This is a genomic window from Caldimonas mangrovi, assembly GCF_023721835.1.
GTDB classification, from domain to species: domain Bacteria; phylum Pseudomonadota; class Gammaproteobacteria; order Burkholderiales; family Burkholderiaceae_C; genus Caldimonas; species Caldimonas mangrovi.
Map to the genome: position 1 here is coordinate 443,521 of NZ_JAMKFE010000001.1, position 55,199 is coordinate 498,719.

The 55,199-nt window shown below is 66.2% G+C and carries 55 protein-coding genes and 1 tRNA gene (2 of these 56 only partly in view); 34 read left to right on the forward strand and 22 right to left on the reverse strand.

Features of this window, described 5'->3' with window-relative positions; translation table 11 throughout:
- From M8A51_RS02160 to M8A51_RS02200, 9 genes are all read right to left on the reverse strand, one after another.
- A protein-coding gene (locus M8A51_RS02160) for a fumarate hydratase (RefSeq protein WP_251776464.1) crosses the window boundary here: on the reverse strand, positions 1–1,060 show its 5' portion. The gene continues 467 nt to the left of window position 1, outside the view; 1,060 of the gene's 1,527 nt are visible here — the first part of the coding sequence; its start codon is at positions 1,058–1,060; its stop codon lies beyond the left edge, outside the window.
- Positions 1,061–1,169: 109 nt separating this feature from the next.
- Positions 1,170–1,511: a Na+/H+ antiporter subunit G gene (locus tag M8A51_RS02165; protein ID WP_251776465.1), complete on the reverse strand. Its 342-nt coding sequence runs from the start codon at positions 1,509–1,511 to the stop codon at positions 1,170–1,172.
- Between the two features lie 18 nt (positions 1,512–1,529).
- Positions 1,530–1,808, reverse strand: a complete 279-nt coding sequence (locus tag M8A51_RS02170) for a K+/H+ antiporter subunit F (protein WP_251776466.1) — start codon at positions 1,806–1,808, stop codon at positions 1,530–1,532.
- Complete coding sequence (locus tag M8A51_RS02175; protein ID WP_251776467.1) at positions 1,805–2,341, reverse strand: Na+/H+ antiporter subunit E; 537 nt, start codon at positions 2,339–2,341, stop codon at positions 1,805–1,807. The genes M8A51_RS02170 and M8A51_RS02175 overlap by 4 nt, the downstream gene beginning before the upstream one ends.
- A gap of 3 nt (positions 2,342–2,344) precedes the next feature.
- On the reverse strand, positions 2,345–3,985 hold the full coding sequence (locus M8A51_RS02180; RefSeq protein ID WP_251776468.1) for a monovalent cation/H+ antiporter subunit D: 1,641 nt from the start codon (positions 3,983–3,985) through the stop codon (positions 2,345–2,347).
- Positions 3,982–4,350: a Na+/H+ antiporter subunit C gene (locus M8A51_RS02185; protein ID WP_251776564.1), complete on the reverse strand. Its 369-nt coding sequence runs from the start codon at positions 4,348–4,350 to the stop codon at positions 3,982–3,984. Before M8A51_RS02185 ends, M8A51_RS02180 begins: the two co-directional genes overlap by 4 nt.
- Complete coding sequence (locus tag M8A51_RS02190; RefSeq protein ID WP_251776469.1) at positions 4,350–7,202, reverse strand: monovalent cation/H+ antiporter subunit A; 2,853 nt, start codon at positions 7,200–7,202, stop codon at positions 4,350–4,352. Before M8A51_RS02190 ends, M8A51_RS02185 begins: the two co-directional genes overlap by 1 nt.
- Before the next feature lie 107 nt (positions 7,203–7,309).
- Positions 7,310–7,783, reverse strand: a complete 474-nt coding sequence (locus tag M8A51_RS02195) for a DUF2062 domain-containing protein (RefSeq protein ID WP_251776470.1) — start codon at positions 7,781–7,783, stop codon at positions 7,310–7,312.
- A gap of 60 nt (positions 7,784–7,843) precedes the next feature.
- Entirely contained in the window at positions 7,844–8,440 is a 597-nt protein-coding gene (locus M8A51_RS02200; RefSeq protein ID WP_251776471.1) for a YqhA family protein, read from the reverse strand.
- A gap of 182 nt (positions 8,441–8,622) precedes the next feature.
- On the opposite strand from M8A51_RS02200, the gene acs reads away from it, so the two are divergent.
- From acs to pabB, 3 genes are all read left to right on the forward strand, one after another.
- Complete coding sequence (acs, locus tag M8A51_RS02205) at positions 8,623–10,596, forward strand: acetate--CoA ligase (protein WP_251776472.1); 1,974 nt, start codon at positions 8,623–8,625, stop codon at positions 10,594–10,596.
- Positions 10,597–10,940: 344 nt separating this feature from the next.
- The gene (locus M8A51_RS02210; RefSeq protein ID WP_251776473.1) at positions 10,941–12,347 is read left to right on the forward strand and encodes an MATE family efflux transporter; all 1,407 of its coding nucleotides are present in this window, start codon (positions 10,941–10,943) and stop codon (positions 12,345–12,347) included.
- A gap of 50 nt (positions 12,348–12,397) precedes the next feature.
- The gene (pabB, locus tag M8A51_RS02215) at positions 12,398–14,152 is read left to right on the forward strand and encodes an aminodeoxychorismate synthase component I (protein ID WP_251776474.1); all 1,755 of its coding nucleotides are present in this window, start codon (positions 12,398–12,400) and stop codon (positions 14,150–14,152) included.
- 50 nt (positions 14,153–14,202) lie between these two features.
- On the opposite strand, the gene M8A51_RS02220 is transcribed toward pabB, so the two are convergent.
- A complete protein-coding gene (locus M8A51_RS02220; protein WP_251776475.1) occupies positions 14,203–14,508 on the reverse strand; it encodes a c-type cytochrome in 306 nt (101 codons plus the stop codon).
- A 111-nt stretch (positions 14,509–14,619) separates the two neighbouring features.
- On the opposite strand from M8A51_RS02220, the gene M8A51_RS02225 reads away from it, so the two are divergent.
- The gene (locus M8A51_RS02225; RefSeq protein WP_251776476.1) at positions 14,620–14,862 is read left to right on the forward strand and encodes a TIGR04438 family Trp-rich protein; all 243 of its coding nucleotides are present in this window, start codon (positions 14,620–14,622) and stop codon (positions 14,860–14,862) included.
- 64 nt (positions 14,863–14,926) lie between these two features.
- Here M8A51_RS02225 and ilvD read toward each other — a convergent pair whose 3' ends face one another.
- Positions 14,927–16,606 (reverse strand): dihydroxy-acid dehydratase, encoded by a 1,680-nt coding sequence (gene ilvD / locus M8A51_RS02230; RefSeq protein WP_251776477.1) that lies wholly within the window; start codon positions 16,604–16,606, stop codon positions 14,927–14,929.
- 113 nt (positions 16,607–16,719) lie between these two features.
- On the opposite strand from ilvD, the gene M8A51_RS02235 reads away from it, so the two are divergent.
- A complete protein-coding gene (locus M8A51_RS02235) occupies positions 16,720–17,655 on the forward strand; it encodes a LysR family transcriptional regulator (RefSeq protein ID WP_251776478.1) in 936 nt (311 codons plus the stop codon).
- Entirely contained in the window at positions 17,655–18,473 is an 819-nt protein-coding gene (gene lgt / locus M8A51_RS02240) for a prolipoprotein diacylglyceryl transferase (RefSeq protein WP_251776479.1), read from the forward strand. Before M8A51_RS02235 ends, lgt begins: the two co-directional genes overlap by 1 nt.
- A 140-nt stretch (positions 18,474–18,613) precedes the next feature.
- On the opposite strand, the gene M8A51_RS02245 is transcribed toward lgt, so the two are convergent.
- From M8A51_RS02245 to M8A51_RS02265, 5 genes are all read right to left on the reverse strand, one after another.
- On the reverse strand, positions 18,614–19,417 hold the full coding sequence (locus M8A51_RS02245) for an ABC transporter ATP-binding protein (protein WP_251776480.1): 804 nt from the start codon (positions 19,415–19,417) through the stop codon (positions 18,614–18,616).
- A gap of 11 nt (positions 19,418–19,428) precedes the next feature.
- Positions 19,429–20,340 (reverse strand): nitrate ABC transporter permease, encoded by a 912-nt coding sequence (ntrB, locus tag M8A51_RS02250; RefSeq protein ID WP_407062193.1) that lies wholly within the window; start codon positions 20,338–20,340, stop codon positions 19,429–19,431.
- A gap of 23 nt (positions 20,341–20,363) precedes the next feature.
- A complete protein-coding gene (locus tag M8A51_RS02255) occupies positions 20,364–21,620 on the reverse strand; it encodes an ABC transporter substrate-binding protein (protein ID WP_251776482.1) in 1,257 nt (418 codons plus the stop codon).
- 270 nt (positions 21,621–21,890) lie between these two features.
- Positions 21,891–22,523 carry an ANTAR domain-containing response regulator gene (locus M8A51_RS02260; RefSeq protein ID WP_251776483.1) on the reverse strand — a complete coding sequence of 211 codons (633 nt, stop codon included), beginning with the start codon at positions 22,521–22,523 and terminating at the stop codon, positions 21,891–21,893.
- Between the two features lie 90 nt (positions 22,524–22,613).
- On the reverse strand, positions 22,614–22,904 hold the full coding sequence (locus M8A51_RS02265; protein ID WP_251776484.1) for a hypothetical protein: 291 nt from the start codon (positions 22,902–22,904) through the stop codon (positions 22,614–22,616).
- Positions 22,905–23,126: 222 nt separating this feature from the next.
- On the opposite strand from M8A51_RS02265, the gene tsaD reads away from it, so the two are divergent.
- From tsaD to M8A51_RS02390, 25 genes are all read left to right on the forward strand, one after another.
- A complete protein-coding gene (gene tsaD / locus M8A51_RS02270; protein WP_251776565.1) occupies positions 23,127–24,158 on the forward strand; it encodes a tRNA (adenosine(37)-N6)-threonylcarbamoyltransferase complex transferase subunit TsaD in 1,032 nt (343 codons plus the stop codon).
- A 74-nt stretch (positions 24,159–24,232) separates the two neighbouring features.
- Positions 24,233–25,510: a branched-chain amino acid ABC transporter substrate-binding protein gene (locus M8A51_RS02275; RefSeq protein WP_407062191.1), complete on the forward strand. Its 1,278-nt coding sequence runs from the start codon at positions 24,233–24,235 to the stop codon at positions 25,508–25,510.
- Between the two features lie 175 nt (positions 25,511–25,685).
- A complete protein-coding gene (gene rpsO, locus M8A51_RS02280) occupies positions 25,686–25,955 on the forward strand; it encodes a 30S ribosomal protein S15 (protein ID WP_251776485.1) in 270 nt (89 codons plus the stop codon).
- Between the two features lie 313 nt (positions 25,956–26,268).
- Positions 26,269–28,419, forward strand: coding sequence for a polyribonucleotide nucleotidyltransferase (pnp, locus tag M8A51_RS02285; protein ID WP_251776486.1), 2,151 nt, complete (start codon positions 26,269–26,271; stop codon positions 28,417–28,419).
- A gap of 75 nt (positions 28,420–28,494) precedes the next feature.
- Positions 28,495–29,481 (forward strand): NAD(P)H-quinone oxidoreductase, encoded by a 987-nt coding sequence (locus tag M8A51_RS02290; protein ID WP_251776487.1) that lies wholly within the window; start codon positions 28,495–28,497, stop codon positions 29,479–29,481.
- 56 nt (positions 29,482–29,537) lie between these two features.
- The gene (tpiA, locus tag M8A51_RS02295; RefSeq protein WP_251776488.1) at positions 29,538–30,278 is read left to right on the forward strand and encodes a triose-phosphate isomerase; all 741 of its coding nucleotides are present in this window, start codon (positions 29,538–29,540) and stop codon (positions 30,276–30,278) included.
- A 37-nt stretch (positions 30,279–30,315) separates the two neighbouring features.
- Positions 30,316–30,708 carry a preprotein translocase subunit SecG gene (gene secG / locus M8A51_RS02300; RefSeq protein ID WP_251776489.1) on the forward strand — a complete coding sequence of 131 codons (393 nt, stop codon included), beginning with the start codon at positions 30,316–30,318 and terminating at the stop codon, positions 30,706–30,708.
- 164 nt (positions 30,709–30,872) lie between these two features.
- Positions 30,873–30,957, forward strand: a tRNA-Leu gene (locus M8A51_RS02305).
- Positions 30,958–31,171: 214 nt separating this feature from the next.
- Entirely contained in the window at positions 31,172–31,531 is a 360-nt protein-coding gene (locus tag M8A51_RS02310; protein WP_251776490.1) for an NADH-quinone oxidoreductase subunit A, read from the forward strand.
- A 16-nt stretch (positions 31,532–31,547) separates the two neighbouring features.
- A complete protein-coding gene (locus tag M8A51_RS02315; RefSeq protein ID WP_251776491.1) occupies positions 31,548–32,024 on the forward strand; it encodes a NuoB/complex I 20 kDa subunit family protein in 477 nt (158 codons plus the stop codon).
- Between the two features lie 17 nt (positions 32,025–32,041).
- The gene (locus M8A51_RS02320; RefSeq protein WP_251776492.1) at positions 32,042–32,638 is read left to right on the forward strand and encodes an NADH-quinone oxidoreductase subunit C; all 597 of its coding nucleotides are present in this window, start codon (positions 32,042–32,044) and stop codon (positions 32,636–32,638) included.
- 143 nt (positions 32,639–32,781) lie between these two features.
- Positions 32,782–34,035 carry an NADH-quinone oxidoreductase subunit D gene (locus M8A51_RS02325; RefSeq protein WP_251776493.1) on the forward strand — a complete coding sequence of 418 codons (1,254 nt, stop codon included), beginning with the start codon at positions 32,782–32,784 and terminating at the stop codon, positions 34,033–34,035.
- Positions 34,032–34,529 (forward strand): NADH-quinone oxidoreductase subunit NuoE, encoded by a 498-nt coding sequence (gene nuoE, locus M8A51_RS02330; RefSeq protein ID WP_251776494.1) that lies wholly within the window; start codon positions 34,032–34,034, stop codon positions 34,527–34,529. Before M8A51_RS02325 ends, nuoE begins: the two co-directional genes overlap by 4 nt.
- The gene (gene nuoF, locus M8A51_RS02335; protein ID WP_251776495.1) at positions 34,529–35,860 is read left to right on the forward strand and encodes an NADH-quinone oxidoreductase subunit NuoF; all 1,332 of its coding nucleotides are present in this window, start codon (positions 34,529–34,531) and stop codon (positions 35,858–35,860) included. Before nuoE ends, nuoF begins: the two co-directional genes overlap by 1 nt.
- A 21-nt stretch (positions 35,861–35,881) precedes the next feature.
- On the forward strand, positions 35,882–38,197 hold the full coding sequence (nuoG, locus tag M8A51_RS02340) for an NADH-quinone oxidoreductase subunit NuoG (RefSeq protein WP_251776496.1): 2,316 nt from the start codon (positions 35,882–35,884) through the stop codon (positions 38,195–38,197).
- 16 nt (positions 38,198–38,213) lie between these two features.
- Positions 38,214–39,278: an NADH-quinone oxidoreductase subunit NuoH gene (gene nuoH, locus M8A51_RS02345; protein ID WP_251776497.1), complete on the forward strand. Its 1,065-nt coding sequence runs from the start codon at positions 38,214–38,216 to the stop codon at positions 39,276–39,278.
- A gap of 18 nt (positions 39,279–39,296) precedes the next feature.
- The gene (gene nuoI, locus M8A51_RS02350) at positions 39,297–39,794 is read left to right on the forward strand and encodes an NADH-quinone oxidoreductase subunit NuoI (RefSeq protein ID WP_251776498.1); all 498 of its coding nucleotides are present in this window, start codon (positions 39,297–39,299) and stop codon (positions 39,792–39,794) included.
- Positions 39,795–39,849: 55 nt separating this feature from the next.
- Entirely contained in the window at positions 39,850–40,503 is a 654-nt protein-coding gene (locus M8A51_RS02355) for an NADH-quinone oxidoreductase subunit J (RefSeq protein WP_251776499.1), read from the forward strand.
- Positions 40,500–40,808, forward strand: a complete 309-nt coding sequence (nuoK, locus tag M8A51_RS02360) for an NADH-quinone oxidoreductase subunit NuoK (RefSeq protein ID WP_251776500.1) — start codon at positions 40,500–40,502, stop codon at positions 40,806–40,808. The genes M8A51_RS02355 and nuoK overlap by 4 nt, the downstream gene beginning before the upstream one ends.
- A 7-nt stretch (positions 40,809–40,815) precedes the next feature.
- Positions 40,816–42,861: an NADH-quinone oxidoreductase subunit L gene (gene nuoL, locus M8A51_RS02365; protein WP_251776501.1), complete on the forward strand. Its 2,046-nt coding sequence runs from the start codon at positions 40,816–40,818 to the stop codon at positions 42,859–42,861.
- A 16-nt stretch (positions 42,862–42,877) separates the two neighbouring features.
- A complete protein-coding gene (locus M8A51_RS02370) occupies positions 42,878–44,353 on the forward strand; it encodes an NADH-quinone oxidoreductase subunit M (RefSeq protein WP_251776502.1) in 1,476 nt (491 codons plus the stop codon).
- 16 nt (positions 44,354–44,369) lie between these two features.
- Positions 44,370–45,851 (forward strand): NADH-quinone oxidoreductase subunit NuoN, encoded by a 1,482-nt coding sequence (gene nuoN, locus M8A51_RS02375; protein ID WP_251776503.1) that lies wholly within the window; start codon positions 44,370–44,372, stop codon positions 45,849–45,851.
- Positions 45,852–45,857: 6 nt separating this feature from the next.
- The gene (locus M8A51_RS02380; protein WP_251776504.1) at positions 45,858–46,160 is read left to right on the forward strand and encodes a DUF2818 family protein; all 303 of its coding nucleotides are present in this window, start codon (positions 45,858–45,860) and stop codon (positions 46,158–46,160) included.
- 17 nt (positions 46,161–46,177) lie between these two features.
- The gene (locus tag M8A51_RS02385; RefSeq protein WP_251776505.1) at positions 46,178–46,768 is read left to right on the forward strand and encodes an NUDIX domain-containing protein; all 591 of its coding nucleotides are present in this window, start codon (positions 46,178–46,180) and stop codon (positions 46,766–46,768) included.
- A 31-nt stretch (positions 46,769–46,799) separates the two neighbouring features.
- Positions 46,800–47,243, forward strand: a complete 444-nt coding sequence (locus tag M8A51_RS02390; RefSeq protein ID WP_251776506.1) for a DUF1178 family protein — start codon at positions 46,800–46,802, stop codon at positions 47,241–47,243.
- On the opposite strand, the gene M8A51_RS02395 is transcribed toward M8A51_RS02390, so the two are convergent.
- Positions 47,224–48,657: an FAD-binding oxidoreductase gene (locus tag M8A51_RS02395; protein WP_251776507.1), complete on the reverse strand. Its 1,434-nt coding sequence runs from the start codon at positions 48,655–48,657 to the stop codon at positions 47,224–47,226. The two genes, M8A51_RS02390 and M8A51_RS02395, sit on opposite strands and share 20 nt — an antisense overlap.
- Positions 48,654–49,037: a DUF2069 domain-containing protein gene (locus M8A51_RS02400; protein ID WP_251776508.1), complete on the reverse strand. Its 384-nt coding sequence runs from the start codon at positions 49,035–49,037 to the stop codon at positions 48,654–48,656. The genes M8A51_RS02395 and M8A51_RS02400 overlap by 4 nt, the downstream gene beginning before the upstream one ends.
- A gap of 19 nt (positions 49,038–49,056) precedes the next feature.
- Between M8A51_RS02400 and M8A51_RS02405 the strand changes: the two genes are divergently transcribed.
- The gene (locus M8A51_RS02405; RefSeq protein ID WP_251776509.1) at positions 49,057–50,292 is read left to right on the forward strand and encodes a YihY family inner membrane protein; all 1,236 of its coding nucleotides are present in this window, start codon (positions 49,057–49,059) and stop codon (positions 50,290–50,292) included.
- Positions 50,293–50,311: 19 nt separating this feature from the next.
- On the opposite strand, the gene M8A51_RS02410 is transcribed toward M8A51_RS02405, so the two are convergent.
- Entirely contained in the window at positions 50,312–50,893 is a 582-nt protein-coding gene (locus tag M8A51_RS02410) for a helix-turn-helix domain-containing protein (RefSeq protein ID WP_251776510.1), read from the reverse strand.
- Between the two features lie 132 nt (positions 50,894–51,025).
- Between M8A51_RS02410 and kbl the strand changes: the two genes are divergently transcribed.
- A complete protein-coding gene (gene kbl / locus M8A51_RS02415; RefSeq protein WP_251776511.1) occupies positions 51,026–52,234 on the forward strand; it encodes a glycine C-acetyltransferase in 1,209 nt (402 codons plus the stop codon).
- 10 nt (positions 52,235–52,244) lie between these two features.
- Complete coding sequence (locus tag M8A51_RS02420; protein WP_251776512.1) at positions 52,245–53,195, forward strand: NAD-dependent epimerase/dehydratase family protein; 951 nt, start codon at positions 52,245–52,247, stop codon at positions 53,193–53,195.
- Positions 53,196–53,204: 9 nt separating this feature from the next.
- Here the strand turns inward: M8A51_RS02420 and M8A51_RS02425 are convergent, their stop codons facing one another.
- The 3 genes in view from M8A51_RS02425 to M8A51_RS02435 are tightly spaced (each overlapping or abutting the next) and all read right to left on the reverse strand, a layout consistent with a single transcriptional unit that may run on beyond the window.
- Complete coding sequence (locus M8A51_RS02425; RefSeq protein ID WP_251776513.1) at positions 53,205–53,537, reverse strand: Mpo1-like protein; 333 nt, start codon at positions 53,535–53,537, stop codon at positions 53,205–53,207.
- Entirely contained in the window at positions 53,534–54,370 is an 837-nt protein-coding gene (locus M8A51_RS02430; RefSeq protein ID WP_251776514.1) for an alpha/beta fold hydrolase, read from the reverse strand. The genes M8A51_RS02425 and M8A51_RS02430 overlap by 4 nt, the downstream gene beginning before the upstream one ends.
- A protein-coding gene (locus M8A51_RS02435) for an O-acetylhomoserine aminocarboxypropyltransferase (RefSeq protein ID WP_251776515.1) crosses the window boundary here: on the reverse strand, positions 54,367–55,199 show its 3' portion. Its footprint extends 475 nt past the window's final position; only the last 833 of its 1,308 coding nucleotides appear in the window; its start codon lies beyond the right edge, outside the window; its stop codon occupies positions 54,367–54,369. Before M8A51_RS02435 ends, M8A51_RS02430 begins: the two co-directional genes overlap by 4 nt.

Consider the following 55,199-nt stretch of genomic DNA (forward strand, 5'->3'; position numbering starts at 1 on the left):
GCTTGTGCGCCGCATCGCGCCCGGTCAGCATCTTGCCGGACAGCAGCAGCGTGTCGCCCGGCTTCCAGCTCGCCACTTCGTCCTTGGTGAGCCTGTCGAGATCGACCTTCTTGCTCTTGTTGTAGTCAGGCGCCCACTTCACGTCGGGCCACAGGTCGAGGCTGGGCGGCTCGAGGTAGGCCGGGCCCGAGCCGTCGAGCACGAAGTGCGCATGGCGGGTGGCGGCGCAGTTCGGGATCATCGCGACCGGCTTGGAGGCTGCGTGCGTCGGGTAGGTCTTGATCTTGATGTCGAGCACCGTGGTCAGGCCGCCCAGGCCCTGGGCGCCGATGCCGAGCGCATTGACCTTCTCGTACAGCTCGACGCGGAGTTCCTCGAGCTTGTCCTGCGGGCCGCGCTGCAGCAGCTCGTACATGTCGATGTCTTCCATCAACGACTCCTTCGCCAGCAGCATCGCCTTCTCGGCGGTGCCGCCGATGCCGATGCCCAGCATGCCGGGCGGGCACCAGCCGGCGCCCATGGTGGGCACCGTCTTCAGCACCCAGTCGACCAGCGAGTCGCTCGGGTTCATCATCACGAACTTCGACTTGTTCTCAGAGCCGCCGCCCTTGGCCGCGACGATCACGTCGACCGTATCGCCCGGCACCACTTCCATGTGGATCACCGCGGGCGTGTTGTCCTTGGTGTTCTTGCGCTCGAAGTGCGGGTCGGCCAGCACCGAGGCGCGCAGCTTGTTCTCGGGGTTCAGGTAGCCGCGGCGCACGCCTTCGTTGACGGCGTCGGCGATCGAGCCCGAAAAGCCCTCGAAGCGCACGTCCATGCCGATCTTCAGGAACACGTTGACGATGCCGGTGTCCTGGCAGATGGGCCGCTTGCCTTCGGCGCACATCTTGGAGTTGGTCAGGATCTGCGCGATCGCGTCCTTCGCGGCCGGCGACTGCTCGCGCTCGTAGGCGCGGGCCAGGTGCTGGATGTAGTCGGCCGGGTGGTAGTAGCTGATGTACTGGAGGGCCGCGGCGACGCTCTCGACGAGATCGTCTTGCTTGATCGTGGTGGTCATGGTGTCTGGGCGATGGTTTTCGGGGGCGGGCAGGATTATCTCAGCCGGGGCTTACAAAAGCCTGCCGGAGGGGCAAGGCTGCCCGGTGGGCAGGGCCGCCCGGCCCGAGTCAGTCTTCGCGCCGCTCAGGTACCGCGTCGTCCGGCACCGGGGCCTTCGACCGCAGTTGCAGATGCAAGGCCGCCTGGGCCATCAGGTTGGCCGACACCGGGGCTGTCACGAAGATGAACAGCGTGATCAGCAGTTCGGCGAAGCCGGCGCGTCCTTGTGCCGCGGCGAACAGCATCGAGGCGGTCAGCAGGCTGCCCAGGCCCAGCGTCGAGGCCTTCGTCGGTGCATGCAGCCGCATGAAGAAGTCGGGCAGGCGCACCAGACCGATGGCACCGACCAGCGTGAAGAAGGCGCCGACCACGAGCAGTGCGGCGACCAGCCATTCCATCCATGAAGACATCGATGACCCTCCGGTGCCTTATTCGATGACGTCGCCGCGCGTCAGGTAGCGGGCCAGCGCCACGGTGGAGACGAAGCCGAGCATCGCCACCAGCAGTGCGGCTTCGAACAACAGGTAGGAGCCCACGCGGATGCTGAGCAGCACGACCAGCCCGACGGCATTGATGTAGAGCGTGTCGATCGCGAGCACGCGATCGACGGCGTCGGGGCCCTTCATCAGGCGCCAGCCGCATAGCACCACGGCGACGGCCACGGCCAGCAGCGCGACGTTCAAGGCGATGTCGAGCACGCCGGTCATGCGGTTCTCCTGGTGTTCAACTCGCGTTCGAAGATGAAGCGCAGCGGCGTCTCGTAGCGCTGCTTGATCTCGCAGGCCATCGCCTGCGGGTCGTCGCAATCCAGCGCGTGGACGAGGATCTCGCCGCGCTCTTCGTCGATGACGCACGATACGGTGCCTGGCGTTGTCGTGATGATCGTCGCCAGCAACGCGATGGCGGTGGGGTGGGTGGCGTCCAGCGGCACGCACACCCAGGCCGGCCGCGGGCGCGACATCGGCCCGAGTACCAGCCTGGCGACCGTGATGTTGGCGATCACGATGTCCCCCAGCACCACGGCGGCCAGACGCAGCGCGGGCACCATGCGGGGCCGGCTGCCGGCTGGCAGGAAGTGCCGCAGCAGCACCGGCACCGCCAAGCCGAGCACGACGGCCCAGACCACCTGTACCGGCTCGTAGGTGTGCATCAGCAGCAGCCAGCTTGCTGCCAGCAGCGACGAAAGTATCGGGTGCGGCAGCCACCGATCGCGTGCTGATACCGGGGGGCGCAGGCTCATCGCTTACTCCTTCTTCCCGGGCGGCGTGACGGCACCCGAACCGGTGTAGGGCCGGGCCGTCTCGGCTCGTGTGCCGCCCTGCGAGCCGAGCACGGCAGCCGCATAGGCCGCGTGGTCGCGCAATTGTTCGGCAGTGGCATCGGTATAGCGCTTCAATGGCGACGCGAACACCGCCATCACGACGCCGGCCAGCAGCAGCGACAGTGTGGCGGCGATCAGCCGCGGGCTGGATCCCGAGGCGCTCGCCGCGCCGCCTTTCGGCAGGTCGGGCAGCACGCTCCAGAACAGGATCGTGCCTGCGCGGGCCAGGCCGACGAGCGTCAGGAAGCCGACGCCGAGCACCACGCTCCAGACCCAGGGCTGCGCCGGTAGCCCGGCGGCGCTGTCGAGGATCATCAGCTTGCCCAGGAAGCCGGGCAAGGGCGGCAGGCCGGCGACGGACGCCGCGCCCAGCAGCATCATCAACCCGAGCGCCACGGGCTGCGCGACCGGTTGTGCCGGCCGCAGATGATCCTGTGCGGCGCCGCGTTGCGAAGCGACCAGTTCGACCAGCAGAAACAGTCCAGCGATCACCAGTGTGCTGTGTGCCATGTAGTACAGCGCCGCCGACAGCGCCTGCGGCGTGAACAGTCCCACGCCGGCGAGGATGGTGCCGACCGACGCGACGGTGAGGTAGGCCACCATGCGCGCCATCGAGTTCGAGGCGAGCGCACCCAGCACGCCGAGCGCGCCGGTGGCCAGCGCGACCGGCAGGATCCACGGCTCGGCCGTTTGCGCCGAGGCGCCGGCCTGGGCGCCGAAGATCATCGTGTGCACGCGCACGATGCTGTAGACGCCGACCTTGGTCATGATGGCGAAGAGCGCTGCGACCGGCGCGGCGGCCTCGGCGTAGGTCCGCGGCAGCCACATGTACAGCGGCACCACCGCCGCCTTCAGGCCGAACACGACCAGCAGCATCAGCGCCGCGGCCTGCAGCACCGGCGCCTGCTCCGCGCTCACCTTGGCGACGCGCAGGGACAGGTCGGCCATGTTCAGCGTGCCGGTCATCGCATAGAGCAGTGCGACGCCGACCAGGAACAGCGCCGACGCGGCCAGGTTCAGCACCACGTAGTGCACGCCTGCCTTGTAGCGTGCCTCGCCCTGGCCATGGACGAGCAGCACGTAGGAAGCGATCAGCAGCACCTCGAAGAACACGAACAGATTGAACAGATCGCCCGTGACAAAAGCGCCGGAAAGGCCCATCAGCTGGAACTGGAACAGCGCATGGAAGTGCCGGCCGTGCGCGTCCCAGCCGCCGGCGGCATACCACAGGACCGGCAGCGCGATCAGGTAGACCAGCACCAGCATCAGCGCCGACAGCCGGTCGACGACCAGCACGATGCCGAAAGGCGCCGGCCAGTCGCCCAGGCGGTAGACCGCCAGAACGTCTTCATGCGCTCCGATCATCAACTGCACTGCCAGGAACAGGCCGATCGCGGCCGAGGCCATGCTGATGTGCCGCCGCCAGCGCAGCCGGATGTCGTCGTGACCGATTTCGCCGCTCGGGTGGCACAGCACCAGCATCAGCATCGCCGTCAGCGAAGGCAGCAGCACCGGCAGCACCGGCAGGTGGGCGGCCAGCCAGGGAGGTAGCAGGGCGGTCACGGCGTGGAGCCCTCCCTGGCCGACGCATGCTGTTGCGCCTCTTCGCCGTCGACGTGATCGGTGCCCGTCTCGTGGCGCGAGCGCAATGCGAGCTCGATGATGAAGCCGGTGGTGGCGAAGCCGATCACGATGGCCGTCAACACCAGCGCCTGCGGGAGCGGGTCGGCCACCGGTGCTTCACGGGTGAGGATCGGTGCGGCGTCGGACCACAGCCGACCCATCGCGAAGATGAACACGTTGACGGCATAGCCCAGCAGCGTCAGACCGAGCACGACCGGGAAAGTGCGCCCGCGCAGCAGCAGGTAGATGCCGCACGCGGTCACGACACCGATGCCGCTGGCGACGAGGAATTCGAGGCTCGGCATCACGAGGCGCTCTCCTGGGTGGCGGGACGAACGAGGCTTTCCTTGCTGACCGAGCCGAGCACCGACAGCATCAGCATCGTGGCGCCGACGACGGTGATGTACACGCCCAGGTCGAACAACGCGGCCGACGCCAGCGGCAGCTCACCGAGCAGCGGCAGCACCGGGTGCCCATGCGCGCTGGTCAGGAAGGGGCGGCCGAAGAGGAAGGCGCCGAGGCCGGTGGCCGCAGCGATGAACAGACCCAGTGCGATCCAGCGCACAAAGCGCAGCCCGGACGGCGAGCGCAGCAGGTTCTCGGCACGCGACTGACCGACCGCCATGTATTGCAGCACCAGCGCCACCGACGTGATCAGCCCGGCGATGAAGCCGCCCCCCGGCAGGTTGTGGCCGCGCAGAAAGATGTAGAGCGTGACGATCATCGCCACCGGCATCACCAGGTGGCTGGCGACCCGCAGCAGCAGCGGCGACGAGGCGAAGGTCCAGCGTCGGCCCGCCGGGTCGGTGGCGGGGCGGCGTATGCGCATGCCTTCGAGCAGCGACACGACGCCCAGCGCGGCAATGCCGAGCACCGTGATCTCGCCGAAGGTGTCGTAGCCGCGGAAGTCGACCAGGATGACGTTGACCGCGTTGGTGCCGCCGCCACCCGGCACCGATTGTTCGAGGAAGAACCACGAGATCGAGTCGTGGTTGCGCGTCAGCATCAGCCAGGTCAGCCAGGCGATGCCGATGCCCCCCGCGGCCGCCATCACGGCGTCGCGCACGTGCCGCACGGCGGAGGATTCCTTGGGCGAATGCTGCGGCAGCAGCGCCAGGCCCATCAGCAGCAACACGGTCGAGACGACGTCAACCGACAGCTGTGTCAGCGCCAGGTCGGGTGCCGACAAGGAAACGAAAGTGAGCGAGGCGACCAGCCCGACGGCGCTGGTGTACACCACGGCCTTGAAGCGGTCATGGTGTCGCAGCACCAGCGCCCCGCAGGCGGCGATCAGCAGCAGCCAGACCGCCAGCGCCAGCGGGCTGCCCGGCACCAGTTCGCGCGGACCTGAGGACGGGCTGCCTTGCAGCAGCAAGGGCACGGCCGCCACGACGATGGCCGAGCCGACCAGCCAGGCCGCGTAGCGTTGCAGCGACGCGTTCTCCACCGCCTGCGTGACGCGTCCGGCCACCAGGAACAGCCGGTCGAGCAACTTCCAGAACACCACGGTAGCGGTGTAGCCGCGCACCCAGCGCTCGACCACCTGCTCGTGCAGGCGGAACAGGCGCTGCAGCATGAAGTACATCGCCACGCCGCCGACCAGCGCGACGATGCTCATCGCCAGCGGCAGGTTGAAGCCGTGCCAGATGGCCAGGTGGTATTCCGGCAGTTCGCGCCCCAACACCGCAGTGGCAGCCACGTGCACCAGCGGGCCGAACGTGAACGCCGGCAGCAAGCCCACGACGATGCAGATCACCACCAGCAGACCGACCGGTGCCTTCATGAAGAAGGGCGGTTCGTGGGGGTGCGGGTTGGGCAGGTTCTTCGGCTCGGCATGGAAAAACACGTCGTGAATGAAGCGCAGCGAGTAGGCCACGCTGCAGATGCCGGCGAAAGTGGCGGCCAGGGGCAGGGTCCAGCCCCAGTCGGCCGTCACGGTCTCTGCGAAGAACATCTCCTTCGACAGAAAGCCGTTCGCCAACGGGACACCGGCCATCGATGCGGCAGCCACCATCGCGAGCGTCGCGGTGATCGGCATGTATTTCCACAGACCGCCCAGCTGGCGCATGTCGCGCGAGCCGGTCTCGTGGTCGATGATGCCGGCAGTCATGAACAGCGATGCCTTGAAAGTGGCGTGGTTCAGCACGTGGAAGACCGCCGCCACGGCCGACAGCGGCGAACCGAGCCCGATCAGGAAGGTGATGAGCCCGAGGTGGCTGATCGTCGAATAGGCCAGCAGACCCTTGAGGTCGTGCTTGAACACCGCCACGAAGGCCGCGAACGTGAGCGTGACGATGCCGACCGTCGCGACGATACTTTCGAACAGGACCGTGCCGCCGAGTACCGGGTACAGCCGTGCGAGCAGGAAGACGCCCGCCTTGACCATCGTCGCGGAGTGCAGGTAGGCCGACACCGGCGTCGGCGCGGCCATCGCTTCGGGCAGCCAGAAATGAAACGGCACCTGCGCGCTCTTCGTGAAGCAGCCGAGCAGGATCAGGATCAGCGCCACCGGGTAGCGTGCATCGGCCTGGATCTCGGGGACGCGGTGGAACATCTCGCTCAGCTCGTAGGTGCCCGCGATCTGGCCGAGCACGATGATGCCCGCCAGCATCGCCAGGCCACCGCCGCCGGTCACCATCAATGCCGTTCGCGCGCCCGCACGGGCGTCGGCGCGGTGGTGCCAGTAGCCCACCAGCAGGAAGGACGACAGGCTGGTCAGCTCCCAGAACACCACGAGCAGCAGCAGGTTGTCCGACAGCACGACGCCGAGCATCGCCGCCATGAAGAGCATCATCAAACCGTAGAACTTGGCGATCGAGTCCTCGGGGCCGAGGTAGTAGTGCGCATACAAAATGATCAGCAGCCCGATGCCGGTGATCAACAGCGCAAACATCAGCGCCAGCCCGTCGAGGCGGAAGCCGAGGGCGAGCCCGATCTCCGGGACCCAGGGCCAGGATTCGAGCAGGGTGCGGCCCTGAAAGACGTCACTGGCACCGGCCAGCAGCAGCACCATGCTGGCGGCCGTGATGGCGGCCGCGCACCACGCCACCATGGCGCGGCGCATGGGCGACGGGGGGCAGCCGGCGATTTTTCTTCCCAGCAGGCCGGTCGACAAGGTGCCCGCAATCAGGGGCAGCAGGACAGTCAGCAGCAGCACGGCGGTGGTTCCCTTCGAGCAGCGGCCGATTGTATGGGTGCCAATGCAAATCCCGGGCGATGACCCGGCACGGCATCGAAGGCGCCGTCAGGTGTCTTGACAGCGTCTCAGTGCCGGTGTGGCCGCCACAGCACGCGCACCAGCACGTAGCCGGTCAGACTGGCGCAGCAAGCGAGCACCAGCAGGCCCGTCGCGAGCGGCAATCCCGCGGTCTGCACCCAGTACAGCACCGATTCCAGCCAGCCGGTGTGCTGCGCGACCTGGCCTGCTTCGGACGCGATCACGTCAGCCACCGGGCCGGCGCTGCGGGCTTCGATCAGGCGCGTGCCCAACCGGTACGCGAGCCAGTAGATGGGAGGGAAGGTGATCGGGTTCGTGATCAGCGTGCTGACCGCGGCGGTCGGCACGTTGCCGCGCAGCACGATGGCCAGCACGGCGGCGAACAGGAACTGCGCCAGTGGCAGCAGCAGGCCGAAGAACAGCCCGATCGCGACACCGCGGGCGACCGGTTCGCGGTCGAAATGCCACAGGCGGTCATCGTCGAGGTGGCGGGCCACCGGCCGCAGCCAGCGGTTGCTCAAGACCTTCTCTTTGGGAGGCAGCCAGCGGTGCGGCATAGACGACGGCAGTACGGCGTCAGGTCACTCGTGCACGGATCGGGCCAGCAGCCGGTCGGTCATCGCGATCGCCAGCGCCGACAGCAGGAAGACGACGTGAATGATCGTCTGCCACTGCAGCACTTGCAACTCGTAGTTGCCGGCATTGATGAAGGTCTTCAGCAGATGGATCGACGAGATGCCGATGATGGCGGTGGCCAGCTTGACCTTCAGCACCGAGGCGTTGACATGACTGAGCCATTCCGGCTGGTCGGGGTGGCCTTCGAGCCGCATGCGCGAGACGAAGGTCTCGTAGCCGCCGACGATGACCATGATCAGCAGGTTCGAGATCATCACGACATCGATCAGCGCCAGCACCACCAGCATGATCACCGTTTCATTCAGTGTCACGAGCGGCGCGGTGGACTTGTAGCCGATGCTCGAGACCAGCTTGGCGAGGGCTTCGTCGTTGCCGAGGGCGGCTTCGATGAGGTGCCACAGCTCGACCCAGAAATGGAAAACGTAGACGCACTGCGCCAGGATCAGGCCGAGATACAACGGCAATTGCAGCCAACGGCTGGCAAAGATGAGATTGGGAAGCGGGCGCAGCTGGGCGCTGCGAGGGTCGGGGATCTGGGCCATCGAGGGATACTGCAGTGAAGACTCAGGGATTGTCCGGATGCCGAGGATTCTAGTTGTCAGAATATGTCGGCCGGGGTATTGGGACATTCGGCGCAGAGTAAGCCGTTCGTAAGAGCGCGTCCGTAAGGTTCCACACTATTCCAGGGCCCATTGCATTCAAATTCCCACAATAGGAGACGGTCATGTCGACCAGCGATCAGGAGACCAAGCTCTATGTTCCTTCGGAGGCGGCGGTGAAGGCGGCCCACGTATCGGGCATGGACGCCTACCGCAAGCTGTGCGACGAGGCCGACGCCGACTACGAGGGCTACTGGGCTCGCCTGGCGCGCGAGTTCGTCGCGTGGAAGCAGCCGTTCACGCAAGTGCTGGACGAAAGCAACGCGCCGTTCTTCAAATGGTTTGCCGACGGCACGCTGAACGTGTCGTACAACTGCCTCGACCGCAATGTCGAGCAGGGCCGCGGCGACAAGGTCGCGATCATCTTCGAAGCCGACGACGGCAAGGTCACGCGCGTCACGTACAACGAGCTGTTGACCCAGACCTCGCAGCTCGCCAACGCGCTGCGCTCGATGGGCGTCAAGAAGGGCGATCGCGTTGTCATCTACATGCCGATGTCGGTCGAGGGCGTCGTTGCGATGCAGGCGTGCGCGCGCATCGGCGCGACCCACTCGGTGGTCTTCGGCGGCTTCTCCGCCCAAAGCCTGCGCGACCGCATCGAGGATGCCGGCGCGGTGATGGTCATCACCGCCGACGAGCAGATGCGCGGCGGCAAGCAGTTGCCGCTGAAGGCCATCGTCGACGAGGCACTCTCGCTGGGCGGCTGCGACACGATCAGGAACGTCGTCGTCTACCAACGCACCGGCGGCAAGGTCGCCTGGGGCGCGCGCGACAAGTGGCTGCACGATGTGGTGGCAGGCCAAGCCATCACCTGCGAGCCGGAATGGGTCGAGGCCGAGCACCCGCTCTTCCTGCTGTACACCTCTGGTTCGACCGGCAAACCCAAGGGGGTGCAGCATGCCGGCGGCGGCTACCTGCTGCATGCCGCATTGACGACCAAGTGGACCTTCGATCTGAAACCCGAGGACGTGTTCTGGTGCACGGCCGACATCGGGTGGGTCACCGGCCACACCTATATCGCCTACGGCCCGCTGGCCAACGGCGGCACCCAGATCGTCTTCGAGGGCGTGCCGACCTACCCGGACGCCGGCCGCTTCTGGAAGATGATCCAGGACCACAAGGTCACCATCTTCTACACGGCGCCCACGGCGATCCGCTCGCTGATCAAGGCCGCGGAGTCGAACGCCGACGTGCACCCGCGTGAGTACGACCTGTCGTCGCTGCGGCTGCTCGGCTCGGTCGGCGAGCCGATCAACCCGGCGGCCTGGGAGTGGTACCACCTCAACATCGGCGGAGGCCGCTGCCCCATCGTCGACACCTTCTGGCAGACCGAGACCGGCGGCCACATGATCACGCCGCTGCCCGGGGCCACGCCGCTGGTGCCGGGGTCGTGCACGCTGCCCTTCCCGGGCATCATGGCCGCCGTGGTCGACGAGACCGGCAAGGACGTGCCCTGGGGCCAGGGCGGCATCCTCGTCGTGAAGAAGCCGTGGCCGTCGATGATCCGCACGATCTGGGGTGACCCCGAGCGCTTCAAGAAAAGCTACTACCCGGCCGACTTCCAGGGCAAGTACTACCTGGCGGGAGATGGCGCGATCCGCGACGCGAAGACCGGCTATTTCACGATCACCGGCCGCATCGACGACGTGCTCAACGTCTCCGGCCATCGCATGGGCACGATGGAGATCGAGTCCGCCCTGGTGTCCTGCACCGAGCTGGTGGCCGAAGCCGCGGTCGTCGGTCGCCCCGACGACACGACCGGCGAGGCCATCTGCGCTTTCGTGGTGCTCAAGCGTCCTCGCCCGACCGGCGAAGAGGCCAGGCAGATTGCCAAGCAGCTGCGCGACTGGGTCGGCAAGGAGATCGGCCCGATCGCCAAGCCCAAGGACATCCGCTTCGGCGACAACCTGCCGAAGACGCGCTCGGGCAAGATCATGCGACGGCTGTTGCGCTCGATCGCGAAAGGCGAGCAGATCACTCAAGACACTTCGACGCTGGAGAACCCCGCGATCCTCGATCAGTTGTCGCAGTCGAACTGATCGAGGCGGCCCGACAGGGCCGCAGGCGCGCAGCGCCGCTCGCGGGGGACGGGGTTCACTCATATCGCGCAGCGATGTGAGTGGGCACCAGAATCCGCGTGCTGCAGTTATCGCAGTCGAACTGATCGAGGCGGCCCGACAGGGCCGTAGGCGCGCAGCGCCGCTCGCGGGGGACGGGGTTCACTCATATCGCGCAGCGATGTGAGTGGGCACCAGAATCCGCGTGCTGCAGTTGTCGCAGTCCAACCGACTCGATCAACACGTTGAGGCTGCCCAAAGGGCCGCCCCCAGCGGCGCCTCTCGATCCGCGCTACGCTAGTCGGCTTTTCCCGCCGACGAGCCTCATGTTCCGCTTCCCCGATTTCCTGGCCGAAAGCCGCGCGCTCGTGCGGCTGGCCACGCCCATCGTCCTGTCGCAGGTCGCCTACGTGTTGATGGGCCTGACCGACACCGTGATGTCGGGCCACGCCGGCGCAGCCGAACAGGCCATCGTCGGCCTCGGCGTGGCGCTGTGGATGCCGGTCTTCATCGGGCTGATGAGCGTCGTGCAGGCGGTCAGCCCGGTCGTGGCCCACCATTTCGGTGCCGGCAATGTCGCAGGCATCGTTGCCGACACGCGCGAAGGCGTCTGGCTGGCGGCCTTCGGCGGCCTGGTGCCGTTCGCGCTGCTGCCCTTCGTGCAGCCCTTGCTGCTGTCAGCGGGCATCGATGCCGTGCTGGCGGCTGGCGCGGCCTGGTACCTGTGGGGCGTCGCGTTCGGCTTGCCCGCGGCGCTGGTGTTCCGTGCCATCGGCTTCTATTCGGCCAGCATCAACCATCCGAAACCGCTGATGGTGCTGGCCTTCGTCGGGCTGGTCGTCAACACCTTCCTCAACTGGGTGTTGATCTACGGACACCTCGGTTTTCCGGCGATGGGTGGGCCGGGTTGCGGCTGGGCGACGGGCATCAGCATGTGGGTCGGACTGGTCGGCTTGGTGTTCTGGACGGCGAGGGCCGACGTCTACAAGGCCTGCTATCTGTGGCACGGTTGGTCCTGGCCGACCTGGCGCGGCCAGCGGCAGCTGTTGCGCATCGGCCTGCCGATGGGCGGCGCGGGGCTCGCCGAGGTGGCGGCCTTTTCCGGCATTGCGGTGCTGGTCGGACGCTTCGGGGCGGTCCAGATCGCCGCGCACCAGGTCGCGTTGAACTTCTCCGCGCTGATCTTCATGCTGCCGATGGGTCTGTCATCCGCGCTGTCGATCCGTGTCGGGCAGAGCCTGGGCGCCGCCGACCCTTGGAGGGCCCGCTTCATCGCCTGGACCGGCATCGGGCTCGGCCTGCTGATCGCCGCCGCGGCGATCGGCCCGATCGTTCTCGGACGGCATGCGATCACCGAGCTGTACAGCAGCGACGCGGCCGTGCGCAGCCTGGCGGCCTCGCTGCTGCTCTTCGCGGCGTTCTGGCAGCTCTTCGACGCGACGCAGGTGTGCGCCCTCGGCGCGCTGCGCGGCTACAAGGTGACGCTGGTGCCGATGCTGATGATGCTGGTCGCGTTCTGGGTGGTCGGCATACCGCTGGGGGCGTGGCTCGGCTACGCTGGCCTGCCCGGGGGCGAGCCGATGCAGGTGTACGGCTTCTGGATCGGCCTGGTGGCCGGGCTGGTGCTGGTCTCCGCCGCGCTCAGCCTGGCGCTGCGCGTGGTGTCGCGGGCAGCCATCGTCCAGCGGGCGCCCGCGGCCTCGGCTTCTGCAGGCCGCCTCGGCGCGGCGTAGCCGGGGTGGCAAAGGTAGACTGCGCCCCCTGCCAAGTGCACACCTCGACCATGCCGACTCCTACCGCGCTGATCGACTTCATCGATCCGAACGAATCGGGGGCGCGTACACGCCTGGCGTTCGACGCACCGCGGCAGGTGTGGAGCGCGAGCACGGTGGAGGAGGTCCCGGCCGTGCTCGATGCGGTCGAACGCGCTGCCGCGCAAGGAGACTGGTGCGTCGGCTTCGTCGCCTATGAAGCCGCGCCGGCCTTCGACCCGGTCTTCGAGGTGCACACCGGCGATGGCCCGTTGGCGTGGTTCGCCGCCTTCGAACAGGCGCGCGAGTGGCCAGCGCCCGAGGCTGGGGCCTATGCGCGCCTCGCCTGGTCATCGGCGCTCGGCCGCGAAGGATTCGACGTGGCGATCACACGGATCCACCAGGCCATTGCCGAGGGCGAGATCTACCAGGTCAACTACACGGCCGCGTTGCTCAGCGCTTTCCAGGGCCAGCCGCTCGCGCTGTTCCGCGCGCTGCACCGTGCGCAGCCGGACGGCTATGCGGCGTATATCGACACCGGCGGGATGCAGGTGCTGTCGGTCTCGCCCGAGTTGTTCTTCGACTGGCGTGACGCCCGCCTGCTGGGCCGCCCGATGAAGGGCACGGCATTGCGCGGCGCGACGCCGCAGGAGGACGAAGCCCGGGCGCTGGCGCTGCGCACGACCGAGAAGGAGCGGGCCGAGAACCTGATGATCGTCGACCTGATCCGCAACGACCTGTCGCGCGTGGCCGAGCCCTTCTCGGTGCGGGTGCCGCGCCTGTTCCACACCCAGCCCTTGCCGACGGTGTGGCAGATGACCTCCGACGTCGAAGCCCGGACGCGCCCCGGGACGACCCTGCGAGAAGTGTTCGGCGCCTTGTTTCCTTGCGGCTCGGTGACCGGAGCGCCGAAGGTGCGGGCCATGCACTGGATCCGGGCGCTGGAAAGCGAGGCGCGGGGCGTCTATTGCGGAGCCGTCGGGGTGGTGAAGCCGGGCGGAGCGGCGACCTTCAATGTCCCGATCCGCACGGTGACGGTACGCGACGGCATCGCGCGCTGCGGTATCGGCAGCGGCATCACCGCGGACGCCAGCGCCGAAGGCGAGTGGGCCGAGTGGTCCGGCAAGCGGGCGTTCCTGGAACTGGCACGCCAGCCGTTCGAGCTGCTCGAAACCCTGCGGCTCGAAGAAGGCCGATGTCTTGCAGCCGAAGCTCACCTGGCGCGCATGGCCGGTGCCGCGAGGCATTTCGGCTACCCGTGGGAGGCCGCCCGGGTGCAGGCCGCGCTCGCCGAGCTGGCCGCTGCACACGCGCACGGCAGCTGGCGGGTCAGGCTGCTGCTCGACTCGGCCGGCACGCCGCACGCCGAGGCGCAGCCGATGCCTGCGACGCCGTCGCGCGTGAAGGTGTGCCTCGCGGCCTCACCGATCGAGGCGCCGGCCCTTGATTTCCTGCGCTTCAAGACGACACGGCGCGAGCACTACGACCGCTACGCGCCGGTCGGCCAGGACGTGTTCGATACGCTGCTGTACAACGCCGCCGGCGAACTGACCGAGTTCACGCGCGGCAACGTCGCGGTGCAACTGGACGGTCGCTGGGTGACGCCGCCGCTGGGTTGCGGTTTGCTGGGCGGCGTGGCCCGGGCGCAGGCGCTGCAGGACGGGCGCCTGAGCGAAGCCGTCGTTCATGTCGACGATCTCGCACGTGCGCAGGGGCTGGCCTTTGTCAACAGCCTGCGCGGCTGGATCGACGCTGACCTGCAGGTGCAGCCGGCCGCTCAAACGTGAAAAAGCCCGCAGGGCAGCACGCCTGCGGGCCGTTCGACAGCCTCGTCAGTTTACTTCTGTGACAGGATCCACTGCACCAGCGTCTTCGCATCGGCTTCGGTGACCTGCGCGTTGGCCGGCATGGGCACCGGCCCCCAGACGCCGGAGCCGCCCTTGATGACCTTGACGGCCAGCTTGTCCACGGCATCCTTCTGGCCGGCGTACTTGGCCGCGACGTCCTTGAAGGAGGGCCCGACGAGCTTCTTGTCGACGGCATGGCAGGCCATGCAGTTCTTCTGCTGGGCGAGTTGCTGGTTCGCAAGCGCCGGGGTGGCGATGGCGCCGAGGAGGGCGGCGAGAGCGAGGGCGTGTTTCATGGCGTCCTTTCGGTCAAGGTGGGGATGGGCTACATTTTTGTGAACGCATTCTATGCGTCGGGGTTGACCTGAATCCGGCGCGAACGTTGCATAAATCGCAGGAGAAACGTGATGTGGTTCGTGGTGATCGGAATGATCCTGATCCTGCTCAAGTGGCTGGAAGTCGGGCCCTTCGCGGAGTGGTCGTGGTGGGTGGCGCTGGCACCGTTTCCCTGTGCGATCGGGTGGTGGGCCTGGGCGGACATGACCGGCTACACCAAGCGCAAGGAAATGGAAAAGATGGAAGAGCGCAAGAAGGAGCGGCGCGAGAAGAACATGGTCGCGCTCGGCACGCAGCAGCGCAAGCGGCGCTGATCGGTCCTGAACGGCAAAAAGGCGGCTCGAAAGCCGCCTTTTTGTTGCCTGGCTGCTGGCGGCTTCAGTCGAACTTGTCGAGCACCGCACCCGAGCTGGCGCTGGACGCGGTATGCGAGAACTTGGCGAGCACGCCGCGGGTGTAGCGGGGCGCCGGCGCCTTCCAGGCTGCGCGGCGACGTGCGATCTCGTCGTCGCCGACGTTCAGCTGCAGCACCAGCCGGTGCGCGTCGATCGTGATCGAATCGCCTTCCTGCACCAGCGCGATCGTGCCGCCGACGGCGGCTTCGGGCGCGACATGGCCGACCACCATGCCCCAGGTGCCGCCCGAGAAGCGGCCGTCGGTGATCAGGCCGACCGATTCGCCCAGTCCCTGTCCGATCAGCGCGCCGGTAGGCGCCAGCATCTCCGGCATGCCGGGGCCGCCTTTGGGCCCCAGGTAGCGCAGCACCATCACGTCGCCGGCCTTGATCTGCCCGGCCATGATCGCGGCCAGGGCCGACTGCTCGTCGTCGAACACACGCGCCGGCCCGGTGATGACCGGGTTCTTCAGGCCGGTGATCTTGGCCACGCAGCCCTCGGGCGACAGATTGCCTTTCAGGATGGCCAGGTGACCTTCGGCGTAGATCGGCTGCGCCACCGGCCGGATCACGTCCTGGTCGGCGCGCAGATCCGGCACGTCGGCCAGGTTCTCGGCCACCGTCTTGCCGGTGATCGTCATGCAATCGCCGTGCAGCAAGCCTGCCTTCAGCAACTCTTTCATCACCGCCGGGATGCCGCCGGCACGGTGCAGGTCGATCGCCAGGTATTTGCCGGACGGTTTCAGGTCGCACAGCACCGGAATCTTCTTGCGCATGCGTTCGAAGTCGTCGATCGTCCATTCGACCCCGGCCGCATGCGCGATGGCCAGGTAATGCAGCACGGCGTTGGTCGAACCGCCGGTGGCCATGATCACAGCCACCGCGTTCTCGATCGCCTGCTTGGTGACGATGTCGCGCGGCTTCAAATCCTTCTTGACGGCCTCGACGAGCACCGCAGCCGCGTGCTTGACGTTGTCGAGCACCTCGTCCTCGACATTGGCCATCGTGGACGAGTACGGCAGGCTCATCCCCAGCGCCTCGAACGACGAACTCATCGTGTTGGCGGTGTACATGCCGCCGCAGGAGCCGGAGCCGGGAATCGCGCGGCGCTCGATCTCGCAGAAGTCCTCCTCGGTCATCTTGCCGGCCGAGAACTGGCCGACCGCCTCGAACACGCTGACGATGTTCAGGTCCTGGCCCTTGTACTTGCCCGGCAGGATGGTGCCGCCGTAGATGTACAAGGCCGGCACATTGGCGCGCAGCATGCCCATCATGCCGCCGGGCATGTTCTTGTCGCAGCCGCCGATCACGATGACGCCGTCCATCCATTGGCCGCCGACACAGGTCTCCACGCAGTCCGAGATCACCTCCCGCGAGACCAGGCTGTACTTCATGCCCTCGGTGCCCATCGCCATGCCGTCGCTGATGGTCGGCGTGCCGAAGATCTGCGGGTTGGCGCCTGCGGCCTTCAGACCGGCGACTGCCGCGTCGGCCAGCCGCTGCAGCCCGGAGTTGCACGGCGTGATCGTCGAGTGCCCGTTGGCGACGCCGATCATCGGCTTGGAGAAGTCTTCCTCCTGGTAGCCCATGCCGTAGTACATGCTGCGGTTCGGCGCGCGGGCCACGCCTTCGGTAATGTTCTTAGAGCGGCGGTTGTAGCTCATCTCGGTCCTCGTGGGTGCATGGGATGGGTGCGAGTGCAGGCGTGCAGTATGCGACGAGCGTAAATGATGCTCAAATATATCTTTTGAGCAGTTCTGATCTACCAAATATATCAATGGATTTGCGCCAACTGCGCCAGTTCGTCGCGGTGGCCGAAGAGCTGCACTTCGGTCGCGCTGCCAAGCGCCTGCACATGACGCAGCCGCCGTTGACGATGGCGATCCGCCAACTCGAGGAGACGCTCGGCGCCGAGCTGTTCGCGCGCACGCGACGTTCGGTGGTGCTGAACCCGGCCGGCGAGGCCTTGCTGCCCCAGGCTCGGCGGCTGCTGGCCGAAGCCGAGCAACTCGGCCCACTGGTGCGCTCGGCGGCCGCGGGGCAGCTCGGGCAGCTGCGTCTGGGTTTCGTCTCCACCGTGGGTTATGGGCCGCTGCCCGGCTGGCTGAAGCGGTTTCGAGAGACTCACCCCGGTGTCGCGCTGAGCCTGAAGGAGGCCACGCTCGACGTGCAACTCGAGGCCTTCGCCGCCGGCGAGATCGACGCCGGCTTCGTGCTCCATGCTCCGGGCGCTGCGCCGACCGGATTCCAGGCACTGCCCGTGATGCGCGAGCCGCTGGTGCTCGCACTCGCGGCGGACCACGCGTTGACGCGGCGACCGCGGCTGCCTCTGCGCGACGCACTGGGCGAGCCGTTGGTGATCTTCCCGCGGGCCATCACCCCCTCGCTTTATGATGCGGTGCTTTCGCTGTACAGCAGCCACCAGGCGGTGCCGCAGATCGCGCAGGAGGCGATCCAGATGCAGACCATCGTGAACCTCGTATCCGCCGGCATGGGTGTCGCGTGGGTGCCGGAATCGGTCACCCGGCTGCAGCGCCCGGGTGTCGCCTACCGGCCGCTGGCTGCCAGCGGCCTGGCCTGCGAGACCAGCCTGATCTGGCCGCTGCAGCACCGACCGGTGGTCGACCGATTCATCGATCACGTGAGCCTGCACGGCGGCGCGACCGACGCGAGGCAGCCCTTTCAACCACACGCTACCCGAGGAACCCGCTGATGCTCGTGCATCCACAGTTCGACCCCATCGCGCTGAAGATCGGCCCCCTGGCGATTCACTGGTACGGCATCACCTACCTTGTCGCCTTCGGGCTGTTTTTGTGGCTGGCCTCGCTGCGCGTGAAGCAACCGCAGTATGCACAGGCAGGCTGGACGCGACGTGACGTCGAGGACCTGCTGTTCTATGGCGTGCTCGGTGTCGTGCTCGGCGGGCGCATCGGCTACGTGCTGTTCTACAAGCCCAACTACTACCTGGCGCATCCGCTCGAGGTTTTCGCCGTGTGGCAAGGCGGCATGGCGTTTCACGGAGGGCTCCTGGGAGTGCTGGTCGCGATGGCGCTGTACGCCCGCAGCCGCAGGCGTCGCTTCTTCGACGTGACCGACCTGATCGCCCCCTGCGTGCCGACGGGTCTTGCCGCCGGGCGCATCGGCAACTTCATCAACGGCGAGCTGTGGGGGCGCCCGGCCGACCCGAGCCTGCCGTGGGCGATGGTCTATCCGCAGTCGGGCAGCGACATCGCGCGGCATCCGTCGCCGCTGTACCAGTTCGCGCTTGAAGGCATGCTGTTGTTCGTGCTGCTGTGGCTCTATGCGCGCAAGCCGCGCGCCACAGGGCAGGTGTCGGGCGCCTTCCTGGCCGGCTATGGCATCTTCCGTTTCATCGCCGAGTACTTCCGCGAGCCGGACAGCTTTCTCGGTTTGCTGGCATTGAACATGAGCATGGGTCAGTGGCTGTGCATCCCCATGATCGTTGCCGGTGCGCTGCTGTGGTGGTGGTCGGGGCGCCAGCCTGCCGCGATGCCCCAGACGAGGGCATAGCACCCAAAAAAAGCGGTCTTTGCGCGCGAAGCGCAAAGACCGTCGAAGAGGGCAAAGCCCTGAGGAGATAAGGAGCAAACCGCCAACGTGGCGTGCACCTGCTCACGCAAGCGTTGTGCCAGCCGCGGCGCTGCGCGCACTCAAGCCGCGATCTTCTCGGCGTGGATGTGCCGCGTGTACAGAAAATCCAGCACGCTCTTGCGGCAAGCGATGTAACGCGGGTCCTCGGAGAGCGCGACGCGATCGCGGGGCCTCGGCAGCCCGACCGACAAGATGTCCCCGATCGTCGCGGCGGGGCCGTTGGTCATCATCACGATGCGGTCGGACAGCAGCACCGCCTCGTCGACGTCGTGCGTCACCATCACCACGGTACTGTGCGTGCGCGCCACGATCTTCAGCAACTCGTCCTGCAGGTGAGCGCGCGTCAACGCGTCGAGTGCACCGAAGGGCTCGTCCATCAGCAGCACCTTGGGCTCCATCGCCAGCGCCCGTGCAATTCCCACGCGCTGCTTCATGCCGCCCGAGATCTCGTGCGGGCGCTTCGACAGTGCGTGTCCCATGCCCACCAGTTCCAGTGCCGCCTGGGTGCGCGCTTTGAGCTGGGCCTTGCCTTCCTTGCGGCCGAAGACGCGCTCCACGGCCAGGTGGACGTTGTCGAAACAGGTCAACCACGGCAGCAGCGAGTGGTTCTGGAACACCACCGCGCGTTCGGGCCCGGGCGCGTCGATCTCACGGTTGTCGCACAGCAGCACGCCTTCGGTGGGCGTGAGCAGGCCGGCGATCAGATTCAGCAAGGTCGATTTGCCGCAGCCCGAGTGCCCGATCAGCGTGACGAACTCCCCTTGGTCGACACCGAGCCGGATGTCGCGCAACGCATGAAAGTGGCCCTTGCGGGTGTGGAACACCATCTCGGCGTTCTGGACTTCGATGAAGTGTCGGCTCATGCGGTCCTCCTTCAATCTTCGTAGCTGAAGCGTTTGGCGACGAAGATCAGCATGTGTTCGAGCATCAGGCCGACCACGCCGATCATGAAAATCGCGATCAGGATGTGCTGGACGTTCAGGTTGTTCCACTCGTCCCAGACCCAGAAGCCGATGCCGACCCCGCCGGTCAGCATTTCAGCGGCGACGATGACCAGCCACGCGGTGCCGACGGACAAGCGCACGCCGGTCAGCATGTAGGGCAACACCGCGGGGACAAGGATCTTCGTGATCACCCTCCATTCGCTCAGGTTCAGCACCTTGGCCACGTTCAGGTAGTCCTGCGGCACGCGCTGCACGCCGACCGCGGTGTTGATGATCATCGGCCAGATCGAGCAGATGAAGATGGTCCAGATCGCCGCCGGGTTGGCCGACTGGAACACCAGCAACCCGATCGGCAGCCACGCCAGCGGCGAGACCGGGCGCAACAGGCTCACGACGGGCGAGACCATGCTGTCGAGCACCGCAAAGCGACCGATCATGAAACCGAGCGGAATGCCCACCAGCGCGGCCAGCCCGAAGCCCAGCGCCACGCGCTGCAGCGAGTACAGCACGTTCCAACCGATCCCCTGATCATTCGGGCCGTTGCTGTAGAAGGGGTCGCTGAAGATCGTCACCGTCGCATCGAACGTCGCGGCCGGGGTCGGGAAGCGGGCGCCGTCGATCGTCGCGAGCGCCCAAATGCCCAGCAGCAGCCCGATGCCGAAGATCGGCGGCAGCACCTTCAGCCCCAGGCCTTTCCAGTCGAAGACGCGGGCCGGCGGCTTCTGAGCTGCCGGGTCCGGGGAAGTCGGCGCAGGCCTCGCTGTCAGGGGAGCGGCGCGGAGGCTGCCGTTGTCGGCGTTGCGGGTTTCCGTCACCGACGGGTGAAAGACGGCACTGACCATCGTGTTCTCCTTGAGGTGCGGCATCAACCGTTCTTGATCTTGAACCCGTCGGCGTACTTGGCCGGCTCCTTGCCGTCCCACACCACGCCGTCGATCAGCTTGCTCGATCTCATGAGGTCTTTCGGCACGCTGACCTTGGCAGCGGCGGCCGCCTGCTTGTACAGCTCGATCTGGTTGATCTGCCTGGCCACCCCCAGGTAGTCCGGGTGCTCCTTCACCAGCCCCCAGCGCTTGTGCTGAGTCAGGAACCACATGCCGTCGCTCAGATAGGGGAAGTTCACCGCGCCGTCGTTGAAGAATTTCATGTGATTGGGGTCGTCCCAGGTCTTGCCGAGGCCGTTCTGGTAGCGGCCCAGGATGCGCTGGTTGATCGCGTCGACGCTGGTGTTCACGTACGCCTTGTCGGCCACCGTCTCGGCCATCTTCAGCTTGTTCTGCAGGCCCGCGTCGATCCACTTGCCGGCCTCCAGGATGGCCGCCATCACGGCGCGGCAGGTATTGGGGTGCTTCTTGACGAAGTCGGCGGTCGTGCCCAGTGTCTTCTCGGGGTGGTCCTTCCAGACCTCCTGCGTCGTCACCGCAGTGACGCCGATGCCGTCCATGATGGCGCGGTGGTTCCACGGCTCGCCCACGCAGAAGCCGTCCATGTTGCCGACGCGCATGTTCGCCACCATCTGCGGCGGCGGCACGGTGATCACCTTGGCCTCCTTGAAAGGGTTGATCCCGGCCGAAGCCAGCCAGTAGTACAGCCACATCGCATGCGTGCCGGTCGGGAAGGTCTGCGCGAAGGTGTAGTCGCGCTTGTCGGCGGCCATGGCCTTGGCCAGGGAGGCGCCATCGACGGCACCCTTTTCGGCCAGCTTCTTCGAGAGCGTGATCGCCTGCCCGTTGTTGTTCAGGCTCATCAGCACCGCCATGTCCTTCTTCGGGCCGCTGATGCCGAGATGCACGCCGTAGATCAGACCGTAGAGCACGTGCGCTATGTCCAGCTCGCCATTGACCAGCTTGTCCCGCACACCGGCCCAGGATGCTTCCTTGGTCGGGATGATCTTGACGCCGTACTTCCTGTCGATGCCGAGCACGGAGGCCATCACGACCGACGCGCAGTCGGTCAGCGGAATGAAGCCGATGCGCACCTCTTCCTTTTCTGGCTTGTCGGAGCCTTGTGCCCAGACGGCAGACTGCAGGCCCGGCACCATGCTGCTCGCGCCGGCGGCGGCGGTCGCCTTCAATACCGTACGCCGGCTCAGGGAGGCTTTCTGCGATGCGTTCACTTTCATCTCGACCCTCGTGTTGGAAGTCGCAAAACAAAAAGGCGTCCACACGCGAGCCGTCTCGAATGACGGATCGGTGAGGACGCCTTCGTCCTGGAGCAAGCCGCCTCGCCACTGAGGCACTCGCATCCATGCAGGGATCGCCGTTGATCCCCGAGGCGACTCTCGCAACCCCTGTGCCAGCAGAAAACCGGCAACTCCGCCCGCTTGAGCCCCGTTACGGTGCGCGGCGGCGCGTGCACCGCACAAGCGCTGTGCGGCTCGCGCTGTTCACGCTCATCCGAGCATGTCCGCCACGTCGATCACGCGCTGCGCCACGTCGGCGAGACGCAGCCCCTTGTCCATCGACGCCTTGCGCAGCCGTTCATAGGCGTCCTGCTCGTTGCAGCGGTGCCGGCTCATCAGGATGCCTTTTGCGCGGTCGACGACCTTGCGGTCCTGCAATTGCGTCCTGGCGTCGGCCAGTTCCCGGCGCAGACCCTCCTCGTGTTGGAACCGGGCGAGTGCGATGTCCAGGACCGGTTTGACGCGCTCCGAGGCGAGGCCCGCGACCACATAGGCCGTCACGCCGGCCGCGATGGCGTCCTTCACGTGGGACGTATCGCTGTCATCGGTGAACAGCACGATGGGGCGGCGTGCGTCGCGGGTCGCGAACACCACATGCTCCAGCGTGTCGCGAGCCTGGCTTTCCGCGTCGACGATGATCATGTCCGGCTGGATCTGCGCCAGCCGCTCGGGCAGGAATACGTCAGGCGGCAGCACTGCGACGATGTTGTAGCCGCCCTCCAGCAGGCCGATGCGCAGGCTGCGAGAGCGCTCGGCCTCCCACCACGCCTGGGCGTCGGCCGGATCGGGGGCCAGGGTGTCGGGGGCGACGATGACGATGCGCAGGGCAGGAGCGGTGTCCATGGCGCGGCAAGGCAGCAACATCCAGGCCAGCCACTCGCCATGCAAAACGCCGGCGTGTTGCCGGCGTCGTCGTGTCGGGAAGGGCGGGCGTCAGAGGTGGCGCGGCGGATGCGGACGCAGCGTGCGGCGCAGCCATTCCAGCGAACGGCCGGCCGCGGTCAGTGCGCGGGGCGCCTCGGCATGGTCTCGTTCGAGCAGCACGCCGCTGGCGTTCAGCCGGCCGAGAAACTGCCGCACCGCCTCGCGTCCCAGCCCGCTGGCCCGCAGCAACTGGGCGAGCGGCACGAAGCCTTGCGACATCTGATGCAGCATCCGCTGGTAGGCGGTTCGCTGGTAAGCAACCGGTAGCTCCGGCCAGCCCGACAATTTGTATTCTTTCATGGCTCCAACGACTCCCGGGCGGTCAGCCGCCTCGTCTTGCGATGCAAGGGAGCGAAGCCTACCGGGGTGGTTTTCCCTTGCAAAGAGCAATAAGGCCTACTTTGGTGCAAACCCTAGCATGAAGATGTGACAAAACGCGAGCAATAGGGGTTGACCGGCACGCCAGCTGCTGCAAGGCGCCTCGTCGGAAGGGCCAAGGTGTCGGAAGATACACTGCGCGGCATGTTGGTCCTCGGCATCGAATCCTCCTGCGACGAAACAGGTGTGGCACTCGTTCGTGCCGCCGACCAGGGCATTCCCCGCTTGCTGTCCCACGCCCTGCACAGCCAGGTCGACATGCACCAGGCCTACGGCGGAGTGGTGCCTGAACTGGCGTCCCGCGATCACATCCGCCGCTTGTTGCCGCTGGCGCGGCAAGTGTTCGACGCGGCCGGCTGCGGCCTCTCCGAGGTGGATGTCATTGCCTACACGCGCGGTCCCGGGCTCGCCGGTGCCCTGCTGGTGGGTGCAGGGGGCGCGTGCGCGCTGGCCGCGTCGCTCGGCAAGCCGGTGCTGGGGATCCATCATCTCGAGGGTCACCTGCTGTCGCCTTTCCTGTCAGTCGACCCGCCACAGTTCCCCTTCGTCGCGCTGCTCGTCTCCGGGGGCCACACTCAACTGATGCGGGTCGACGGCGTCGGTGCCTACGAGCTGCTCGGCGAGACCGTCGACGACGCGGCCGGGGAAGCCTTTGACAAATCCGCCAAGTTGTTGGGGCTGGGCTACCCCGGCGGGCCGCAACTGTCCCGGCTGGCCGAGTTTGGCGACCCGTCCACGTTCGACCTGCCGCGACCGCTGCTGCACAGCGGCACGCTCGACTTCTCGTTTGCCGGGCTGAAGACGGCAGTGTGGACGCAGGTGCGCAAGCTCGGCACCAATGTCTGCGAGCAGGACCGCGCCCATCTGGCTGCCGCCACCCAGGCTGCGATCGTCGAGGTGTTGCTGAAGAAGTCGCTGGCAGCGTTGAAGCAGACCGGGCTGAAGCGCCTGGTGGTCGCCGGCGGTGTCGGCGCAAACCGGTCCTTGCGCGAGCAGCTCGATCTCGCCTGCGGCAAGCGAGGCATCCGGGTGCACTATCCCGAGCTGGCGCTGTGCACGGACAACGGCGCGATGATTGCCCTGGCTGCGGCAATGCGCCTGCAGGCAGGGCGCTCGCGGGCGGTGCGCGACTATGCCTTCGACGTCAAGCCTCGCTGGGAACTCGCCGCCGTCTGAGCCCGTACGGGCCAGGCCCTAGAATCTCGCGCCTCGTTCCTGCGCGGTCGTCGCGCCCTCTTTCGATGCTTGCCATGCCGACCTTCCGACACTGCTCCATGCTCGCGCTCGCTGCGCTGCTGCTTTTGACGGCTACGCTCGTCGCGGCCCAGCCCCGCCCGGTCAAGCTGGCGCTGATCGAAGGCCTCTCCGGCAGTTTCGGCAATGCCGGGGAAGCGGTGCACCGCAACATCGTCTGGGCTGTCGAGCGCATCAATGCGCGTGGCGGCGTCAGGCTGCCCGACGGTCCCCGGCCGCTCGAGGTGATTCGCTTCGACAGCAAGGGTACGACCGATGAGGCGCTGTCGATGTTCAAGTCGGCGATGGACCAGGACATCGGCTTCGTGCTGCAGGGCAACAGCTCGGCCACAGCCGCCGCGCTGATCGATGCCCTGAACAAGCACAACCAGCGCGAGCCGCAACGGCGCGCCCTGTTCCTCAACTACTCCGCGGTCGAGCCCAGCCTCACCAACGAGCGCTGCAGCTTCTGGCACTTCCGCTTCGACGCGCATGCCGACATGCGCCTGGCGGCCCTGATGGACGTGCTGACGGCCGATCTTGCCGTGCAGAAGGTCTACCTGATCGGTCAGGACTACAGCTTCGGGCAGCACGTGGTGCGCAAGGCTCGCGAGCTGCTCGCGCAGCGCCGTCCCGGGCTGCAGGTGGTGGGCGAGGAACTGCACCCGATCGGTCGCATCAAGGACTTCCTGCCGTATGCCGCCAAGATCAAGGCCAGCGGCGCGCAGGCGGTCGTCACCGGCAACTGGGGCAACGACCTCACGCTGCTCGTCAAGGCCGCTCGCGAGGCGGGGCTGGACGCGAAGTTCTACACGTTCTACGGCAATGCTCTGGGGGTGCCGGCGGCGATCGGTGCCGCCGGGGTGGGGCGGGTGCTTGCGGTGGCTGAATGGCACCCGAACACCGGCGCGCCGGCATCCGATGCGTTCTACACCAGCTTTCGCCAGCGTTTTCCCCGCTCCGAGGACGACTACCTGCATGCCCGCATGCAGGCCATGGTGGAGATGCTGGCGCAAGCCATCGAGGCTGCCGGCAGCACGGAAGCGGCAGCCGTGGCCCGCGCCCTGGAAGGGGCTCGATTCGACGGCCGCGCGCTGGGCGGGGTCCATGAAGGCCGGATGCGGGCTGCTGATCACCAGTTCATCCAGCCGTTGTATGTGAGCGAGATGCAGCGCGTCGGCAGCGAAGGGACCCGTTTCGACAACGAAGGCTCCGGCTTCGGCTTCCGGACGGTGCGCCATGTGCCAGCGGCGCAAACCGAGCTGCCGCACGCCTGCGCCATGGATCGCCCCTGAGCGGTTCGGCCGCTTCCCGTATAATTCCCGGGTTTTGCTGCGTCCGCCGCTGTTTGACGGGGGCTGCAAGGCACAAGCACGGCGTGGGTTGGTTTCACCCGCGACCGCAAGTGGCAACGAAACCGCGCGCTCGCATCAACACTCGCCGGGCAGCGGTTTCCATTGAAGGAATCCGATGTCCATCGCAGATATGAACACCGCCGAGATCATCAAGGCGAACGCGCGCGGCCCGGCCGATACCGGCTCCCCGGAAGTGCAGGTGGCCCTGCTGACCGCCCGCATCAACGAGCTGACCCCTCACTTCAAGACGCACGCCAAGGACCACCACGGTCGCCGCGGCCTGCTGAAGATGGTCAACCGCCGCAAGCGCCTGCTGGCCTACCTGAAGAACAAGGACGCCGACCGCTACACCTCGCTGATCCAGAAACTGGGCCTGCGCAAGTAAGTTGGCCGCAGCTCCTGCACGGCCCGCGTCCAGCGTGGCATGGCTCCCGCAAGGGGCCGCAGCACCCCGGTGCGCGGCCTCGATGGGGCCGGTCACTCGGCGCGGTGGGTCGAAGGGAGCCGCACGGTGAAGAAGAGCCTGTCTGGACGTGCCAGCACAGGCTCTTCGTTTTTTGGAGTCGAAGCGACTGAATGGGGTTGCTGTGTCATTCCAGCGGGGTTCTTCACCGAGCCCCGCTGGAATGGCACTCCGCTCCAGCGTTTTGGCTCCGGTTTCGGCGCGCCCGGCGCGCGCCTTTGAATGGAGACACGACATGAGCATGTTCAACAAAGTCACCAAGACCTTCCAGTGGGGTTCCCGCACCGTCACGATGGAAACGGGCGAGATCGCCCGCCAGGCCACCGGTGCGGTGGTCGTCGACATCGAGGACACCGTGGTGCTCGCCACCGTCGTCGCGGCCAAGAACCCCAAGCCGGGCCAGGACTTCTTTCCGCTGACGGTCGACTACATCGAGAAGACCTACGCGGCCGGCAAGATCCCCGGCAGCTTCTTCAAGCGTGAAGGCCGCCCGAGCGAGCTCGAGACGCTGACTTCGCGCCTGATCGACCGCCCGATCCGTCCGCTGTTCCCCGAGGGCTTCTTCAACGAGGTGCAGGTGGTGATCCACGTGCTGTCGCTGAACCCGGAGGTCGATGCCGACATCGCCGCGCTGATCGCCTCGAGCGCCGCGCTGGCGATCTCCGGCATCCCGTTCAACGGCCCGATCGGTGCTGCGCGCGTCGGCTACATCAACAACGAATACGTGCTGAACCCGAGCAAGACGCAGCAGACGCAGTCGCGTCTCGACCTCGTCGTTGCCGGCACCGAAGCGGCCGTGCTGATGGTCGAGTCGGAAGCCGACCAGTTGCCCGAGGATGTCATGCTGGGCGCGGTGGTGTTCGGCCATGAGCAGGGCAAGGTTGCGATCGCCGCCATCAATGACCTGGTGCGCGAAGCCGGCAAGCCCGAATGGAACTGGCAGCCTCCGGCCAAGGACGAAGGCTTCATCGCCAAGGTGGGCGCACTGGCCGAAGACAAGCTGCGTGCCGCCTACCAGATCCGTTCCAAGCAGGCCCGCACGCAGGCCACCCGCGAGGCCTATGCCGCGGTCAAGGGCGCGCTGAGCGCCGAAGGCGCCGAGTTCGACGAAGTCAAGGTCGAAGGCCTGCTGTTCGACATCGAGGCCCGCATCGTGCGCAGCCAGATCCTGGGTGGCGAACCGCGCATCGACGGCCGCGACACCCGCACCGTGCGCCCGATCGAGATCCGCACGGGGGTGCTGCCGCGCACGCACGGCTCGGCGCTGTTCACCCGCGGCGAGACGCAGGCGGTGGTCGTCGCGACGCTCGGCACCGAGCGCGACGCCCAGATCATCGACGCGCTGTCGGGCGAGTTCACCGACCGCTTCATGCTGCACTACAACATGCCCCCGTTCGCGACCGGCGAAACCGGCCGCGTGGGCAGCCCCAAGCGCCGCGAGATCGGCCATGGCCGGCTGGCCAAGCGGGCGCTGATCCCGGTGCTGCCTCCGAAGGACGAGTTCGCCTACGCGATCCGCATCGTCTCAGAGATCACCGAGTCGAACGGCTCGTCGTCGATGGCGTCGGTGTGCGGTGGCTGTCTCGCGCTGATGGACGCTGGCGTGCCGCTGAAGGCGCATGTCGCGGGCATTGCCATGGGCCTGATCAAGGAAGGCAACCGCTTCGCGGTGCTGACCGACATCCTCGGTGACGAGGACCACCTCGGCGACATGGACTTCAAGGTGGCCGGTACGACCACCGGTGTGACGGCGCTGCAGATGGACATCAAGATCCAGGGCATCACCAAAGAGATCATGCAGGTCGCCCTGGCGCAGGCCAAGGAGGCGCGCATGCACATCCTCGGCAAGATGCAGGAGGCGATGGGCGGCGCCAAGACCGAGGTCTCGCAGTTCGCGCCGCGCCTGTACATGATGAAGATCAACCCCGAAAAGATCCGCGACGTGATCGGCAAGGGGGGCGCCACCATCCGCGCGCTGACCGAGGAAACCGGCACGCAGATCGATATCGCGGAAGACGGCACCATCACGATCGCATCGACCGACAGCGCGATGGCCGACCTGGCCAAGAAGAAGATCGAGGAGATCACCGCGGAAGTCGAGGTCGGCAAGATCTACGAAGGCCCGGTCACCAAGATCCTCGAGTTCGGCGCGCTGGTGAACCTGCTGCCCGGCAAGGACGGCCTGCTGCACATCAGCCAGATCGCCAACGAGCGCGTCAACAAGGTCACCGACTATCTGCAGGAAGGGCAGGTCGTCCGCGTGAAAGTGCTCGAAACCGACGAGAAGGGTCGCGTGAAGCTGTCGATGAAAGCGCTGCTGGAGCGCAGCGGCGGTGCCCCGGGCGCCGAACAGCAACAGCAGCAACAGCAGCAACAGCAGCAGTAAGCCTGCGCGGTCTGCCGGTGTTCCGCCGAAGGGCGGGTCACCGGCGGCGCTTCCAACGTCACTTTCATCTTCATCATGCGTGCGATCGAAATCACTCGCTACGGCGAGCCCGAAGTGCTGCAGCCCTGCGAGCGGCCCGACCCGGTGCCCGGTGCCGGGGACGTGCTGATCCGTGTGCGGGCCTGCGGGGTCAACCGCCCCGACGTGTTGCAGCGCAAGGGGCACTACCCGGTGCCGCCTGGAGCCTCGGATCTGCCGGGGCTCGAGGTCGCCGGCCAGATCGTCAGCGGTGATGCCGATGGCATGGCGCGTGCCGGGCTCAAGCCGGGCGATCGCGTCTGCGCGCTGGTGCAGGGTGGAGGCTATGCCGAGCTGTGTGTCGCGCCGGCGGCGCAATGCCTGCCCGTGCCGGACGGCTGGTCCGACGTCGAGGCGGCCGGCCTGCCGGAGACCTTTTTCACCGTCTGGTCCAACGTGTTCGATCGCGCCCACCTCGCCGCCGGCGAAACGCTGCTGGTGCAAGGCGGTTCGAGCGGCATCGGCGTCACCGCCATCCAGCTCGGCAAGGCCTTCGGCGCGACCGTCCTGGCCACGGCCGGCAGCGACGAGAAGTGCGACGCCTGCACCAGGCTCGGCGCAGACCACGCGATCAACTACCGCAGCCACGACTTCGTCGCCGAGGTGCAGCGGCTCACCAACGGCCGCGGCGCCGACGTCATCCTCGACATGGTGGCCGGCAGTTACGTCCCGCGCGAACTCGGCTGCCTGGCCGACGACGGCCGGCTGGTGATCATTGCGCTGCAAGGGGGCAGCAAGGCCGAGGTCGACCTTGCCAACCTGATGCGCCGGCGTCTGACGCTGACCGGCTCCACACTGCGGCCGCGTCCGGTAGCCTTCAAGGCTGCTGTTGCGCGCCAGCTCAAGGACAGGGTCTGGCCGCTGCTGGCACAGCGCAAGATCGAGCCGGTGGTGTTCCGCACCTTTGCGGCTGCGCAGGCGGCCGAGGCGCATGCGCTGATGGAATCGAATCAGCACATCGGCAAGATCGTGCTGGTCTGGTGAGCGGCCCGGCTCCTTAGAATCTGCAACTTTTCCAGCGGGAACGGAGAACTTCACACATGCGTCGCAAACTTGTCGTCGGCAACTGGAAAATGCACGGCAGCCTGGCGTCCAATGGCGAACTGCTGGCCGGCGTCCGCGCGGCCGAGCCCTTCGTCTGCGAGGCTGCGGTGTGCGTGCCGTTCCCGTACCTTTCCACCTGTGTGCTGGTGCTGCAGGGCAGCCACATCGCGCTCGGCGCGCAGGACTGCTCGGCGCACGAGCAGGGCGCCTTCACCGGCGAAGTCTCGGCGGCCATGTTGGCCGACGTCGGCTGCCGCTACGTGATCGTCGGCCACTCCGAGCGCAGGGCTTACCACGCCGAGAGCGACCAGTTGGTCGCCGACAAGGCCAAGCTGGTTGTCGGCAAGGGGCTGGTGCCCATCGTCTGCGTGGGCGAGACGCTCGCTGAACGCGAAGCCGGCCAGACCGAAGCGGTCGTCAAGCGCCAGCTCTCTGCGGTGATCCATACGCTCGGCCATTGCGTCCCGCAGGCGGTGATCGCGTACGAGCCGGTCTGGGCCATCGGCACCGGCCGGACGGCGACGCCGGAGCAGGCGCAGGAAGTGCACGCCGTGCTGCGGGCGCAGTTGCACGCCGCGACCGAGCATGCCGGCGCCATGAAGATCCTCTACGGCGGCAGCGTGAAGGCCGACAACGCCGCCACGCTGTTCGCGCAACCCGATATCGACGGCGGCCTGATCGGCGGCGCGTCCTTGAAGGCGGCCGATTTCGTCGCCATCTGCCGCGCGGCGCTGTGAGCTGCCGCGCTCGACACAAGATTTCTGGAGAACCTCGATGCAGTTGATGACCACCCTGATCCTCGTCGTGCAGTTGCTGGCGGCGCTGGTCATGATCGGGCTCGTGCTGGTGCAGCACGGCAAGGGCGCCGACATGGGCGCTTCCTTCGGCAGCGGCTCGTCCGGCAGCCTGTTCGGCGCCACCGGCAGCGCGAACTTCCTGTCGCGCACCACCGCCGTGTGTGCGACGGTGTTCTTCGTCTGCACGCTGGCGCTGGCCTATCTGTCCAATGCCCGCCCCGTCGAGAGCGAAGGCGCCAGCGTGCTCGAGCGCGCCGCGCCGGCCGCGTCAGAGCCGGCCGGCGGTGCAGGCCAGATCCCCGGTGCCGCGCCGCAACCGGCCGCGCCCGAGCAGCCCGCGTCCGGCGCAGCTCAAATTCCGGCTCAATAATGTGCCGGCAGCAGGTGCGCTCCATTGAGGGCGCACTGCTTTCGAGTTAGAATGCAAGGCTGTTCGGGGAGCCATTCATCCTCATGCAAACCGAACAAACGCCGTGCTTCAGGAAGGTGTCTCGCCATCGAGCCACCCGAGCGAATCGCACGGGATCACACCGGGCCGACGTGGTGAAATTGGTAGACACGCTATCTTGAGGGGGTAGTGGCGAAAGCTGTGCGAGTTCGAGTCTCGCCGTCGGCACCAGGAATTCAATCGATGCGGTTTTCATCCGGTGCCGCATCGGCCGCCCTGAAAGTGGTCTGAAGGGGACAACCGCAGGGGAAAGTGGGCGTGCTGAACAGCGGGGTCTCCGCTGGGAACAGCGCGCCTTCTTTTTGCCGGCGCGGGTGAGCCGGATCTCTGAAATCTTTCGCGCAGCCAACCTCCGAACCAGCGAGCCACGCGTTCAAGAGCCATCATGAGCCTCGACCCCTACCTCCCTGTCATCCTGTTCATCCTGGTCGGTATCGCGGTTGGCGTCGCCCCTCAGGCGCTGGGCTTCCTGCTCGGCCCGCGCAAGCCGGATCCCGAGAAGAACTCGCCGTACGAATGCGGCTTCGAGGCTTTCGAGGACGCGCGCATGAAATTCGACGTGCGCTACTACCTCGTCGCCATCCTGTTCATTCTTTTCGACCTCGAAATCGCCTTCCTCTTCCCGTGGGCGATCGCATTGCGCGAGATCGGTCCGGTCGGCTTCTGGGCCATGATGATTTTCCTGGGCATCCTCGTCGTGGGTTTCGTCTACGAGTGGAAGAAGGGCGCCCTGGACTGGGAATGATGCGAGGAGTATCGCGATGAGTATCGAAGGCGTCCTCAAGGAAGGCTTCATCACCACGACGGCCGACAAGCTGATCAACTGGTCCAAGACCGGATCGCTGTGGCCGATGACCTTCGGCCTGGCTTGCTGCGCGGTCGAGATGATGCACGCCGGCGCGGCGCGCTACGACATCGACCGTTTCGGCATGCTGTTCCGCCCGAGTCCTCGGCAGTCCGATCTGATGATCGTCGCCGGCACGCTGTGCAACAAGATGGCGCCCGCGCTGCGCAAGGTCTACGACCAGATGGCCGAGCCTCGCTGGGTGCTGTCGATGGGGTCGTGCGCCAATGGTGGCGGGTACTACCACTACAGCTATTCGGTGGTGCGCGGATGCGACCGCATCGTGCCGGTGGACGTCTACGTTCCCGGTTGCCCGCCGACCGCCGAAGCGCTGCTGTACGGCATTCTGCAATTGCAGACCAAGATCCGCCGCGAAAACACGATCGCCCGCTGAACGCGCACCCCCGCCCTATGAGCAAAATCGACACCCTACAGGCAGCGCTGGAGACGGTGCTGGGCTCCAGGATCAAGCGCATCGTGGCCGATCGCGGAGAGCTGACGCTCACCGTCGGGGCGACGGACTATCTTGACGTCGCACGTACGCTGCGCGACTCGCCGGAGCTGCGCTTCGAGCAGTTGATCGACCTGTGCGGTCTCGACTATTCGGCCTACGGCGACGGCCGCTACGAGGGCCCGCGCTACTGCGTCGCGACACACCTGCTGTCAATCACCCACAACTGGCGCCTGCGCCTGAAGGTGTTCTGCCCCGACGACGACCTGCCGATGGTGGCCTCGGTCAACGAGGTGTGGAATGCGGCCAACTGGTTTGAACGCGAGGCTTTCGACCTCTATGGCATCGTCTTCGAAGACCACCTCGATCTTCGTCGCCTGCTGACCGACTATGGCTTCATCGGCCACCCGTTCCGCAAGGACTTCCCGGTCACCGGTCACGTCGAGATGCGCTATGACGCCGAACAGAAGCGCGTCATCTACCAGCCGGTGACGATCGAGCCGCGCGAGATCACGCCCCGCGTGATTCGTGAAGAGAACTACGGTGGGCTGCACTGATGACGGATCACCCCTACGCGCTTCGCTCGCCCTCTTCGAGGGGGCGACACCAGCAGACCGGCAAAGCCGGATCCGCGGTGTTCCGCTCGGATTGCGCCGTATCGTGCCGAGTGCGGCTTGCCTGAGTGCCATGGAAGACTGAAATGGCAGATATCAAGAACTACACCCTGAACTTCGGCCCGCAGCACCCGGCTGCACACGGCGTGTTGCGGCTGGTGCTCGAACTCGACGGCGAGGTGATCCAGCGCGCCGACCCGCACATCGGCCTGCTGCACCGGGCGACCGAGAAGCTGGCCGAGTCCAAGACGTTCATCCAGTCGCTGCCCTACATGGACCGTCTCGACTACGTGTCCATGATGTGCAACGAGCATGCGTACTGCCTCGCCATCGAGAAGCTGATGGGCATCGAGGTGCCGGTCCGCGCGCAATACATCCGCGTGATGTTCTCCGAGATCACCCGCCTGCTGAACCACCTGCTGTGGCTCGGTGCGCACGGTCTCGACTGCGGCGCGATGAACATGCTCATTTACTGCTTCCGCGAGCGCGAAGACCTGTTCGACATGTATGAGGCGGTCTCCGGTGCCCGCATGCATGCGGCCTACTTCCGCCCGGGCGGCGTCTATCGCGACCTGCCCGATTCGATGCCGCAGTACCAGGTGTCGAAGATCAAGGGGCCCAAGGTTGTCGCCAAGCTCAACGAGAACCGCCAGGGCTCGCTGCTCGACTTCATCGAGGACTTCACGAAGCGCTTCCCGAAGCATGTGGACGAATACGAAACACTGCTGACCGACAACCGCATCTGGAAGCAGCGCACGGTCGGCGTCGGCGTCGTGTCGCCGGAACGCGCGCTGAATCTCGGCTTCACCGGCCCGATGCTGCGCGGCTCCGGCATTGCCTGGGATCTTCGCAAGAAGCAGCCCTATGAGGTCTACGACCGCATGGACTTCGACGTTCCCATCGGCACCAACGGCGACTGCTACGACCGCTATGTCGTGCGGGTCGAGGAGATGCGCCAGTCCAACCGCATCATCCAGCAGTGCGTCGACTGGTTGCGCCGGAACCCGGGCTCGGTCATCACCGACAACCACAAGGTGGCGCCGCCTTCGCGGCTGGAGATGAAGTCCAGCATGGAAGAGCTGATCCACCACTTCAAGCTCTTCACCGAAGGCTTCCATGTGCCCGAAGGCGAGGCGTATGCCGCCGTCGAGCACCCGAAGGGCGAGTTCGGCATCTACCTCGTCAGTGACGGTGCCAACAAGCCGTACCGCCTGAAGATCCGTGCCCCCGGCTTCGCTCACCTCGCCGCGATGGACGAGATGTCGCGCGGCCACATGATTGCCGATGCCGTGGCCGTGATCGGCACCATGGACATCGTGTTCGGAGAGATAGACCGATGATCTCGGACGCCACCAAGCAGCGCTTCGCGCGCGAGGTCGCCAAGTACCCGGCGGACCAGAAGCAATCGGCCGTGATGGCGTGCCTGTCCATCGTGCAGCAGGAGCAGGGCTGGGTCCCGCCCGAGGCCGAGCGTGAGGTCGCCGACTATCTCGGCATGCCGGTGGTCGCCGTGCATGAAGTCACGACCTTCTACAACATGTACAACCAGCGCCCGGTCGGCAAGTTCAAGCTGAACGTGTGCACCAACCTGCCGTGCCAACTGCGCGACGGACAGAAGGCGGCCGACTACCTGAGCGAGAAGCTCGGTGTCGAACTGGGCGGTACGACGCCCGATGGCCTGTTCACGGTGGCCGAGTGCGAATGCCTCGGTGCCTGCGCCGATGCGCCGGTGATGCTGGTCAACGACCGCCAGATGTGCAGCTTCATGAGCAACGACCGTCTCGACGCGCTGGTCGACACGCTGCGCGCGGCCGCCAAGCAAGGGGTGAAGTGATGCTGGATCTCTCCAAGTTCCAGGCCACCGGTGCCGAAACCTGCTTCCACGACCGCCACATCGGCGCACAGATCTACGCGGGCCTGAACGGCAACAACTGGCGCCTGAAGGACTACGAATCGCGTGGTGGCTACCAGGCGCTGCGCAAGATTCTGACCGAAGGCCTGACGCCCGACCAGGTGATCGCAGAGGTCAAGGCCTCCGCCCTGCGCGGTCGTGGCGGCGCCGGCTTCCCGACCGGCTTGAAGTGGAGCTTCATGCCGCGTCAGTTCCCGGGCCAGAAGTATCTGGTCTGCAATTCGGACGAGGGCGAGCCGGGGACCTGCAAGGATCGCGACATCCTTTACTACAACCCGCACATCGTGATCGAAGGCATGGCCATCGCCGCCTATGCGATGGGCATCGCCGTGGGCTACAACTACATCCACGGCGAGATCTTCGAGGTCTACGAGCGTTTCGAAGAGGCACTCGAGGAAGCGCGCGCAGCGGGCTACCTGGGCTCCAACATCCTGGGCGGCAGCTTCAACTTCCAGCTGCATGCGCATCACGGCTTCGGCGCCTACATCTGCGGCGAAGAAACCGCGCTGCTCGAATCGCTCGAGGGCAAGAAGGGCCAGCCGCGCTTCAAACCGCCGTTCCCGGCCAGCTTCGGCCTGTACGGCAAGCCGACGACGATCAACAACACCGAGACCTTCGCTGCGGTGCCGTGGATCATCCGCAATGGGGGCGAGGCGTACCTCAACATCGGCAAGCCGAACAACGGCGGTACCAAGATCTTCTCGGTGGTCGGCGACGTCGAACGCCCCGGCAACTTCGAGATTCCGCTCGGTACGCCGTTCTCGAAGCTGCTCGAACTCGCCGGCGGCGTGCGCAAGGGGCGCCAGCTGAAGGCAGTGATACCGGGCGGTTCGTCTGCCCCGGTGCTGCCGGCGAACATCATGATGGACCTAACGATGGATTACGACGCCATCTCCAAGGCCGGCTCGATGCTCGGCTCAGGCGCGGTCATCGTGATGGACGACACACGCTGCATGGTCAAGTCGCTGCTGCGCCTGTCCTACTTCTACATGCACGAATCCTGTGGCCAGTGCACGCCGTGCCGCGAAGGCACCGGCTGGCTGTGGCGCATGGTCGAGCGGGTCGAACACGGTCGCGGCCGTCCCGAAGACATGGATCTGCTGAACTCGGTTGCCGACAACATCCAGGGCCGCACCATCTGTGCGCTGGGTGACGCGGCGGCGATGCCTGTGCGGGCGATGCTCAAGCACTTCCGCCACGAGTTCGAGCACCACGTCGAACACAAGACCTGCATGGTTGCGGCCCACGTTTGACCGGCCGGCGAAAGAGACACCATGGTTGAAATCGAACTGGACGGTCAGAAGGTCGAGGTGCCCGAGGGCAGCATGGTCATGCATGCTGCCGACAAGGCCGGCACCTATATCCCGCACTTCTGCTACCACAAGAAGTTGTCCATCGCGGCCAATTGCCGCATGTGCCTGGTCGACGTCGAGAAGGCGCCGAAGCCGATGCCTGCCTGCGCCACCCCGGTGACGCAGGGCATGATCGTGCGCACCAAGAGCGACAAGGCCATCAAGGCGCAGCAGGGCGTGATGGAGTTCCTGCTGATCAATCACCCGCTCGACTGCCCGATCTGCGACCAGGGCGGCGAGTGCCAGCTGCAGGACCTTGCCGTCGGTTACGGCGGCTCGTCGTCGCGCTATACCGAAGAAAAGCGTGTCGTGCTGGCCAAGGAGGTGAGCCCGCTCGTCTCGATGGCCGAGATGACGCGCTGCATCCACTGCACCCGCTGCGTGCGTTTCGGGCAGGAAATCGCCGGTCAGATGGAGCTGGGCATGATCCATCGGGGCGAGCACTCCGAGATCACGACCTTCCTGAACGACACCATCGACTCCGAGCTGTCGGGCAACATGATCGACCTGTGCCCGGTCGGCGCGCTGACGAGCAAGCCCTTCCGCTATTCGGCCCGCACCTGGGAGCTTTCTCGCCGCAAGTCAGTGAGCCCGCACGATTCGACCGGCGCCAACCTGGTGGTCCAGGTCAAGGGCAACAAGGTCATGCGCGTGCTGCCTTTTGAAAACGAGCCGGTCAACGAGTGCTGGCTGGCCGACCGCGACCGCTTCTCGTATGAAGCGCTGAACAGCGACGAGCGCCTGACGACGCCGATGCTGAAGCAGGGCGGCCAATGGAAGGCGGTCGACTGGCAGACGGCGCTCGAGTACGTCGTCAACGGCCTGAAGCTGGTGAAGGCCGAGCACGGCCCGCAAGCCATCGGTGCGCTGGGTTCGGCGTACAGTACCGTCGAAGAGCTGCATCTGCTGGCGCAACTGGCGCGTGGCCTTGGCAGCGACAACATCGACCATCGGCTGCGGCATGCCGACTTCACGGCGGGCGAGGGCGCACGCTGGCTCGGCATGCCGATCGCCGAGCTGTCGACCCTGCAGCGTGCGCTGGTCGTCGGCTCCTTCCTGCGCAAGGACCATCCGCTGTTCGCCTCGCGACTGCGGCAGGCGGCCAAGCACGGTGCGCAAATCCACAGTCTGCACGCCGTTGAAGACGATTGGCTGATGCCGCTTGCGAGCCGCATCACTGCAGCGCCCGGCGCGTGGCTTCAGGCGCTCGCCGACATTGCGACGGCCGTTGGCGCCGAGAAGGGCGTTGCGGCTCCTGCACAAGGCAACGCAACCGAGGCCGCCCAGGCGGTGGCGCGGGCGCTGCTGTCCGGCGAACGCAAGGCGGTGCTGCTCGGTAACGCCGCCGCGCAGCACCCGCAAGCCGGCGCGCTGCTTGCGCTGGCGGGCTGGATCGCACAGCAAACCGGCGCGACGGTCGGCTACCTCGGCGAGGCGGCGAACTCGGTCGGCGCGCAGCTCGTCGGCGCGCAGCCCGAACAGGGTGGTCTGAACGCCGGCCAGATGCTGTCGCAGTCGCTGAAGGCCTACCTGCTGCTCAACGTCGAGCCCGAACTCGACGCCGCCCATCCCACCGCCGCGCTCGCCGCGCTGCAGGGCGCAGAGATGGTGGTCGCTTTCAGCGCTTTCCGTACCCGCGCCGTCGAGTACGCCGACGTGCTGTTGCCGATCGCACCGTTTTCAGAGACATCCGGGACCTTCGTCAATGCCGAAGGTCGCCCGCAGAGTTTCTATGGCGTGGTGAAGCCGCTGGGCGAAACCCGCCCGGCGTGGAAGGTGCTGCGCGTGCTGGGCAGCATGCTCGGCCTCGAGGGCTTCGGCTACGAGACCTCGGAAGAGGTCAAGGCAGCGGCGCTGGGCGACCCGGCCGCGTTGTCGTCTCGCCTGGGCAACCGCTCGGCGGCTGCCGTGGCCGTGCCCGCTGCCGCACCCGCTGCGCTCGAGCGCATCGCCGACGTGCCCATCTACTCGACCGACCCGATCGTACGGCGCGCGCATTCGCTGCAGCTCACCCGTGACGCGCAGCCTCCGGTCGCGGGCCTGCCGGCCGCGTTGTGGCAGCAACTCGGCCTGAAGGATGGCGAGCCGGTGCGTGTGGCTCAGGGCAAGGCCGTTGCGGTGTTGCCGGCACGTCTCGAGCCCGGCCTGCCGGCGAACTGCGTGCGAGTGTCCGCCGGTCATCCGGCCACCGCGGGTCTCGGCGCGATGTTCGGTGCCATCGACGTGACCAAGGCGTGACCCAAGGATCCAGAGCATGCTCGACACACTGAACACCTTCGGTCAATCCACCCTCGGCGGGCTGTGGCCCGTCGTCTGGACGCTCGTGAAGATCGTCGCGCTGGTGCTGCCGCTGATGATCTGCGTGGCCTATCTGACGCTGTGGGAACGCAAGGCCATCGGCTGGACGCAGGTGCGCCCCGGCCCCAACCGTGTCGGCCCGTTCGGTCTGCTGCAGCCGATCGCCGACGCCGTGAAGCTGATCTTCAAGGAGATCATCTCCCCGACCGCCGCCAACAAGGGGCTGTTCTTCGTCGCTCCGGTCATGACCATCATGCCGGCGCTGGCGGCCTGGGCCGTGATCCCGTTCGGCCCTGAGGTGGCGCTGGCCAACATCAACGCCGGCCTCCTGTTCCTGATGGCGATCACGTCGCTCGAGGTTTACGGTGTCATCGTCGCCGGTTGGGCCTCGAACTCGAAGTACGCCTTCCTGGGGGCGCTGCGCGCGTCGGCCCAGATGGTGTCGTACGAGATCGCGATGGGCTTCGCCTTCGTGGTCGTGCTGATGGTTTCGGGCAGCCTGAACCTCACCGACATCGTGATGGGCCAGGGCCAGGGCTGGTTCGCCGACAAGGGCCTGACCTTCCTGTCGTGGAACTGGTTGCCGCTGCTGCCGATCTTCGTCGTCTACATGATTTCAGGCATCGCCGAGACCAACCGTCACCCGTTCGACGTCGTCGAAGGTGAATCGGAAATTGTCGCCGGACACATGATCGAGTACTCGGGCATGTCGTTCGCGATGTTCTTCCTGGCCGAGTACGCCAACATGATCCTGGTGTCGGCGATCGCGTCGCTGATGTTCCTGGGCGGCTGGCTGCCCCCGATCGACGTCGCGCCGTTCAACTGGATCCCCGGCTGGATCTGGCTGGGTCTCAAGACTTTTGTCGTCGTCACCCTGTTCCTGTGGGTGCGCGCGACCTTTCCGCGCTTCCGCTACGACCAAATCATGCGTCTGGGCTGGAAGATCTTCATCCCGGTGACGCTGGTGTGGCTGGTGTTGGTCGGGCTGTGGATCCAGTCGCCCTGGAACATCTGGAACTGATGAAGAGGTAGAACCGTCATGTCCGCTGTAGCCTCCATCAAGGGCTTCTTCAGCACTTTCATGCTGTGGGAGCTGCTGAAGGGTCTGTCCCTGACGGGGCGGCACTTCCTGTCGCCCCACATCACCGTGCAGTTCCCGGAAGAGAAGACGCCGCTGTCGCCGCGCTTTCGCGGGCTGCACGCGTTGCGTCGCTACGAAAACGGCGAGGAGCGTTGCATCGCGTGCAAGCTGTGCGAGGCGGTGTGCCCGGCGCTCGCGATCACGATCGAATCCGAAGTGCGCGCTGACGGCAGCCGCCGCACGACCCGCTACGACATCGACCTGACCAAGTGCATCTTTTGCGGCTTCTGCGAAGAGAGCTGCCCGGTCGACTCCATCGTCGAGACCAGCATCCTCGAGTACCACGGCGAGAAGCGCGGCGATCTCTACTTCACGAAGGAGATGCTGCTGGCTGTCGGTGATCGCTACGAGAAGGAGATCGCGGCCAGCAGGGAAGCGGACGCCAAGTACCGGTAACCGCCCCTTCGCGCCCGGGCCGCCCGAGGGAGACGGCCTGCAACCCGAGAAAGACATGGAAACCACGACCGCGCTCTTCTACGTGTTCTCCGCGATTCTGCTGTTCGCGGCGTTTCGCGTGATCACCGCCCGCAGCACCGTGCATGCGGCGCTCTTCCTGGTGCTCGCGTTCTTCAACGCCGCCTGCGTCTGGATGCTGCTGCAAGCGGAATTTCTCGCCATTTCGCTGGTGCTCGTCTACGTGGGCGCGGTGATGGTGCTGTTCCTGTTCGTCGTGATGATGCTCGACTTCAACGTCGATGCGCTGCGGCAGGGCTTCTGGAAGCATTTCCCGCTCGCCGGCGTCGTCGGTGTCGTGATCGCGCTCGAAATGGCGGTCGTGCTGCTTGGCGGCTTCAACCTGGCCGATGCACCGGCGCCGACGCCCGAAGAGGTGCAGCTCGGCAACAGCAAGCTGCTCGGCATCGAGATGTACACCAATTACCTGTACCCGCTGGAAATCGCCGCAGTGATCCTGCTTGTCGCGATCGTCGCCGCGATCGCGCTGACGATGCGTCGCCGCAAGGATTCGCGCTATGTCGATCCGGCTGACCAGGTGAAGGTCAAGAAGGCCGACCGCCTGCGCATCGTTCCGATGAAGCCGGAGGTGCAGGGCTCGTCAGCCGCTGCCGCCGCAGAGTCCCAAGCTACCACGGGAGGCCAGGCATGACGCTCACCCTCGGGCATTACCTGTCGCTCGGCGCCATCCTGTTCGCGATGTCGGTGGTCGGGATCTTCATGAACCGAAAGAACCTGATCGTGCTGCTGATGTGCATCGAGCTGATGCTGCTAGCGGTCAATCTCAACTTCATCGCCTTCTCGCACTACCTGGGCGACATGGCAGGCCAGGTGTTCGTGTTCTTCATCCTGACGGTGGCGGCTGCCGAGTCGGCCATCGGCCTGGCGATCCTCGTCGTGCTGTTCCGCAACCGCGCCACGATCAACGTGGACGAGCTCGACACCCTCAAAGGCTAAGAACAACATGAGTGAGCTGTCACAGAACATGCTGGTCGCGGTGCCTCTGGCGCCGCTGGTGGGTGCCATCGTCGCGGGCCTGTTCGGCAAGTTTGTCGGCCGGCGCGGCGCGCACGCGATCACCATCCTGGGCGTCTTCGTCGCCTTCGTGCTGTCGGCCATGGTGCTGAAAGCCGTGGCGGTCGACGGCGCGCGCTTCAACCAGACCGTCTACGAATGGATGGTGCTCGGTGACCTGAAGATGGAGGTCGGTTTCCTGATCGACGGGTTGTCGGCGATGATGATGTGCGTCGTCACCTTCGTGTCGCTGATGGTGCACATCTACACCATCGGCTACATGGAGGAAGACCCGGGCTACCAGCGCTTCTTCTCGTACATCTCGCTGTTCACCTTCTCGATGCTGATGCTCGTGATGAGCAACAACTTCCTGCAGCTGTTCTTCGGCTGGGAAGCGGTCGGCCTGGTGTCCTACCTCCTGATCGGCTTCTGGTACACGAAGCCGACGGCGATCTTCGCGAACATGAAGGCCTTCCTGGTCAACCGGGTCGGCGACTTCGGATTCATCCTGGGCATCGGCCTGATCGTCGCCTTCGGCGGCAGTCTCAGCTACGCAGATACTTTTGCGAAGGCTGGCGAACTGGCAAGTCTGAGTTTCCCGGGCACCGACTGGATGCTGATTACCGTCATCTGCATCTGCCTGTTCATCGGTGCCATGGGCAAGTCGGCGCAGTTCCCGCTGCATGTCTGGCTGCCCGACTCGATGGAGGGTCCCACGCCGATCTCGGCTCTGATCCACGCTGCGACGATGGTGACGGCAGGCATCTTCATGGTGGCGCGCATGTCGCCGTTGTTCGAGCTGTCGGACACGGCGTTGAACTTCATTCTCGTGATCGGTGCCATCACCGCGCTGTTCATGGGCTTCCTCGGCATCATCCAGAACGACATCAAGCGCGTGGTGGCGTATTCGACGCTGTCGCAGCTCGGCTACATGACGGTCGCGCTCGGCGCGTCGGCCTACTCGGTGGCGGTGTTCCACCTGATGACGCACGCGTTCTTCAAGGCGCTGCTGTTCCTCGGTGCCGGCTCGGTGATCATCGGCATGCACCACGATCAGGACATCCGCAACATGGGAGGCCTGTGGAAGTACATGAAGATCACCTGGATCACCTCGCTGCTGGGTTCGCTCGCGCTGATCGGCACGCCGCTGTTCTCGGGCTTCTACTCGAAAGACAGCATCATCGAGGCGGTTCATGCCAGCCAGCTGCCGGCCGCGGGCTTCGCGTACTTCGCGGTCGTTGTCGGCGTGTTCGTCACGGCCTTCTACTCGTTCCGCATGTACTTCCTGGTCTTCCACGGCAAGGAGCGCTTCCACGACAAGCCGTTCCCGCCGGAAGACGACCACGCACATGACGGCCATCATGACGAGCACCACGAGCACCACGAGCCGCACGAGTCGCCGTGGGTCGTGACCGCCCCGCTGCTGCTGCTGGCGGTGCCCTCGGTCGTGATCGGCTTCATGACCATCCAGCCGATGCTGTTCGGCGACTTTCTGAAGGACGCGATCTCCGTCGATACGGCCAAGCACCCGGCAATGGCCGAACTGGCCGAGCACTTTCACGGTGCCGCGGCGATGGCGCTGCACGGCCTGACGCTGCCGCCGTTCTGGCTCGCGCTGGCCGGTGTCGTGCTCGCCTACCTGTTCTACATGGTCAAGCCCGGCATCCCCGCGATGCTGCGCCAGCGCCTCGGCTTCCTGGTGCGGATCATGGAGAACAAGTACTACATGGACTGGATCAACGAGAACATCTTTGCGGCCGCGGCACGCCTGCTGGGCCGCGGGCTGTGGAAGGGCGGCGATGCCGCCCTGATCGACGGCGTCGTGATCAACGGCTCCGCAAAACTCGTCGGCCGGACGGCCTCGCTCGTGCGCCTGTTCCAGTCGGGCTACATCTATCACTACGCCCTCGTGATGATCGTCGGCATCTTCGTGCTGATGACCTGGCAACTGTGGCCGTACCTGCAGGCCTTCCTGCGCGGCTTCAGCGGCGCCTAAGGCGAGGTAAGAACAAATGAGTCTCCTGAGCCTCGCGATTTGGACCCCCATCCTGTTCGGGGTCGTGCTGCTGGCCCTCGGCCGCGATCAATACGCCAACGTGGTGCGCTGGCTGGCGTTGGCCGGCGCGGTGGTGAGCCTGCTCGTCACGCTGCCGCTGATCACCGGCTTCGACAGCAGCACCTCGGCGATGCAGTTCGTCGAAGACGTGCTGTGGATCGAGCGCTTCAACGTGCATTACCGCCTGGGTGTCGACGGCATCTCGGTGTGGTTCGTGCTGCTGACTGCATTCATCACGGTGATCGTCGTGATCGCCGGCTGGGAGGTGATCAACCAGCGCGTGAACCAGTACATGGGCGCGTTCCTGATCTTGTCCGGTCTGATGATCGGCGTTTTCTCAGCGCTCGACGGCCTGCTGTTCTACGTGTTCTTCGAGGCCACGCTGATCCCGATGTACATCATCATCGGCGTCTGGGGCGGCCCGCGGCGCGTGTACGCCGCTTTCAAGTTCTTCCTGTACACGCTGCTCGGCTCGCTGCTGATGCTGGTGGCGCTGGTCTACCTGTACTACAAATCCGGTGGCAGCTTCGACATCCTGACCTGGCATCGCCTGCCGTTGCCCCTGGGTGCGCAGGAGTTGTTGTTCGGGGCCTTCTTCCTCGCGTTCGCCGTCAAGGTGCCGATGTGGCCGGTGCACACCTGGCTGCCGGACGCGCACGTGGAGGCGCCGACCGGCGGCTCGGTGGTGCTGGCGGCCATCATGCTCAAGCTCGGCGCCTACGGTTTCCTGCGTTTCTCGTTGCCCATCCTTCCTGACGCCAGCCGCGAGTTGACCTGGGTCGTCGTTGCCCTGTCGCTGGTGGCGGTGGTCTACATCGGCCTCGTGGCGCTGGTGCAGCAGGACATGAAAAAGCTTGTCGCGTACTCGTCGGTTGCGCACATGGGCTTCGTCACGTTGGGCTTCTTTATGTTCAACGAGCTGGGCGTCTCGGGCGCGATCGTCCAGATGATTGCGCATGGCTTCGTCTCCGGCGCGATGTTCCTGTGCATCGGCGTGCTCTACGACCGCGTGCACTCGCGCGAGATCGCCGCCTACGGCGGCGTCGTCAATACGATGCCGAAGTTCGCGGCCTTCGCCGTGCTGTTCGCGATGGCGAACTGCGGGCTGCCGGGCACGGCAGGGTTCGTCGGCGAGTGGATGGTCATCCTCGGCACGGTGAAGGTGAACTTCTGGCTCGGCGCACTCGCGGCAACGACGCTGATCTTCGGTGCCGCGTACACCCTGTGGATGGTCAAGCGCGTCTACTTCGGGCCGGTCGCGAATGACGATGTCCGCACGCTTGCGGACCTCAATGCCCGCGAATTCTTCATGCTTGGGTTGCTGGCCATCGCAGTGCTGTGGATGGGCTTGTACCCGAAGCCCTTCACCGACGTGATGCATCACTCGGTGGTGGACCTGCTGCAGCACGTGGCCCAATCCAAGCTTCCCTGACGACGAGGCCACCGCAATGAACGACATGAACTGGCTCGCCATCTATCCCGAGATCCTGCTGCTGGTGCTGACCTGCGTGATCGCGCTGGTCGACCTTTTCGTCACCGACCCGCGCCGCACGCCCACCTACGTGCTGACGCTGCTGTCGCTGGTCGTTGTCGGCGCGCTGCAATTGGCCTACGTCACCGACGGCGTCACCGTCTACGGCATGCAGGACATGGTGGTCAGCGACCCGATGGGCAATCTGCTCGAATTCTTCGCGACCATCGCCACCTTGGTCTCGCTGGTCTATGCCCGTCCGTACGCGGCCGACCGCGGCATGCTCAAGGGCGAGCTGTTCACACTCAGCCTGTTCTCGCTGCTCGGCATCATGGTGCTGATCTCGGCCAACAATTTCTTGACCCTCTACCTGGGGTTGGAGTTGATGTCGCTGTCGCTGTATGCGCTGGTGGCGCTGCGGCGCGACCATGCCGGCTCCACCGAGGCAGCGATGAAGTATTTCGTGCTCGGCGCGCTGGCCAGCGGCTTCCTGTTGTACGGCATGTCGATGATGTACGGCGCGACGGGCTCGCTCGAACTCGGCGAAGTGTTCAAGGCGATCGGCACCGGCCAGATCAACGAGCAGGTGCTGGTGTTCGGCGTCGTTTTCGTCGTCGCCGGCCTCGCGTTCAAGCTCGCCGCCGTGCCGTTCCACATGTGGGTGCCCGACGTCTACCAGGGCGCCCCCACCGCGGTGACGCTGATGATTTCCGGTGCACCGCAACTGGCCGGCTTCGCGATGGCGATTCGCCTCCTGGTCGAAGGCATGATCGGCCTGGCCGTCGATTGGCAGCAGATGCTGATCGTGCTGGCGGTCGCCTCGTTGGTGGTCGGCAACCTCGCGGCGATCGCGCAGACCAACCTGAAGCGCATGCTGGCGTACTCCACCATCGGCCAGATGGGTTTCGTTCTGCTCGGGTTGTCGTGCGGCGTGCTGCCCAGCAACACGGCATCGGCTGCGAACGCCTACAGCTCGGCGATGTTCTATACCGTCACCTACGTGCTCACCACGCTGGGCACGTTTGGCCTGATTGCGTTGCTTGCACGTGAAGGCTTCGAAGCAGAGGAAATCTCCGACCTGAAGGGCTTGAACCAGCGCAGTCCCTGGTATGCCGCGGTGATGGCGATCTTCATGTTCTCGCTTGCCGGCGTGCCGCCTGCGGTGGGCTTCTACGGCAAGTTGGCAGTGCTGCAGGCGTTGGTCTCCACCAACCAGAGCCTGTACGTGTGGCTGGCGGTGATCGCGGTGCTGTTGTCTCTGGTCGGGGCGTTCTACTATCTGCGCGTCGTCAAGGTGATGTACTTCGACGAAGCCACCGACACCTCCCCGATCGCGTCCAGCGCCGATGCCCGTGCCGTGATGTCGGTCAACGGTCTTGCCGTGCTGGTGTTCGGCCTGCTGCCAGGGGGCTTGATGACGCTGTGCGCGCAGGCCATCGGCAAGACGCTGGCCGGCTGAAGACTCGTGAGTTCCGCGGCCTCCGTCTGGCTCGTGTTGTTGGCTGCCGCGGTGGCGGCCAACCTGCCGTTCGTCAACGAAAGACTGTTTGTCGTCGGCCCACAGCGCGCGCCGAAAGGTCTGGGATGGCGGGTGCTGGAGCTGGCACTGCTGTTTGCGCTGGTGCTCGGCCTCGGTTTTGCGCTGGAAACGCGTCAGGGCCAGCGTCACGCCCAGAACTGGGAGTTCTACGCCGTCTCGCTGTGCCTGTTCCTGACCCTGGCGTTTCCGGGTTTCGTCTGGCGCTACCTGCGCCGGCACCGGCGCTGACGTCCTGAGCGAGCGCCATGACCGAAACCACCATCGTTCCAGACGAGCGTCACCTCGAAGAACGGTCGCTGGAATCGACCCAGGTCTACAAGGGCCACTTTCTCGAGGTCCGGCGTGACCGGGTCGGGCTGCCCGACGGCAACGAGGCGCATCGCGAATACATCGTCCACCCGGGGGCCGTGATGATCGTGCCCATCCTCGACGACGGGCGGCTGGTGCTGGAGCGCCAGTATCGCCATCCGCTGGGCCGGGTGATGATTGAATTTCCCGCCGGCAAGCTGGATCCGGGCGAGCCCGGCCGCCGCTGTGCCGAGCGCGAACTGCTCGAGGAAACTGGCTACAGCGCGCGCCAGTGGGCACACGCCGGTACCCTGCACAATGCCATTGCCTATTCGGACGAGGGCATCCAGATCTGGTTTGCTCGCAGCCTGACGGCCGGCGCCAGTCAGCTCGATGCCGGCGAGTTCGTCGAGGTATTCACCGCCACCACGGACGAACTCGACGCCTGGGTGCGCGACGGCCTTGTCACCGACGCGAAGACGATGATCGGGCTGCTGTGGCTGCATCAATGGCAGGCCGGCCGCTGGGATTTGCGCTGGCACGCATGAGTTCGCCGGGAAGTCTGCCGATAATCGCGCCATGAAGGTGCTCAACCTCCAGTGCCGGCACGGCCATGGTTTCGAGGGATGGTTCTCGTCCGAGGACGACTACCGCTCCCAACATGCCCGCGGGCTGGTCGAGTGCCCGCTGTGTGCCGACACCGAAGTGAGCAAGCTGCCGAGCGCGCCGCGGCTCAATCTTTCCGGGGCGAAGGACGCGCCGGCTGAAGCCAAACCGGTGGCCGCCGGGTCGTCGGGTTCCATGCAAGCGCTATGGCTGCAGGCCCTGCGGCACGTGATCGAGAACACCGAGGATGTCGGCGAGCGCTTTGTCGAGGAGGCTCGGCGCATGCACTATGGCGAATCGGACGCCCGCAACATCCGTGGGCAGGCAACGCGCGAGGAGACCGAAGCGCTGCAGGAGGAGGGCATCGAGGTGATGCCGCTGCCGTTGCTGCCGGCGCTCAAGGAGCCGGTGCAGTAGGGGCAGACCCCAGCATCCGTCCCGGGTTCATCCGGTTGTCCGGATCCAGCGCCTGCTTGATCGAGCGCATCAAGCCCAGTGCGACGGCCGATTTGCGCCGCGTCAGCTCTTCCCGCTTCAAGGCGCCGATGCCGTGCTCAGCCGAGATCGAGCCGCTGTGAGCCGCGACGGCGTCGTAGACCAACTCGTTGACCTGTGCTTCATGCTCGCGCAGGAACTCGGCAGCGCTGGTTCCTTCGGGCGCCTGCACGTTGTAGTGCAGATTGCCGTCGCCGAGGTGGCCGAAGTTCACCAGCCGAGCGCCGGGGAAGGCCTGTGCCAGCCGGGCATCGGTCTGTGCGACGAACGACGGGATGCGCGAGACCGGGACCGAGATGTCGTGCTTGATATTGAGCCCCTCCTCAGCTTGTGCGAGCGGGATCGACTCGCGCAAGTGCCACAGACTGCGCGACTGGTCGATGCTCTCTGCCACGGCCGCGTCGGTGATCAGCTCCTGTTCCAGCGCGGCTTCGAGCATGCTTTCGAACAGCGTACGGGCGTGCACTTCGGACTCGGTATCGGACTGCTCCAGCAGCACCATCCAGGGTGATGGTGCAAGGGGTTGGCGGATCTGAGGGAAGTGCTTCGCGACGAGTTCGAGCGCAAACCCGCCCATCACTTCGAAGCCCGTGAGGCCGGCCCCCAGCCGCGCCTGCGCGCACTGGAGCAGACCCACGGCCTGCTCCAGCGACCCCACCGCCGCCAGCGCAGTGACTTTGGCCGCCGGCTGCGGGTACAGCTTGAGCGTCGCTGCGGTTATGATGCCCAGCGTGCCTTCGCTGCCGATGTAGAGGTCACGCAGGTCGTAGCCGGTGTTGTCCTTGCGCAGCCCGCTGAGGCCGTTCCAGACCTCGCCGGCGGGCGTCACGACCTCCAGGCCGAGGCACAGCTCGCGTGCATTGCCGTAGCGCAGCACCTGCGTGCCGCCGGCGTTGGTGGCGAGGTTGCCGCCGATCGTGCAGCTGCCCTCGGCCGCGAGACTCAACGGGAACAGCAGGCTCTGCGCCGCGGCAGCCTCCTGCACGGCTTGCAGCACGCAGCCCGCGTCGACGGTCATGGTCAGGTTGGCCGCATCGATCTCACGGACCCGGTTCAACCGTTGCAGGCTCAGCAGCAGCTGGGTGCCGCTCGCGTCGGGCACCGACCCGCCGACCAGGCCGGTGTTGCCCCCCTGGGGAACGATCGCCACGCCGTGCGCCGCACAGGCCTGGACCACCGTTGCCACCTCCTGGGTGCTGCCCGGGCGCACGACCGCGAGCGCCTGGCCGCGGTAGCGCTTGCGCCAGTCGAGCTCCCAGGCGGACAGGTCGCCGCCGACCAGGACGTGTGGGGCGCCAACGGCGGCGCGCAGGGTGTCGAGCAGTGGTGCGTTCATGGCGGCGAAGGAGAAGTCTGGGCGGCCGTACTCTTCAGGCGAATGCGGACATGCAAGGCGCAGGCGACGAACAGCAGCAGGCACAGCAGCACCTCGACGGCGGCGAGCACCGCGCTCAGCCCGCTGTCGCTGGTGGCCCGCACGGCGCCTTCGGTGAAGTAGATCCACACCATCAGGCTGACCCAGCGGTAGGTGTACATGCGGTGCCTGAGCAGCCCGGCCAGCGGCAACGTCAGCGGCAGCACCTTGAGCGCGAGCCACGAGCCGCCGGGGCGCAGCGGGGCGAGCCACAGTTCCCATGCGAGACCGAGCACGATCAGCCCCAGCAGGCTGCCGACGGCCAGCGTGCGCGTGTGGTCCACGAGGGAAGAGCGATTCATCGATGGCATGATACCGGCCATGAATTTCCCCACGGGACTGCGCCACTCGTGGCGTGTGCAGGTCGCCAGGCTTGTGCAGACGCTGCACGACTGGCCCTGGATGGACACGCTCAAGACGCTGCGCCAGCGCTTTCGCGAAGACCGGCTGGGCCTCACGGCCAGCAGCCTCACGTTCACCACCATCATTTCGCTGGTTCCGCTGTTCACGGTGACGCTCGCCGTGTTCACCGCCTTCCCGATGTTCGGCCGCTTCCAGACAGCACTGGAGAAGTATTTCGTCCAGAGCCTGGTCCCCGATGCCATCGCGAAGCCCGTGCTGCGCGCGCTCACGCAGTTCGCGCTCAACTCGAACCGGCTCGGCACCGCCGGTCTGGTGATTCTGATGTTCACGGCCCTCGCGCTGATGCTGACCATCGACCGCACGCTGAATGCGATCTGGCGCGTGCGCAAGCCGCGGCCGATCGCGCACCGCGTGCTGGTGTACTGGGCGGCGGCCACGTTGGGGCCGCTGCTGCTGGGCGTCAGCCTCACCGTCACCTCCTATGCCCTGGCGCGGTCGCGCGGCATCGTCGGCGACTACTTCGACGCATTGAACTGGGTGCTCAACGTGCTCGAGTTCGGGCTGTTCGTCGGCGGCATTGCCGCCCTGTTCCGCTATGTGCCCAACGTCTATGTGCGCTGGTCTCATGCGCTGTCGGGCGCCTTGTTCGTCGCGCTCGGCTTCGAGGTGGCGAAGAGCCTGCTCGCCTGGTACTTGCGCAAGGTGCCCACCTATTCGGCGGTGTACGGCACGTTCGCCACGGTGCCGATCTTTCTGGTCTGGATCTACCTCGGCTGGGTCATCGTGCTGCTGGGCGCGGTGATGGCGGCCTATGCGCCGAGCCTGCAAATGCGCGTCGTGCGGCGCCCCGACACGCCGGGCCAGCGCTTCCACCTTGCAGTGACCCTGATGCGCGAACTGCAGCTGGCGCGCGCTCAGAGCTTCCACGGCATCACGGCGGCGGGCCTGGCCGAGCACTTGCGGACCGACCCGTTGCAGATCGAACCCGTGCTGGAAAGCCTCGTCGCGCTCGACTGGATCGGCCGGCTCGAGGAGGAGGGCGGTTCGCGTTACGTGCTGCTGGTCGACCCGGAGAAGACGCTGGCGCAACCCCTGGTCGCCGAACTGCTGCTCGACCCGGCGCCCAACCTGCGCGGCTTCTGGGACCGCGCCGGCTTCTCGACCCTCACGCTGGCAGACGTGCTCAAGGCGTAGGGGGGCGATCAGACCCCCGTCAGGTGCTGTGAATCACGACCAGCAAGGCGGTCGCCGTCGTCTTGCCCGGGTTGCGGATCGCATGAGGCTTGTCGACGCCGTAACGGGCCGTCTCGCCATGCTTGAGGCGCTGCACCGCCTCTCCGGCGGTGACGTCGAGCATTCCCGTCAACACGCTCAGATGCTCGCGTGAGCCGGGCTCGTGCGCCTGCGACTCGAGCGCTCCGCCCGGCTGCATCACGAGCTCGTACCACTCGAACTGTCCGGCCAGCTCGATCGGCCCGAGGATGCGCAGTTCGCATCGCTGATCAGGCGTTCGCAGCGACGGCGTCGCGTGCGCTGGGACGGTCACGATAGGCGGAAGCGTCGGCTCGCCGCCTTCCAGCAGCTGCGCCAACGGCACGTCCAGTGCATTGGCCAACCGCCAGACGACGGCGACCGTGGGGTTGGCCTGGTTGCGCTCGATCTGCGACAACATCGACTTCGACACGCCCGCCCGGCGCGAGAGCTCATCGAGCGACAGCCGTTCGGCTTGGCGCAGGGCCTGAATGCGTTCTCCGACGCGAGGAGGTTGGGATACCGGCGAAGCGGGAGCGGGCATGCGGTTGACTTCCGGGGCGAGGCTATGGATACTGCACAAAAGTTCGATATATCGAACATTGTCCATTGAATTGGATGTATCGAACGCCGCCAGTGTGCCTCACCGGTCACCGCAGAGGAAGGAAACCAGCCGATGTCCACCGCCGATTTTTACCGCCACCTGCAAGCCGAGCTCGATGCGACGCGTGAGGCCGGCCTGTACAAGACCGAGCGCATCATCGCGACACCGCAGGGCGCGGTGATCCGCACTACCGATGGCCGCGAGGTGATCAACCTGTGCGCGAACAACTACCTCGGGCTGTCGTCGCACCCGCGCGTGATCGAGGCGGCGCAGGCCGCCTTGCGCACGCATGGCTACGGTCTCAGCTCGGTGCGCTTCATCTGCGGCACCCAAGACCTGCACAAGCAGCTCGAGGCACGCCTGTCTCGCTTCCTCGGCACCGAAGACACGATCCTCTACGCAGCGGCCTTCGACGCCAATGGCGGCCTGTTCGAGCCGCTGCTCGGCGAGCAGGATGCGGTGATCAGCGACGCACTGAACCACGCCTCCATCATCGACGGCATCCGCCTGTGCAAGGCACGGCGCTATCGCTACGAACACAACAACCTGGAAGACTTGGAGCGTTGCCTGGAGCAAGCCCGGGCCGACGGCGCGCGCTTCATGGTGGTGTTTACCGACGGGGCCTTTTCGATGGACGGCACCATCGCGCAGCTCGACCGCATTCGCGAAATCACCGACCGCTACGGGGCGCTGCTCGGCATCGACGAATGCCACGCGACCGGCTTCCTGGGACGCAACGGGCGCGGCACGCACGAATTCCGGGGGCTGCTACAAGGTGGGCGCTGCGGCGTCGACATCATCACCGGCACGCTCGGCAAGGCCCTCGGCGGCGCCAGCGGCGGCTTCACCAGCGGCCGGCGCGAGGTGATCGAGCTGTTGCGTCAGCGTTCGCGGCCCTATTTGTTCTCGAACACGCTGGCGCCGGTGATCGCCGGTGCGTCGATCGCGGTGCTCGACCTGCTGGAAGCGTCGACCGAGCTGCGCGACAAGCTGGAAGCGAACACCCGCCACTTCCGCATGGCCATTGCCAAGGCCGGCTTCGAGATCAAGCCGGGAGACCACCCGATCGTTCCCATCATGGTCTACGACGCTGCGAAGGCACAGCAGCTCAGCGCGCGTCTGCTGGAACTCGGCATCTATGCGATCGGATTTTTCTACCCGGTGGTCCCCAAGGGGCAGGCGCGCATCCGCGTGCAGCTGTCGGCAGTGCACGAGCGCGAGCATCTCGATGCCGCGGTGGCCGCCTTCGTGAAGGCCGGTCGCGAACTCGGGCTGGTGTGAGGTGACGGCGATGAACACCAGGATCCTCGTCATTGGCGCCAACGGCCAGATCGGCAGCGAGCTGACCGAGGCCCTGATCGCCCGCTACGGCAACGACGCGGTGGTGGCTTCGGACATCGGGCCGGCAGCGCGCACCGGACAGGTCTGCTACGAGTCCTTGGACGTGCTCGATGCGCAGGCGCTCGCCAGCGTGGTCGCGCGCCATTGCATCACGCAGGTCTACCACTTGGCTGCGGCGCTGTCGGCGCGCGGCGAGCAGCACCCGGTGTGGGCCTGGGACCTGAACATGCGCGGCCTGCTGAACGTGCTGGAGGTGGCACGTGAACACCGCCTGCAGCGCGTCTTCTGGCCCAGTTCGATCGCGGCCTTCGGTCCCGGCACACCGGCCGAACCGGCGCCACAGCATGCGGTGATGGACCCGGGCACCGTATACGGCATCTCCAAGCTGGCCGGTGAACGCTGGTGCGCCTGGTACCACGCGAAGCACGGCCTGGACGTGCGCAGCGTGCGCTACCCGGGTCTGATCAGCTGGAAGACCCCACCGGGTGGCGGCACCACCGACTATGCGGTGGAGATCTTCCATGCGGCGCGCAAGCGGGGCTGCTACGAGTGCTTTCTCTCGGCCGACACGCGGCTGCCGATGATGTACATGCCCGATGCGCTGCGGGCCACGATCGAGCTGATGGAAGCGCCCGCTGAGCGCATCCGCGAGCGTGGGTCCTACAACCTGGCGGGCGTCAGTTTCACGCCTGACGAGATCGCGATGGAAATCGAACGCCGCATGCCGGGCTTTTCAGTCAGCTACGCGCCCGACTTTCGTGACGCCATCGCGCGCACATGGCCGCGCTCGATCGACGACAGTGCGGCGCGCACCGACTGGGGCTGGCGGCCGCGTTTCGGCCTCGGCGCGCTGGTGGAGGACATGCTTGCGCACATCCCGGTGCACCGGCTGGCGGCCTGATGTCTGGGCTCAGAAGGCAATCTTGCCGGTCCACAGGTCCTTGTACATGACCCAGTCGCCCATGAAGCTGTAGAGCGGACGCTTGAAAGAGGCCGGCTTGTTTTTCTCGAAGCCGAAGTGCCCGACCCATGCGAAGCCGTATCCGCACAGCAAGCCGACCAGCAGCCAGTACGGCTGAGCGGTTGCGATCGACAGCGCGAGGCAGCTCAGTGCAAGTGTCGAGCCGATGAAATGCAGCCGCCGGCAGGTGCGGTTGCTGTGCTCGGCGAGGTAGAACGGATAGAACTCCGCGAAGCTCTTGCAAGCCTTGGGGTCGGTGGGAGCAAGCGTGGACGTGTTCATGCAGCAGCCTCCTTGGGCGGTGACGACAGGAACGCCTTCATCGCATTCAACACGCCATCGGGCGCTTCCGCCATCAGGTTGTGCCCGGCCTTCAAGCGGCATACCTCTGCTTTCAGCAGCCGCACCAGCTCGGCGGTCGCCTTGGGCGAAGTCATTTGATCCTTGTCGCCCAGCAGGAGCTGCACCGGGCAGCACACCCGCTCGGCGGCACGTGCGGCGCCGGCATAGCGGTCGCACACCGTGAAGTCGTGGAGGAACAGATTGGCGCCCTCGTGCCGGGCCGCGTAGCCCGCCTGCAGGCGCCGCATCAGGGCCCGATTGGCGCCATGCAGCCAGGCGCCGGGGCCGGGCGCCGATGGTTTGGCGGCGATCGTCGAGTGAGAGAACGTGTTGACCATCTCGATGGCCTTTTGCGGCGTGTCTCGGGCGGTGTCGAGCAATGCGGCCGACACCTTCATCGGGTAGGCGGTGGCGAGCAGCATCAGATGCGTGGCGCGCTCGCCGAGCGTCGCGGCAGCCTCGAGCGCGATCAGCGAGCCCATGCTGTGGCCGGCGAAGGCCGCGCGCTGCACGCCGGCGGCTGCGAGCAAGTCGACCGTCCAGGCGCCGAGCGCTTCGACGTCCGCCAGCGCGGGCCCGTCGCTGCGTCCGTGCCCGGGCAGGTCGACGGCCAGCACCGACCAGCCGTGATGGGCCAGGTAGCGGCTTTGCAATGCCCACGCGCTGTGGTCGTGCAGCGCGCCGTGGATCAGCACGAGGCACGGTTGGGCGGCGTCGAACGGCCTGCCGCCGGTATAGGCATACGCCTCGCGGCCTTGTACGGTCAACTTCATGCGCCGCCTCCCGATTTCTCGGCCACTTTCAGCGCGCGGCCCAGGTCGTCGATCAGGTCGTCGGCGTCCTCGAGCCCGATCGACAGGCGGATCGTCCCTTGCGCAATGCCGGCCTGCGCGAGTGCCGCGTCGTCCATGCGGAAGTGCGTCGTCGAGGCCGGGTGGATGACCAGCGAACGGCAGTCGCCGACGTTGGCGAGGTGCGAGAACACTTTCAAGGTCTCGATGAATCGGCGCCCCTGCGATCGGCTGCCCTTCATGTCGAAGCTGAACACCGAGCCGCAGCCGCGCGGCAGCAGGCGTTGCGCCAAGGCGTGGCTGGGATGCCCGGGCAGTTCGGGGTAGCCGATGCGCTCGACCAGCGGGTGCCGACTCAGATAGTCGACCACCTTGCGGGTGTTGCCGATGTGGCGCTCCATGCGCATGGACAGGGTCTCGACGCCCTGCAGGATCAGCCAGGCCGTATGCGGGCTCATGCAGGCACCGAAGTCGCGCAGGCCTTCGCGGCGTGCACGCAGCAGGAAGGCGCCGATGGTGCTCTCCTCGGTGAACACCATGTTGTGGAAGCCGGCATAGGCTTGCGTCAGTTCCGCAAAGCGCCCGGAAGCTTCCCAGTCGAAGCTGCCGCTGTCGACCAGCACGCCGCCGATCACCGTGCCATGGCCGGACAGGAACTTGGTGGCCGAGTGGTAAACGAGGTCTGCGCCGTGGTCGAACGGTCGCATCAGGTAGGGCGTCGTGAAGGTGGAGTCGACCAGCAGCGGGATCCCGAGCTCGTGCGCGAGCGTGCTGACGGTGGGGATATCGAGCACGTCCAGCCCCGGGTTGC

Excerpts from the sequence above, each read along its gene's own strand:
- M8A51_RS02165 (WP_251776465.1), bottom strand. The coding sequence starts at position 1,511 with ATGTCTTCATGGATGGAATGGCTGGTCGCCGCACTGCTCGTGGTCGGC.
- M8A51_RS02170 (WP_251776466.1), bottom strand. The coding sequence starts at position 1,808 with ATGACCGGCGTGCTCGACATCGCCTTGAACGTCGCGCTGCTGGCCGTG.
- M8A51_RS02175 (WP_251776467.1), bottom strand. The coding sequence starts at position 2,341 with ATGAGCCTGCGCCCCCCGGTATCAGCACGCGATCGGTGGCTGCCGCAC.
- M8A51_RS02185 (WP_251776564.1), bottom strand. The coding sequence starts at position 4,350 with ATGCCGAGCCTCGAATTCCTCGTCGCCAGCGGCATCGGTGTCGTGACC.
- M8A51_RS02200 (WP_251776471.1), bottom strand. The coding sequence starts at position 8,440 with ATGGCCCAGATCCCCGACCCTCGCAGCGCCCAGCTGCGCCCGCTTCCC.
- acs (WP_251776472.1), top strand. The coding sequence starts at position 8,623 with ATGTCGACCAGCGATCAGGAGACCAAGCTCTATGTTCCTTCGGAGGCG.
- M8A51_RS02210 (WP_251776473.1), top strand. The coding sequence starts at position 10,941 with ATGTTCCGCTTCCCCGATTTCCTGGCCGAAAGCCGCGCGCTCGTGCGG.
- pabB (WP_251776474.1), top strand. The coding sequence starts at position 12,398 with ATGCCGACTCCTACCGCGCTGATCGACTTCATCGATCCGAACGAATCG.
- M8A51_RS02220 (WP_251776475.1), bottom strand. The coding sequence starts at position 14,508 with ATGAAACACGCCCTCGCTCTCGCCGCCCTCCTCGGCGCCATCGCCACC.
- M8A51_RS02225 (WP_251776476.1), top strand. The coding sequence starts at position 14,620 with ATGTGGTTCGTGGTGATCGGAATGATCCTGATCCTGCTCAAGTGGCTG.
- ilvD (WP_251776477.1), bottom strand. The coding sequence starts at position 16,606 with ATGAGCTACAACCGCCGCTCTAAGAACATTACCGAAGGCGTGGCCCGC.
- M8A51_RS02235 (WP_251776478.1), top strand. The coding sequence starts at position 16,720 with ATGGATTTGCGCCAACTGCGCCAGTTCGTCGCGGTGGCCGAAGAGCTG.
- lgt (WP_251776479.1), top strand. The coding sequence starts at position 17,655 with ATGCTCGTGCATCCACAGTTCGACCCCATCGCGCTGAAGATCGGCCCC.
- M8A51_RS02245 (WP_251776480.1), bottom strand. The coding sequence starts at position 19,417 with ATGAGCCGACACTTCATCGAAGTCCAGAACGCCGAGATGGTGTTCCAC.
- ntrB (WP_407062193.1), bottom strand. The coding sequence starts at position 20,340 with ATGGTCAGTGCCGTCTTTCACCCGTCGGTGACGGAAACCCGCAACGCC.
- M8A51_RS02255 (WP_251776482.1), bottom strand. The coding sequence starts at position 21,620 with ATGAAAGTGAACGCATCGCAGAAAGCCTCCCTGAGCCGGCGTACGGTA.
- M8A51_RS02260 (WP_251776483.1), bottom strand. The coding sequence starts at position 22,523 with ATGGACACCGCTCCTGCCCTGCGCATCGTCATCGTCGCCCCCGACACC.
- M8A51_RS02265 (WP_251776484.1), bottom strand. The coding sequence starts at position 22,904 with ATGAAAGAATACAAATTGTCGGGCTGGCCGGAGCTACCGGTTGCTTAC.
- tsaD (WP_251776565.1), top strand. The coding sequence starts at position 23,127 with ATGTTGGTCCTCGGCATCGAATCCTCCTGCGACGAAACAGGTGTGGCA.
- M8A51_RS02275 (WP_407062191.1), top strand. The coding sequence starts at position 24,233 with ATGCCGACCTTCCGACACTGCTCCATGCTCGCGCTCGCTGCGCTGCTG.
- rpsO (WP_251776485.1), top strand. The coding sequence starts at position 25,686 with ATGTCCATCGCAGATATGAACACCGCCGAGATCATCAAGGCGAACGCG.
- pnp (WP_251776486.1), top strand. The coding sequence starts at position 26,269 with ATGAGCATGTTCAACAAAGTCACCAAGACCTTCCAGTGGGGTTCCCGC.
- M8A51_RS02290 (WP_251776487.1), top strand. The coding sequence starts at position 28,495 with ATGCGTGCGATCGAAATCACTCGCTACGGCGAGCCCGAAGTGCTGCAG.
- tpiA (WP_251776488.1), top strand. The coding sequence starts at position 29,538 with ATGCGTCGCAAACTTGTCGTCGGCAACTGGAAAATGCACGGCAGCCTG.
- secG (WP_251776489.1), top strand. The coding sequence starts at position 30,316 with ATGCAGTTGATGACCACCCTGATCCTCGTCGTGCAGTTGCTGGCGGCG.
- M8A51_RS02310 (WP_251776490.1), top strand. The coding sequence starts at position 31,172 with ATGAGCCTCGACCCCTACCTCCCTGTCATCCTGTTCATCCTGGTCGGT.
- M8A51_RS02315 (WP_251776491.1), top strand. The coding sequence starts at position 31,548 with ATGAGTATCGAAGGCGTCCTCAAGGAAGGCTTCATCACCACGACGGCC.
- M8A51_RS02320 (WP_251776492.1), top strand. The coding sequence starts at position 32,042 with ATGAGCAAAATCGACACCCTACAGGCAGCGCTGGAGACGGTGCTGGGC.
- M8A51_RS02325 (WP_251776493.1), top strand. The coding sequence starts at position 32,782 with ATGGCAGATATCAAGAACTACACCCTGAACTTCGGCCCGCAGCACCCG.
- nuoE (WP_251776494.1), top strand. The coding sequence starts at position 34,032 with ATGATCTCGGACGCCACCAAGCAGCGCTTCGCGCGCGAGGTCGCCAAG.
- nuoF (WP_251776495.1), top strand. The coding sequence starts at position 34,529 with ATGCTGGATCTCTCCAAGTTCCAGGCCACCGGTGCCGAAACCTGCTTC.
- nuoG (WP_251776496.1), top strand. The coding sequence starts at position 35,882 with ATGGTTGAAATCGAACTGGACGGTCAGAAGGTCGAGGTGCCCGAGGGC.
- nuoH (WP_251776497.1), top strand. The coding sequence starts at position 38,214 with ATGCTCGACACACTGAACACCTTCGGTCAATCCACCCTCGGCGGGCTG.
- nuoI (WP_251776498.1), top strand. The coding sequence starts at position 39,297 with ATGTCCGCTGTAGCCTCCATCAAGGGCTTCTTCAGCACTTTCATGCTG.
- M8A51_RS02355 (WP_251776499.1), top strand. The coding sequence starts at position 39,850 with ATGGAAACCACGACCGCGCTCTTCTACGTGTTCTCCGCGATTCTGCTG.
- nuoK (WP_251776500.1), top strand. The coding sequence starts at position 40,500 with ATGACGCTCACCCTCGGGCATTACCTGTCGCTCGGCGCCATCCTGTTC.
- nuoL (WP_251776501.1), top strand. The coding sequence starts at position 40,816 with ATGAGTGAGCTGTCACAGAACATGCTGGTCGCGGTGCCTCTGGCGCCG.
- M8A51_RS02370 (WP_251776502.1), top strand. The coding sequence starts at position 42,878 with ATGAGTCTCCTGAGCCTCGCGATTTGGACCCCCATCCTGTTCGGGGTC.
- nuoN (WP_251776503.1), top strand. The coding sequence starts at position 44,370 with ATGAACGACATGAACTGGCTCGCCATCTATCCCGAGATCCTGCTGCTG.
- M8A51_RS02385 (WP_251776505.1), top strand. The coding sequence starts at position 46,178 with ATGACCGAAACCACCATCGTTCCAGACGAGCGTCACCTCGAAGAACGG.
- M8A51_RS02390 (WP_251776506.1), top strand. The coding sequence starts at position 46,800 with ATGAAGGTGCTCAACCTCCAGTGCCGGCACGGCCATGGTTTCGAGGGA.
- M8A51_RS02395 (WP_251776507.1), bottom strand. The coding sequence starts at position 48,657 with ATGAACGCACCACTGCTCGACACCCTGCGCGCCGCCGTTGGCGCCCCA.
- M8A51_RS02400 (WP_251776508.1), bottom strand. The coding sequence starts at position 49,037 with ATGAATCGCTCTTCCCTCGTGGACCACACGCGCACGCTGGCCGTCGGC.
- M8A51_RS02405 (WP_251776509.1), top strand. The coding sequence starts at position 49,057 with ATGAATTTCCCCACGGGACTGCGCCACTCGTGGCGTGTGCAGGTCGCC.
- M8A51_RS02410 (WP_251776510.1), bottom strand. The coding sequence starts at position 50,893 with ATGCCCGCTCCCGCTTCGCCGGTATCCCAACCTCCTCGCGTCGGAGAA.
- kbl (WP_251776511.1), top strand. The coding sequence starts at position 51,026 with ATGTCCACCGCCGATTTTTACCGCCACCTGCAAGCCGAGCTCGATGCG.
- M8A51_RS02420 (WP_251776512.1), top strand. The coding sequence starts at position 52,245 with ATGAACACCAGGATCCTCGTCATTGGCGCCAACGGCCAGATCGGCAGC.
- M8A51_RS02425 (WP_251776513.1), bottom strand. The coding sequence starts at position 53,537 with ATGAACACGTCCACGCTTGCTCCCACCGACCCCAAGGCTTGCAAGAGC.
- M8A51_RS02430 (WP_251776514.1), bottom strand. The coding sequence starts at position 54,370 with ATGAAGTTGACCGTACAAGGCCGCGAGGCGTATGCCTATACCGGCGGC.